At 74.1% G+C, this 57,062-nt stretch carries 47 protein-coding genes (1 of these 47 running past the window's edge); 21 read left to right on the top strand and 26 right to left on the bottom strand.

The features are described from left to right. The 3 genes from ACGFS9_RS28565 to ACGFS9_RS28555 all read right to left on the bottom strand — a co-directional run. On the bottom strand, positions 1-2,845 hold the 5' portion of the coding sequence (locus ACGFS9_RS28565; protein ID WP_393257103.1) for a UvrD-helicase domain-containing protein. The gene continues 767 nt to the left of window position 1, outside the view; 2,845 of the gene's 3,612 nt are visible here — the first part of the coding sequence; its start codon is at positions 2,843-2,845; its stop codon lies off the left edge, out of view. A 156-nt stretch (positions 2,846-3,001) separates the two neighbouring features. Next, the gene (locus tag ACGFS9_RS28560) at positions 3,002-6,556 is read right to left on the bottom strand and encodes a UvrD-helicase domain-containing protein (protein WP_393257102.1); all 3,555 of its coding nucleotides are present in this window, start codon (positions 6,554-6,556) and stop codon (positions 3,002-3,004) included. A 239-nt stretch (positions 6,557-6,795) separates the two neighbouring features. Beyond that, complete coding sequence (locus tag ACGFS9_RS28555; protein ID WP_393257101.1) at positions 6,796-7,164, bottom strand: MGMT family protein; 369 nt, start codon at positions 7,162-7,164, stop codon at positions 6,796-6,798. A gap of 183 nt (positions 7,165-7,347) precedes the next feature. On the opposite strand from ACGFS9_RS28555, the gene ACGFS9_RS28550 reads away from it, so the two are divergent. The 3 genes from ACGFS9_RS28550 (at position 7,348) to ACGFS9_RS28540 (ending at position 13,649) form a co-directional block, all read left to right on the top strand. Beyond that, the gene (locus ACGFS9_RS28550) at positions 7,348-10,191 is read left to right on the top strand and encodes a lysylphosphatidylglycerol synthase domain-containing protein (protein WP_393257100.1); all 2,844 of its coding nucleotides are present in this window, start codon (positions 7,348-7,350) and stop codon (positions 10,189-10,191) included. A gap of 245 nt (positions 10,192-10,436) precedes the next feature. Continuing rightward, the gene (locus ACGFS9_RS28545) at positions 10,437-11,981 is read left to right on the top strand and encodes an alpha/beta hydrolase (protein ID WP_393257099.1); all 1,545 of its coding nucleotides are present in this window, start codon (positions 10,437-10,439) and stop codon (positions 11,979-11,981) included. A gap of 114 nt (positions 11,982-12,095) precedes the next feature. After that, positions 12,096-13,649, top strand: coding sequence for an alpha/beta hydrolase (locus ACGFS9_RS28540; RefSeq protein WP_393257098.1), 1,554 nt, complete (start codon positions 12,096-12,098; stop codon positions 13,647-13,649). Between the two features lie 71 nt (positions 13,650-13,720). Here the strand turns inward: ACGFS9_RS28540 and moeZ are convergent, their stop codons facing one another. From moeZ to ACGFS9_RS28505, 7 genes are all read right to left on the bottom strand, one after another. Next, positions 13,721-14,899 carry an adenylyltransferase/sulfurtransferase MoeZ gene (gene moeZ / locus ACGFS9_RS28535; protein WP_393257097.1) on the bottom strand — a complete coding sequence of 393 codons (1,179 nt, stop codon included), beginning with the start codon at positions 14,897-14,899 and terminating at the stop codon, positions 13,721-13,723. 63 nt (positions 14,900-14,962) lie between these two features. Beyond that, positions 14,963-15,715 (bottom strand): spherulation-specific family 4 protein, encoded by a 753-nt coding sequence (locus tag ACGFS9_RS28530; RefSeq protein ID WP_393257096.1) that lies wholly within the window; start codon positions 15,713-15,715, stop codon positions 14,963-14,965. Continuing rightward, complete coding sequence (locus ACGFS9_RS28525; RefSeq protein WP_393257095.1) at positions 15,703-16,674, bottom strand: NAD-dependent epimerase/dehydratase family protein; 972 nt, start codon at positions 16,672-16,674, stop codon at positions 15,703-15,705. Before ACGFS9_RS28525 ends, ACGFS9_RS28530 begins: the two co-directional genes overlap by 13 nt. 246 nt (positions 16,675-16,920) lie before the next feature. Beyond that, a complete protein-coding gene (locus ACGFS9_RS28520) occupies positions 16,921-18,513 on the bottom strand; it encodes a hypothetical protein (protein ID WP_393257094.1) in 1,593 nt (530 codons plus the stop codon). Beyond that, complete coding sequence (locus ACGFS9_RS28515) at positions 18,510-20,243, bottom strand: DUF3492 domain-containing protein (protein WP_393257093.1); 1,734 nt, start codon at positions 20,241-20,243, stop codon at positions 18,510-18,512. Before ACGFS9_RS28515 ends, ACGFS9_RS28520 begins: the two co-directional genes overlap by 4 nt. A gap of 435 nt (positions 20,244-20,678) precedes the next feature. Next, positions 20,679-22,154, bottom strand: a complete 1,476-nt coding sequence (locus ACGFS9_RS28510) for a DUF3152 domain-containing protein (protein WP_393257092.1) — start codon at positions 22,152-22,154, stop codon at positions 20,679-20,681. Positions 22,155-22,162: 8 nt separating this feature from the next. Further along, positions 22,163-23,152, bottom strand: a complete 990-nt coding sequence (locus tag ACGFS9_RS28505; RefSeq protein WP_393257091.1) for an alpha/beta fold hydrolase — start codon at positions 23,150-23,152, stop codon at positions 22,163-22,165. Between the two features lie 159 nt (positions 23,153-23,311). On the opposite strand from ACGFS9_RS28505, the gene ACGFS9_RS28500 reads away from it, so the two are divergent. From ACGFS9_RS28500 to ACGFS9_RS28485, 4 genes are all read left to right on the top strand, one after another. Continuing rightward, the gene (locus tag ACGFS9_RS28500) at positions 23,312-23,530 is read left to right on the top strand and encodes a hypothetical protein (protein WP_393257090.1); all 219 of its coding nucleotides are present in this window, start codon (positions 23,312-23,314) and stop codon (positions 23,528-23,530) included. Positions 23,531-23,717: 187 nt separating this feature from the next. Continuing rightward, complete coding sequence (locus ACGFS9_RS28495) at positions 23,718-24,359, top strand: TetR/AcrR family transcriptional regulator (RefSeq protein ID WP_366696622.1); 642 nt, start codon at positions 23,718-23,720, stop codon at positions 24,357-24,359. 274 nt (positions 24,360-24,633) lie between these two features. Further along, positions 24,634-24,861 (top strand): DUF3107 domain-containing protein, encoded by a 228-nt coding sequence (locus ACGFS9_RS28490; RefSeq protein WP_028801993.1) that lies wholly within the window; start codon positions 24,634-24,636, stop codon positions 24,859-24,861. Between the two features lie 199 nt (positions 24,862-25,060). Next, positions 25,061-25,333, top strand: a complete 273-nt coding sequence (locus tag ACGFS9_RS28485) for a hypothetical protein (RefSeq protein WP_393257089.1) — start codon at positions 25,061-25,063, stop codon at positions 25,331-25,333. Between the two features lie 198 nt (positions 25,334-25,531). On the opposite strand, the gene ACGFS9_RS28480 is transcribed toward ACGFS9_RS28485, so the two are convergent. Continuing rightward, a complete protein-coding gene (locus ACGFS9_RS28480) occupies positions 25,532-26,293 on the bottom strand; it encodes a ferritin-like fold-containing protein (protein ID WP_393257088.1) in 762 nt (253 codons plus the stop codon). 267 nt (positions 26,294-26,560) lie between these two features. Here ACGFS9_RS28480 and ACGFS9_RS28475 point away from each other — a divergent pair, with 267 nt between their 5' ends. The 3 genes from ACGFS9_RS28475 to ACGFS9_RS28465 all read left to right on the top strand — a co-directional run bounded on the left by ACGFS9_RS28475 (position 26,561) and on the right by ACGFS9_RS28465 (position 30,797). Beyond that, positions 26,561-29,044, top strand: coding sequence for a DEAD/DEAH box helicase (locus ACGFS9_RS28475; protein WP_393257087.1), 2,484 nt, complete (start codon positions 26,561-26,563; stop codon positions 29,042-29,044). Positions 29,045-29,260: 216 nt separating this feature from the next. Further along, positions 29,261-30,130: an alpha/beta fold hydrolase gene (locus tag ACGFS9_RS28470; protein WP_393257086.1), complete on the top strand. Its 870-nt coding sequence runs from the start codon at positions 29,261-29,263 to the stop codon at positions 30,128-30,130. Between the two features lie 514 nt (positions 30,131-30,644). Then, on the top strand, positions 30,645-30,797 hold the full coding sequence (locus ACGFS9_RS28465; RefSeq protein ID WP_393257085.1) for a hypothetical protein: 153 nt from the start codon (positions 30,645-30,647) through the stop codon (positions 30,795-30,797). Positions 30,798-30,974: 177 nt separating this feature from the next. Here the strand turns inward: ACGFS9_RS28465 and ACGFS9_RS28460 are convergent, their stop codons facing one another. The 3 genes from ACGFS9_RS28460 to ACGFS9_RS28450 form a co-directional block, all read right to left on the bottom strand. Further along, positions 30,975-31,580: a MarC family protein gene (locus ACGFS9_RS28460; RefSeq protein WP_393257084.1), complete on the bottom strand. Its 606-nt coding sequence runs from the start codon at positions 31,578-31,580 to the stop codon at positions 30,975-30,977. Positions 31,581-31,909: 329 nt separating this feature from the next. After that, a complete protein-coding gene (locus ACGFS9_RS28455; RefSeq protein ID WP_393257127.1) occupies positions 31,910-32,767 on the bottom strand; it encodes a PHP domain-containing protein in 858 nt (285 codons plus the stop codon). Positions 32,768-33,071: 304 nt separating this feature from the next. Further along, positions 33,072-33,713, bottom strand: coding sequence for a DUF6758 family protein (locus ACGFS9_RS28450; protein ID WP_393257083.1), 642 nt, complete (start codon positions 33,711-33,713; stop codon positions 33,072-33,074). Between the two features lie 163 nt (positions 33,714-33,876). Here ACGFS9_RS28450 and ACGFS9_RS28445 point away from each other — a divergent pair, with 163 nt between their 5' ends. Then, positions 33,877-35,130: an MFS transporter gene (locus ACGFS9_RS28445; protein ID WP_393257082.1), complete on the top strand. Its 1,254-nt coding sequence runs from the start codon at positions 33,877-33,879 to the stop codon at positions 35,128-35,130. A gap of 147 nt (positions 35,131-35,277) precedes the next feature. On the opposite strand, the gene ACGFS9_RS28440 is transcribed toward ACGFS9_RS28445, so the two are convergent. Then, complete coding sequence (locus ACGFS9_RS28440) at positions 35,278-35,862, bottom strand: suppressor of fused domain protein (protein ID WP_393257081.1); 585 nt, start codon at positions 35,860-35,862, stop codon at positions 35,278-35,280. Between the two features lie 622 nt (positions 35,863-36,484). On the opposite strand from ACGFS9_RS28440, the gene ACGFS9_RS28435 reads away from it, so the two are divergent. Next, positions 36,485-37,597 (top strand): magnesium and cobalt transport protein CorA, encoded by a 1,113-nt coding sequence (locus ACGFS9_RS28435; RefSeq protein ID WP_393257080.1) that lies wholly within the window; start codon positions 36,485-36,487, stop codon positions 37,595-37,597. A 44-nt stretch (positions 37,598-37,641) separates the two neighbouring features. Then, a complete protein-coding gene (locus tag ACGFS9_RS28430) occupies positions 37,642-38,184 on the top strand; it encodes a hypothetical protein (protein WP_393257079.1) in 543 nt (180 codons plus the stop codon). Positions 38,185-38,295: 111 nt separating this feature from the next. Here the strand turns inward: ACGFS9_RS28430 and ACGFS9_RS28425 are convergent, their stop codons facing one another. Beyond that, complete coding sequence (locus tag ACGFS9_RS28425; RefSeq protein ID WP_393257078.1) at positions 38,296-39,054, bottom strand: hypothetical protein; 759 nt, start codon at positions 39,052-39,054, stop codon at positions 38,296-38,298. Between the two features lie 186 nt (positions 39,055-39,240). On the opposite strand from ACGFS9_RS28425, the gene ACGFS9_RS28420 reads away from it, so the two are divergent. Genes ACGFS9_RS28420 through ACGFS9_RS28410 form a run of 3 tightly spaced genes read left to right on the top strand, consistent with a single transcriptional unit; the run spans position 39,241 to position 42,393 of the window. Next, positions 39,241-40,629: a magnesium transporter MgtE N-terminal domain-containing protein gene (locus ACGFS9_RS28420; RefSeq protein ID WP_393257077.1), complete on the top strand. Its 1,389-nt coding sequence runs from the start codon at positions 39,241-39,243 to the stop codon at positions 40,627-40,629. After that, positions 40,619-41,215 carry a DUF1003 domain-containing protein gene (locus ACGFS9_RS28415; RefSeq protein WP_393257076.1) on the top strand — a complete coding sequence of 199 codons (597 nt, stop codon included), beginning with the start codon at positions 40,619-40,621 and terminating at the stop codon, positions 41,213-41,215. The genes ACGFS9_RS28420 and ACGFS9_RS28415 overlap by 11 nt, the downstream gene beginning before the upstream one ends. A 44-nt stretch (positions 41,216-41,259) precedes the next feature. Then, entirely contained in the window at positions 41,260-42,393 is a 1,134-nt protein-coding gene (locus ACGFS9_RS28410; RefSeq protein ID WP_393257075.1) for an Mrp/NBP35 family ATP-binding protein, read from the top strand. A gap of 132 nt (positions 42,394-42,525) precedes the next feature. On the opposite strand, the gene ACGFS9_RS28405 is transcribed toward ACGFS9_RS28410, so the two are convergent. The 5 genes from ACGFS9_RS28405 to sigE all read right to left on the bottom strand — a co-directional run bounded on the left by ACGFS9_RS28405 (position 42,526) and on the right by sigE (position 48,042). Then, a complete protein-coding gene (locus ACGFS9_RS28405; RefSeq protein WP_393257074.1) occupies positions 42,526-43,182 on the bottom strand; it encodes a hypothetical protein in 657 nt (218 codons plus the stop codon). Positions 43,183-43,461: 279 nt separating this feature from the next. Continuing rightward, positions 43,462-43,899 carry a sec-independent translocase gene (locus tag ACGFS9_RS28400; protein ID WP_393257073.1) on the bottom strand — a complete coding sequence of 146 codons (438 nt, stop codon included), beginning with the start codon at positions 43,897-43,899 and terminating at the stop codon, positions 43,462-43,464. A gap of 219 nt (positions 43,900-44,118) precedes the next feature. Beyond that, positions 44,119-46,206 carry a trypsin-like peptidase domain-containing protein gene (locus ACGFS9_RS28395; RefSeq protein WP_393257072.1) on the bottom strand — a complete coding sequence of 696 codons (2,088 nt, stop codon included), beginning with the start codon at positions 46,204-46,206 and terminating at the stop codon, positions 44,119-44,121. A 139-nt stretch (positions 46,207-46,345) separates the two neighbouring features. Further along, positions 46,346-47,347: a zf-HC2 domain-containing protein gene (locus ACGFS9_RS28390; protein ID WP_393257071.1), complete on the bottom strand. Its 1,002-nt coding sequence runs from the start codon at positions 47,345-47,347 to the stop codon at positions 46,346-46,348. Continuing rightward, complete coding sequence (gene sigE, locus ACGFS9_RS28385) at positions 47,344-48,042, bottom strand: RNA polymerase sigma factor SigE (RefSeq protein ID WP_393257126.1); 699 nt, start codon at positions 48,040-48,042, stop codon at positions 47,344-47,346. The genes ACGFS9_RS28390 and sigE overlap by 4 nt, the downstream gene beginning before the upstream one ends. A 227-nt stretch (positions 48,043-48,269) precedes the next feature. Between sigE and ACGFS9_RS28380 the strand changes: the two genes are divergently transcribed. Beyond that, positions 48,270-48,968 (top strand): O-methyltransferase, encoded by a 699-nt coding sequence (locus ACGFS9_RS28380; RefSeq protein WP_393257125.1) that lies wholly within the window; start codon positions 48,270-48,272, stop codon positions 48,966-48,968. Positions 48,969-49,145: 177 nt separating this feature from the next. Here the strand turns inward: ACGFS9_RS28380 and ACGFS9_RS28375 are convergent, their stop codons facing one another. Next, entirely contained in the window at positions 49,146-49,313 is a 168-nt protein-coding gene (locus ACGFS9_RS28375; protein ID WP_003966491.1) for a DUF3117 domain-containing protein, read from the bottom strand. 362 nt (positions 49,314-49,675) lie between these two features. Here ACGFS9_RS28375 and ACGFS9_RS28370 point away from each other — a divergent pair, with 362 nt between their 5' ends. Beyond that, the gene (locus ACGFS9_RS28370) at positions 49,676-50,479 is read left to right on the top strand and encodes an enoyl-CoA hydratase/isomerase family protein (RefSeq protein ID WP_393257070.1); all 804 of its coding nucleotides are present in this window, start codon (positions 49,676-49,678) and stop codon (positions 50,477-50,479) included. Positions 50,480-50,662: 183 nt separating this feature from the next. Here ACGFS9_RS28370 and ACGFS9_RS28365 read toward each other — a convergent pair whose 3' ends face one another. Continuing rightward, positions 50,663-51,244 (bottom strand): DNA-3-methyladenine glycosylase I, encoded by a 582-nt coding sequence (locus tag ACGFS9_RS28365; RefSeq protein ID WP_393257069.1) that lies wholly within the window; start codon positions 51,242-51,244, stop codon positions 50,663-50,665. Beyond that, a complete protein-coding gene (locus tag ACGFS9_RS28360) occupies positions 51,241-51,591 on the bottom strand; it encodes a DivIVA domain-containing protein (RefSeq protein ID WP_393257068.1) in 351 nt (116 codons plus the stop codon). The genes ACGFS9_RS28365 and ACGFS9_RS28360 overlap by 4 nt, the downstream gene beginning before the upstream one ends. 206 nt (positions 51,592-51,797) lie before the next feature. Here ACGFS9_RS28360 and folP point away from each other — a divergent pair, with 206 nt between their 5' ends. After that, on the top strand, positions 51,798-52,658 hold the full coding sequence (gene folP, locus ACGFS9_RS28355; protein ID WP_393257067.1) for a dihydropteroate synthase: 861 nt from the start codon (positions 51,798-51,800) through the stop codon (positions 52,656-52,658). A 99-nt stretch (positions 52,659-52,757) separates the two neighbouring features. Here folP and ACGFS9_RS28350 read toward each other — a convergent pair whose 3' ends face one another. Together ACGFS9_RS28350 and dapE are read right to left on the bottom strand one after the other, a co-directional pair. Next, positions 52,758-53,516: a TIGR00730 family Rossman fold protein gene (locus tag ACGFS9_RS28350; protein WP_393257066.1), complete on the bottom strand. Its 759-nt coding sequence runs from the start codon at positions 53,514-53,516 to the stop codon at positions 52,758-52,760. Between the two features lie 139 nt (positions 53,517-53,655). Continuing rightward, entirely contained in the window at positions 53,656-54,735 is a 1,080-nt protein-coding gene (gene dapE / locus ACGFS9_RS28345) for a succinyl-diaminopimelate desuccinylase (RefSeq protein ID WP_393257065.1), read from the bottom strand. A gap of 322 nt (positions 54,736-55,057) precedes the next feature. Here dapE and ACGFS9_RS28340 point away from each other — a divergent pair, with 322 nt between their 5' ends. Beyond that, entirely contained in the window at positions 55,058-56,140 is a 1,083-nt protein-coding gene (locus ACGFS9_RS28340) for a heavy metal transporter (RefSeq protein ID WP_393257064.1), read from the top strand. A 331-nt stretch (positions 56,141-56,471) separates the two neighbouring features. Continuing rightward, the gene (locus ACGFS9_RS28335; RefSeq protein WP_393257063.1) at positions 56,472-56,921 is read left to right on the top strand and encodes an ATP-binding protein; all 450 of its coding nucleotides are present in this window, start codon (positions 56,472-56,474) and stop codon (positions 56,919-56,921) included. The last annotated feature ends 141 nt before the right edge of the window (positions 56,922-57,062 follow it).

Below are 57,062 nucleotides of genomic sequence, written 5' to 3'. Positions count from 1 at the left end.
CCCCGGGGTGCGGGCGGGCGTCGGCGGACGGCGCGTGGGCCTGGTGCGGGACGGTCGGGCGGTCGGCGGGGCGCTCGGTGGTCCAGGAGTCCCACTCCGGGTCGTCGCTCTCGTGGCGGGGCTGCTCCGGGAGGCGGTCCTCGGCGGAGTCCGCCCGGGTGGAGCCGGGGTCCGTATACGGGTCTGCCGGCACGCCCTCCTCGGGCCCGAACGGATCGGGCTCCTCCTCGTCCTCGGGCGGGGGCGGCCACTCGGGGTCGTCGTAGGCGGCGGGGCTGTCGGCGGCAGGCCGGGGGCGGGCCGCGGTCGCGGGGTGCGCCTCGTCGTGCGCGGCGGCCCGCTCCAGGTGGGCGAGCACGGTCCGCGCCGCCGCACGCCGCCTGCGCAGGGCCGCCTCGTCCAGCGGCAGCGGCCAGGCGTGGTCGGCGGACGTCTCGCCGAGGGCCGGGTTCTCCTCGCCGTCGGCGGGCTCGTCGGCCCATGCCTCGATCTCGCCGTGTCCGGCCGCGCAGTGCCCGTACAGGGCGTGCAGGAAGTCGGACGGGCCGCGGGGACGCTTCTGGGAGGGGCCCCACCAGTGGCCGGAGCCGAGCAGAAGCGAACGGGGGCGGGTGAACGTGACGTAGCCGAGGCGGAGTTCCTCGGTGCGCTGGTGGTCCTTCATGGCGTCGTGGAAGCCCTTGAGGCCGCGGGCGTCCCACGCCTCGACGTCGGGCAGGGTGTCGGCGTCGCCGCGCAGGGTGTGCGGCAGGACCTTGCCCTGGGCGGTCCACTTCTCGCGGCCCTGTCCGCTGGGGAAGGTTCCCTCGACGAGGCCGGGGACGGCGACCACGTCCCATTCCAGGCCCTTGGACTTGTGCGCGGTGAGCACCTTGACGGTGTTCTCGCCGCCGGGCAGCGCGTTGTCCAGGCCCTTCTCGTACCGGGCGGCGGTGCGCAGGAAGCCGAGGAAGGCGAGCAGGTTCGCCTCGCCGTCCCCGGCGGCGAAGGAGGCGGCGACGTCGAGGAAGTTCGACAGGGTCTCGCGGCGCCGGGCGGCCAGGGCGTGCGGCGACGCGGAGAGTTCGACCTCGAGGCCGGTGACGGCGAGGACCCGGTGCAGGACGTCCATCAGGGGGTCGGCCAGCGACCGGCGCAGTTCGCGCAGCTCGGCGGCGAGCCGCGCGAACCGCACGCGCGCCTCCGGGGAGAAGGGCAGCCCCGTCGGGGCCCCGTCGTCCCCCGGGGGCTCGGCGCCGTTGTCCAGGAAGGTGTCCAGGGCGTCCGCGAGCGAGACGACCTCGGCCGGGTCGACGCCCTCGACGGCGGCCGCGAGCCGGCGGTCCGGGTCGTCGTCGGCTCCCCCGCGCGCGTGGGACACGAGCTGCCGTGCGCGGCGGCCGAGGAGTGCGAGGTCGCGCGGTCCGATGCGCCAGCGGGGGCCGGTGAGCAGCCGGACGAGGGAGGCGTTGGCGCCGGGGTCCTGGAGGACCTCGCAGACGGCGACGAGGTCGGCCACCTCGGGCAGGTGCAGCAGCCCGGAGAGGCCCACCACCTCGACGGGGACGTCGCGGGCGACGAGGGCGCCCTGGATCTCCGCGAAGTCGGTGGCGGTCCGGCACAGGACGGCGATCTCGCCGGGGGCCGTCCCGGCGCGCACGAGATGGGCGATGGACTCGGCCAGCCACGCGATCTCCTCGGCGTGGGTGCGCAGGAGCGCGCAGCGCACGAGGCCGTCGCGTTCGGCGCCGGGGGCGGGCCGCAGTGCCTCCACGCCCGCGTGCCGGGCGCGCAGCGGCTCGGCGAGGCCGTTGGCGAGGTCGAGGAGGCGGCCTCCGCTGCGGCGGTTCTCGCTGAGCGACTGCCGGGTGGCGGGCCCGCCGTCGGCGCGTGCGAAGTGCTCGGGGAAGTCGTCGAGGTTGGCCACGGAGGCGCCGCGCCAGCCGTAGATGGCCTGGCAGGGGTCGCCGACCGCCGTCACGGGGTGCCCGGTGCCCGCGCCGAAGAGTCCGGCGAGCAGGACGCGTTGGGCGACCGAGGTGTCCTGGTACTCGTCCAGCAGGACCACCCGGAACTCGTCGCGCAGGATCTCCCCGACCTCGGGCCGGGTGCGCGCGAGCGTCGCGGAGAGGGCGATCTGGTCGCCGAAGTCGAGGAGGTCACGTTCGCGTTTGGCGGCGCGGTAGCGGCCGACGAGGTCGGCGAGTTCGCGGCGGGCGGCGGCGGCCTCGGGGACCTTGCGCAGGTCGGCGTTGCCGAGCCGGGCACCGTCCAGGTGGCGCAGGAGTTCCGCGTCGTGGGCCAGCAGGTCCGCGGGGCGCACGAGGTGTTCGGACAGCTCCGCGTCGAGGGCGAGGAGATCGCCGACCAGGTCGGGGAAGGAGCGGGTCAGCGCCGGGTAGGGGCCCGGTGCCTCGCGCAGCACGCGCGCGGCCAGTTGGTAGCGGGTGGCGTCGGCGAGCAGCCGGGAGGTCGGTTCCAGGCCGAGGCGCAGGCCGTGGTCGGTGAGCAGCCGGCCCGCGAACGCGTGGTAGGTGGAGATGACCGGCTCGCCGGGCGGCTGGTCGGGGTCGATGACGTCGGGGTCCGTGACGCCCGCCTTGACCAGCGCCGCGCGGACCCGCTCCGCGAGTTCGCCCGCCGCCTTGTTGGTGAACGTCAGGCCGAGGACCTGCTCGGGGGCGACCTGCCCGGTGCCGACCAGCCACACCACGCGTGCCGCCATCACCGTCGTCTTGCCGGACCCCGCTCCGGCCACGATCACCTGCGGGGCGGGCGGCGCGGTGATGCACTCCGTCTGCTCCGGGGTGAACGGAATCCCGAGCAGCTCGTTGAGCTGCTCGGGGCGGGTGATACGGGCGGGCATGTCCGAGAGGCTAGCGGCGCCCGCCGACAGCGGGGGCCACATCGGCTCCCGGTCCGGAAGAAGCGCTGGTCAGCCCGTGTGGTGCCGTACGTCACTCCGGGGACGCCCGGCCGCCGGCCGTGCGGTGCGCGGACGCGGTGTCCGCGGTGCGGCGGCTCATTCGACGATCTGGCGGCCCTCGGGGCGGGCGCTGCACGAGGCCCGGAACGCGCAGTGGGTGCACTGCTGGCCGGTCGTCGGGGAGAACCGCTCGTCGAGCACCTTGCCGGCGGCGTTGGCCAGCAGGTCGCCGACCCATTCGCCCTCCAGCGGCTCCTGTGCCTGGACCTTGGGCAGGGTCTCGCCGCCGTTCTTCCGGGCGGCGCCCTGCCGGAGCTGGACCAGTTCGGCGCCGCCCGGCGCGGGGCGTTCGCCGTCGAAGGCGTCGTCGACGGCGCCCTCGCGGACGGCGAGCTGGTAGACGGCCAGCTGGGGGTGGTGGGCCACCTCGGCGGCGCTGGGCGCCTGCTTGCCGGTCTTGAAGTCGACGACGTAGGCGCGGCCCTCGGTGTCCGCCTCGACCCGGTCCATGGAGCCGCGGATGCGCACTTCGTAGGAACCCGCTTCGAGGGTCACGTCGAAGTCGTGCTCGCTGGCCACCGGGGTGCGCCCGGTGCGGTCCGTGACATGCCACTTCAGGAAGCGTTCGAGCGCCACGCGGGCGTGCTCCTTCTCCTGCGCCGACTTCCACGGCGCGTCGAAGGCGAGGGCGTTCCACACGGAGTCGAGGCGCTCCATGAGGACGTCGAGATCGGCGGGGGTGCGTCCGGAGGCGACCTCGTCGGCCAGGACGTGCACCACGTTGCCGAATCCCTGGGCCGCGGTGGCGGGGGCGTCGGCCTTCACCTCGCGCCCGAGGAACCACTGCAGGGCGCAGGTGTTGGCGAGTTGGTCGAGGGCGCTGCCGGACAGCACGACGGGCCGGTCGCGGTCGCGCAGCGGGACCTTGTTCTCGGTCGGCTCGTCCACGCCCCACCAGCGGTACGGGTGCGCGGAGGGGACCAGCGGGCGGCCGTCCTCGTCGGCGAGGGCGGCGAGCCGGGCGAGGCGCCGGGCCGCGGCCTGCCGGAGGTGTTCCGAGACGTGCGGGTCGACGGTGGTGGCGCGCAGTTCGGCGACGAGCGCGGCCACGGACAGCGGGCGGCGCGGGCGGCCGGCGACGTCCTCGGGCTCGACCCCGAGTTCGGCCAGGAAGCGCGAGGGCTGGTCGCCGTCGTCGGCGGGTGCCTTCACCGCGGTGACGACGAGGCGTTCACGCGCGCGGGTGGCGGCCACGTAGAACAGCCGGCGCTCCTCGGCGAGGAGCGCCCCGGGGGTGAGGGGTTCGGCAAGGCCGTCCCGCCCGATGCGGTCGGCCTCCAGCAGGGAGCCCCGGCGCCGCAGATCGGGCCAGAGCCCCTCCTGGACGCCCGCCACGACGACGAGCCGCCACTCCAGCCCCTTGGAGCGGTGCGCCGTCATGAGGCGTACCGCGTCCGGCCGGACGGCGCGCCGGGTGAGGGTGTCGGCCGCGATGTCCTCGGCGTCGATCTGCTCCAGGAAGTTCAGGGCGCCGCGCCCCCCGGTGCGTTCCTCGGCGCGCGCGGCGGTCGCGAAGAGCGCGCACACGGCGTCGAGGTCCCGGTCGGCGTTGCGGCCGGCCGCGCCGCCGCGGCGGGCGGCCCGCTCCAGGCGCTGGGGCCAGGGCGTGCCCTGCCAGAGGTCCCAGAGCGCCTCCTCGGCGCTTCCGCCGCCGGCGAGCCGCTCGCGCGCCTTGCGCAGCAGTGCCCCGAGGCGCTGGGCCCCGCGGGCGTACGCCGGATCGTGCGCGACGAGCCGCTCGGGCTCGGCCAGCGCGCGGGCCAGCAGCACGTCGGAGGGCGGGGGCAGCAGGTTGCCGCCGGCCCGCTCCTCCTCGCGCAGCGCCCGGCCCAGGCGCCGCAGGTCCGCCGCGTCCATGCTGGCGAGCGGCGAGGCGAGCAGGGTGAGCGCGGTCTCGGTGTCCAGCCAGGCGGCGGAAGGAGCGGTGCCGGGGTCCGGCGCCTCGGCCGGATCGTCCTGCACACCGGGCTCGGGCGGCGCACCTTCCGCCTCTCCGCCCGCGCCCGGAGCGTCGACGGGGCGCACGGCCTCGTCCTCGCCGTCCCTTGCGTCCCGGTCGTCCGCGACTCCCGCGTTCTCCTCGGTGCGCCGCGCGGGCGGGGGCCCGTCCGCGGCCTCGGGCGGGCGGGCGTCCGCGCGGGGGGCGGCGTCCTCGGACACGCCGAGCGTGCCCGCACCTCGGCCCGGGTCCGCGTCCGACGCCGCCCGCGCCACGGCGCGCAGCGCGGTCAGCAGCGGGGCGACCGCCGGTTCGTGGCGCAGCGGCAGGTCGTCCCCGTCGATGTCGAGGGGAACGCCGGCGGCGGTGAGCGCCCGCCGGACCGTGGGGATCGTCCGGGAGCCCGCGCGGACGAGGACGGCCATCTCCCCCCAGGCGACCCCGTCCTCCAGATGGGCGCGGCGCAGGATGTCCGCGATGTTGTCGAGTTCCGCACCGGCCGTCGGGTACGTGTAGACCTCGGTGCGTCCCCCGCCGCGCACCGGGGACAGTTCGCGGTGGGCGCGGACCTTCTCGGACGGCAGGCGGGTCAGCGGCATGCGCTGGGTGAGCAGACGGGTCGCGCCGAGCAGGCGGGCGCCGGAGCGGCGGGAGGTCCCCAGGACCGCGACCGGGGCGGGCCGGCCGTCCGCGCGCGGGAAGGCGTCGGGGAAGTCCAGGATGCCGTTCACGTCCGCCCCGCGGAACGCGTAGATCGACTGGTCCGGGTCGCCGAACGCGACGAGCGTGCGGCCACCGCCCGCGAGGGCGTGCAGCAGCCGCACCTGCGCGGGGTCGGTGTCCTGGAATTCGTCCACGTAGACGGCGTCGTACTGGGCGGCGAGCCGCGAGGCGACCTCGGGGCGGCCGGCCAGGAGCACCGCGCGGTGGACCAGTTCCGCGTAGTCGAGCACGCCCTGGAGGTCGAGCACGTCGAGGTACTCGGCGAGGAAGGTGGCGGCGGCACTCCAGTCCGGACGGCCGATGCGCCGGGCGAAGGCCTGGAGCGCGTCGGGGCCGAGACCCAGTTCCCGGCTGCGGGCGAGGACCGCGCGGACCTCGTCGGCGAAGCCGCGGGTGGTCAGGCAGGCGCGCAGGTCGTCGGGCCAGCGCACGGAGGCGAGACCGAGCCGCTCCAGGTCGGGCTGGCCGGCGAGGAGTCCGCGCACCGCCACGTCCTGTTCGGGACCGGACAGCAGCCGCAGCGGTTCCGCGAAGAGGTCGGCGTCCTGGTGGGCGCGGACCAGGGCGTAGCAGAAGGAGTGGAAGGTGGTGGCCTGGGGAGCGCGGGCGGCTCCGATGCGCAGCGCCATGCGGTCGCGCAGCTCGACGGCGGCCTTCCGGCTGAACGTGAGCACCAGGAGGCGTGCGGGATCGGCGCCCCGCGCGATCCGCGCGGCGACGGACTCGACGAGTGTGGTCGTCTTGCCCGTTCCGGGGCCCGCGAGAACGAGGAGCGGCCCGCCCGCGTGCTCAACCACCGTGCGCTGCCCTGCGTCAAGACGAGGGGGATCCACCCGGGCCGGCGCGGTGCGCACCAGCCGGTACGCACCGCGGGTCCCCGGGCGCACCCGGGGGTGCGCCGGGTGCCTGGTGGAGGAAGTGGAGCTCACGTGGTTCGCCGGTCCTGGTGGTCGTACTGGTTGGCGGGCCGTCGCGTGTCGGAGGCGGTGGCCGCGGGATGAGAGGGAAGCGCGCCGACGACGGTACGCCGGTGGGGCTCACGGAAGCAGGGCCTCCGCCTCTTCCCTCACGCCCCGCGCGTCCCTCGCCTCACGAACGTACGGCATGCCGCGCGGGTGCCGCGGTTCCCCCGTACGGGTGTGCGGTGTCCCGTGCGTACCGGACGCCGTCAGCTGTGGCCGCCTTGCGCACGATCGCCGCCGTCCCAGCGCGCCCGTCTCATGTCGACGCGCGGCACATGGCCGTCGGCGGACCGGTCGGCCTCCTTCAGGGGCGTTCCCTCGGACCGGTAGTGGCCCAGCGCGTCCAGCTCGTGTCCCGGCAGCAGCTTCCCGTCGGAGCGGGTGACCCGCCACCAGGGGACCGCGCCGCCGTAGAGGGCCATCACACGCCCCACCTGGCGCGGGCCGCCCTCGTCGAGCCACTCGGCGATGTCGCCGTAGGTCATGACGCGCCCGGGCGGGATCAGCTCGGCGACTTCGAGGACCCGCTCCGCGTACTCCGGCAGGGCGTCCGCCGGAAGGCTCTGCTCGCTCATCCGGCCCATCCTGCCCCACTCCACCGACAATGTGAGGTGGCGGCGGTGCGCATCCATCACTCCGGGGTGCCGCCTGAGGCAGACTGTGCGATCCCGCATGTGCACCCTGATGCCCGCGTGTGTCAGTCGGGCATGCCACCATCGTGCGGGCGGTGACTGGTGATACGAGACCAAGAAGAGACGATGAGGCAGCAGGGCGTGCACCCCGAAGACGCGGAGGGCACCTCCGAGGCCTCGTCGCGCCCGGACACCGGCGGCGGGAAGGACGAGACGGTCGCGGACGGCGCGGCGGGGAGGCCCGGGGAGGCGCCCGGCCCGGAAGCCTCCGGGGCCGGGCCGGCCCCGGAGGAGGCCGAGGACACCGTCGTGCGCGCCCATGAGCCGCGGGCGCGCACGGCCGGCGGGGACGGCGCGGCCGTGGACGACGAGCCCGTCGGCGAGGTCGAGGGGGACGAACCCCTCCTCCCCGCGCGCGTGCACCGCCCCTCGGATTTGATGCGGCTCCTCGTCGGCGTGCTCGCCATCGTCGTGCTGCTCGCCGTCGCCGCGTTCGCGCACGGCACCACCTCGGGGCTCGAACAGGACATCAACAAGGGCACCGGGCAGGCACCCGATCTGCTGATCAAGATCGCCGGACTCGCGTCCAGCATCGCGATCCTGCTGGTCCCCGTGGCGTTCGCGATCGAACGCCTGATCAAGCGGGACGGACTGCGCATCGCCGACGGCGTGCTGGCGGCCGTCCTCGCCCACGGCGTGACGCTCGCCACGGACCTCTGGGTGGCGAAGGGTTCTCCCGGCTCCATCCAGGAGGCGCTCACCCAGCCCTCCCCCGGTGACGTCCACGCCCTCACCGACCCGGTGCACGGCTATCTGGCACCGGTGATCGCCTACATGACGGCGGTCGGCATGTCCCGCAGACCGCGCTGGCGCGCGGTGCTCTGGGTGGTGCTCCTGCTCGACGCGTTCTCCATGCTGGTCACCGGCTACACGACACCGTTCTCGATCATCCTGACGGTGCTCATCGGCTGGACCGTCGCGTACGGAACGCTGTACGCGGTCGGCTCGCCGAACGTCCGGCCCACCGGCCGGACCCTCATGGCGGGCCTTCGGCACGTGGGCTTCCACCCGGTCAGCGCGGCCCGCGAGGAGGCACCGGAGACCACGGAGAACGGCGACCGCGGCCGGCGCTACTTCGTCACCCTGGAGGACGGGCGGCCGCTGGACGTCACGGTCGTGGACCGGGAGCAGCAGGCCCAGGGGTTCTTCTACCGCGCCTGGCGCCGGCTGACGCTGCGCGGCATCACCACGCGCCGCAGCCTGCAGTCGCTGCGCCAGGCCCTGGAGCAGGAAGCGCTCCTCGCATACGCGGCCATCGCCGCCGGCGCCAACGCGCCCAAGCTGATCGCCACCTCGGAGCTGGGTCCGGACGCCGTGATGCTCGTCTACGAGCACACGGGGGGCCGGACGCTCGACTCCCTGCCCGACGAACAGGTCACCGACGACCTGCTGCGCGACATGTGGCACCAGGTGCAGGCGTTGCAGTCACGGCGCATCGCCCACCGCAGGCTGGCCGGTGACGCGATTCTGGTGGATCGTTCCGGCAAGGTGATCCTCACGGATCTGCGGGGCGGCGAGATCGCGGCCGGTGAGCTGCTGCTGCGGATGGACATCGCCCAGCTGGTGACGACGGTCGGTCTGCGGGTGGGGGCCGAGCGCGCGGTGGCGTCGGCGGTCGGCGTCCTCGGCCCCGACGCGGTCGCGGACTGCCTGCCCATGCTCCAGCCCATCGCCCTGACCCGCAGCACGCGCGCGACCCTGCGGAAGCTGGCCCGGGAACGCGCGCAGCGGGAACGGGACGCCGTGCTCGAAGCGTCCCGGCAGGCCAAGCTCGACCGTGCGGAGGCGGCCGAACCGGACTCCGCGCCCGTCTCCGAGAAGAGCGCGAAGAAGGCCGTCCGCGCCGAACAGCGCGCCGAGAAGCGGGCCATCGACGAAGCGATCGACGAGGCGCGCGAGGAGGACCTGCTCACCCAGATCCGTCACGAGGTCCTGCTGATCAGGCCGCAGGCGCCGGTGGAGCCGGCCCGTCTGGAGCGCGTCCGGCCGCGCACCCTCATCAGCTTCATCGCCGGGGCCATCGGCGCGTACTTCCTGCTCACGCAGCTCACCCACATCGAGTTCGGCACCCTCTTCGACAACGCCGAGTGGGGCTGGGTGGCGGCGGCCGTCCTGTTCTCCGCACTGAGCTACTTCGCGGCGGCGATGAGCCTGCTCGGTTTCGTGCCCGAGCGGGTGCCGTTCCTGCGGACCGTGGCGGCTCAGGTCGCCGGGTCGTTCGTGAAGATCGTCGCCCCCGCGGCGGTCGGCGGAGTCGCCCTCAACACGCGCTTCCTGCAACGCGCCGGCGTGCGCCCCGGGCTGGCCGTGGCGAGCGTCGGCGCCTCCCAGTTGTTCGGACTGGGCTGCCACATCCTGATGCTGCTGTCCTTCGGCTACCTGACCGGCACGGAGAAGACACCGTCGCTGTCGCCGTCCCGGACGGTCATCGCCGGGCTGCTGACGGTCGCCGTGCTGGTCCTGGTGGTGACGTCGGTGCCGTTCCTGCGCAAGTTCGTGGCCACGCGTGTGCGGTCGCTGTTCGCCGGGGTCGTCCCGCGCATGCTCGACGTGCTCCAGCGCCCGCAGAAGCTCGTCACCGGTATCGGCGGCATGCTGCTGCTCACGGCCTGCTTCGTGATGTGCCTGGACGCCTCGATCCGCGCGTTCGGTCACGAGGAGCCCACCACGCTGAGCCTGGCCAGCGTGGCGGTCGTGTTCCTCGCCGGCAACGCGCTGGGCTCGGCCGCTCCGACCCCGGGCGGCGTCGGGGCGGTCGAGGCGACGCTGACCGTCGGACTGATCGCGGTCGGCCTGCCCAAGGAGGTCGCGGCCCCCGCGGTGCTGCTGTACCGGCTGCTCACCCTGTGGATTCCGGTGCTGCCCGGCTGGCTGTTCTTCAACCACCTGACCCGCAAGGGCGCGCTCTAGTGCCCTGACCGGACGGGTTCGTCGGCTCGCGACGCCCGGCACGCCACGTCGCCGCGTCCACGCGCTGCACCGCACCGGACGCCGCGAGCCGTCGGCGAACCCTTCCGGTCACGGCACCAGCCGCACCGCACCCCGATGCCCCCGGTGCGCCCGCCGGGACCGCGGCACCGGACCGTCGCCGCGCCGCCTCACCCACACGGCGCGTGCCCCGAGCGCGCCGCCGCGCGGGCCCGCAGGATGGGAGCATGCCGAACCCGTCCCCGCTGCGCGCCGCTGCCCTGACCCTGTCCGCCGTCCTGCTGGCCGCCTGCGCGACCGGGTGCGGAGGCGACGGCAGCGACGGGGACCTGACGGCGCAGAAGCTCGCCTGGAAGGAGTGCCCGGCCCCCTCCGAGTCCGAAGGCGGGGGCAGCGCCCCCTCTCCCCTGCCGGGCGGGACGCCCTGGCAGTGCGCCACCCTCAAGGCCCCGCTCGACTGGGCGGACCCCGAGGGGGACACCATCGGGCTCGCGCTGATCAGGGCGAAGTCCAGCGGTGACGCGGGCCGGCGCATCGGCTCGCTCATCTTCAACTTCGGCGGTCCCGGCGGCTCGGGCGTCACCACCCTGCCCGCCTTCGGCAAGGACTACGCCGCCCTGCGCACCCGCTACGACCTGGTCAGTTTCGACCCGCGCGGCGTCGGCCGCAGCGCCGGGGTGGAGTGCGAGGACGACCAGCAGCTGGACGCGTACTTCCAGCAGGACGCGACTCCGGACGACGCGGCGGAGACCCGCGAGCTGCTGCGCAACACCACGGCCTTCAACGCCGCGTGCGAGAAGAACTCCGGACGGGTCCTCCCCCATGTGCGCACCACCGACGCGGCGCGCGACATGGACCTGATGCGCCAGGTGCTCGGCGACGACAAGCTGCACTACTTCGGCATCTCCTACGGCACCGAGCTGGGCGGCGTGTACGCCCACCTGTTCCCCCAGCACGTGGGACGCGCCGTGTTCGACGGCGTCGTCGACCCGACGCAGACCCCGGAGCAGAGTTCCCTCGGCCAGGCCAAGGGCTTCCAGCTCGCGCTGGACAACTTCGCCGCGGACTGCACGTCGAAGGTGGAGGACTGCCCGATCGGCGACACGGCGCAGGACGTCAAGGACCGGATCGCCCGGCTGCTGAAGGATCTGGAGGCCAAGCCGATCCCCGGTGTCTTCCCGCGGGAGCTGACGCAGACCGCGGCGACGAACGGCATCGCGCAGTCCCTGTACTCGAAGGACTTCTGGGAGTACCTGACCGAGGGTCTCCAGCAGGCGTACCAGGGCGACGGCAGGGTGCTGATGCTGCTGTCCGACTCGATGAACGGGCGGAACGAGAACGGCACGTACAGCAACATCACGGCGGCGAACATCTCGATCAACTGCGCCGACGAGAAACCGCGGTACAACGCGGACTTCGTGCGGTCGAGGCTCCCGGAGTTCCGGGCCGCCTCCCCGCTGTTCGGCGACTACCTGGCCTGGGGCATGGTCAGCTGCACCGACTGGGCGGTGCCGGGCGCCGCGGACCACCCGGACGTCAGCGCCCCCGGCGCGGCGCCGATCCTCGTGGTGGGCAACACCGGGGACCCGGCCACGCCGTACGAGGGTGCGCGGAAGATGGTGGACGCCCTCGGCGGGGACGTGGGGGTCGAGCTGACCTACAAGGGGCAGGGGCACGGGGCCTACGACAGCAGGAACCGGTGTGTGCAAGGTGCGGTGAACGGCTATCTGCTGGAGGGCACCGTGCCGCGGTCCGGAACCGTCTGCTCCTAGATACTCGCAGCTCAGAGCGTTATCCACAGGCTTCGACGGGGTCGGGGGCGGGCGCCTAGTATGGCGTGCAGGTGATCCGCGACCGGGGCGGAGCACGGGCAAGGGGGGACTCTCATGACACGTTTCGCACGGTGGACGGCGGTCGCCGCCGCCGCGTTGCTGGTGACCGGCTGTGGCGGGGGCCCGTCGGACGGCGGCCCGGACGAGGGGCGGAACGGCGACGGGCCGTCCGCCGCCGCGCCGTCCTCGGCCGGCACGCCCGGTCTGCCCGCCTCCCTGACCGCGCAGAAGCCGGACTGGGGCCGCTGCAAGGCCACACCGGAGGCGCCGGCGCCCGGGAACGGTTGGCAGTGCGCGACGCTCAAGGTCCCGCTGGACTACGCGAAACCGGCCGGCCCGACGATCGGCCTCGCGCTGATCCGCTCGAAGTCGACCGGCGGGCAGGGCAAGCGCATCGGCTCGCTGCTGTTCAACTTCGGTGGCCCGGGCGGCTCGGGAGTCTCCGCGATGCCGTCGTACGCGAGCCTCGTCGGGCGGCTCCACGAGCGGTACGACCTGGTGAGCTGGGACCCGCGCGGAGTCGCCGCGAGCGAGGGGGTGCGGTGCCGCTCGGACCAGGCCATCGAAGCCTCCGAGTCGGTGGACGCCACTCCGGACGACGCGGCGGAGGAAGCGGCGTACTTCAAGGACGCCGCGGACTTCGGCAAGGGCTGCGCCAAGGCCGCCGGAAAGCTGCTCGCGCACGTGTCGACGACCGACACGGCCAAGGACATGGACCTGATGCGCCAGGTCCTCGGCGACCGCAGCATGCACTACTTCGGCATCTCCTACGGGACGGAACTGGGCGGTGTGTACGCCCACCTGTTCCCGAGGAACGTGGGGCGCCTGGTGCTGGACGCCGTCGTCGACCCGAGCGCCGACACCGTGGGCCACGCCAAGAACCAGACGCTGGGCTTCCAGCGCGCCCTCGACGACTACCTCACGTCGACCGGCCGGGATCCGCGGGAGGGCTCACGCGAGATCGCCGACCTGCTGGAGCGGATCGACGCCGAGCCGCTGCCCACCTCGGGGTCCCGCAAGCTGACCCAGACGCTGGCTCTCACCGGCATCGTCCTGCCGCTGTACAGCGAACAGGGCTGGCCGCGGCTCACGGCCGCCCTCAAGGACGCAGAGAAGGGGGACGGTTCGGCCCTGCTGGACCTCGCCGACAGCTACAACGAACGGGACGCCTCCGGCCACTACGGCACGACGACGCATGCGCAACGGGTCATATCGTGCCTGGACGACAAGCAGCGCCCGACGCCGGAGGAGACGAGGAAGAGGCTGGCGGAGTTCGAGCGGATCTCCCCCGTGTTCGGGGACTTCATGGGCTGGGACACGGCGGGCTGGTGCCACGACTGGCCGGTGGCCGGGCAGCACGACACCCCCGAGGTGAGTGCCCCGGGCGCCGATCCGGTGCTCGTCGTCGGCAACACCGGGGACCCGGCCACTCCGTACGAGGGCGCCCGCAGGATGGCGGACGAACTCGGCAGGGGGGTCGGTGTGGAGCTGACCTGGAAGGGCGAGGGCCACGGCGCGTACGGCAGTGGGAGCGACTGCGTGGACTCGACCGTGAACGGCTACCTGCTGGACGGGGCGGTGCCCAAGGACGGCAAGGTCTGCTCATGACGGCGGCGGGGGATGCGCGGACACCCGGTCCGTGCACCCCCCGCCGGCGAAAGAGCGGCGCGAGCCCGCGGTCAGTACACCGGCTTGTCGGGCTCGATCTGGTTGACCCAGCCGATCACACCGCCGCCGACGTGCACGGCGTCCGAGAAGCCCGCGGACTTCAGGACGGCGAGGACCTCCGCACTGCGGACACCCGTCTTGCAGTGCAGGACGATTTTCTTGTCCTGCGGCAGGCTCTCCAGGGCGGTGCCCATGAGGAACTCGTTCTTCGGGATCAGCTTGGCCCCGGGGATCGAGACGATCTCGTACTCGTTGACCTCGCGGACGTCGATGATCTCGATGTTGTCGCCCTCGTCGATCCACTCCTTGAGCTGCTTGGGAGTGATCGTGGAGCCGGCCGCCGCCTCCTGGGCCTCCTCGGACACGACGCCACAGAACGCCTCGTAGTCGATGAGTTCCGTGACGGTCGGGTTCTCGCCGCAGACCGCGCAGTTCGGGTCCTTGCGGACCTTGACCTGGCGGTACTGCATCTCCAGGGCGTCGTAGATCATCAGGCGGCCGACGAGCGGGTCGCCGATGCCGGTCAGGACCTTGATCGCCTCGGTGACCTGGATGGAGCCGATGGACGCGCACAGCACGCCCAGGACGCCGCCCTCGGCGCAGGAGGGGACCATGCCCGGCGGCGGGGGCTCCGGGTAGAGGCAGCGGTAGCAGGGACCGTGCTCGGACCAGAAGACCGAGGCCTGGCCGTCGAAGCGGTAGATCGAACCCCACACGTACGGCTTGCCGAGCAGCACGCACGCGTCGTTGACCAGGTAGCGGGTGGCGAAGTTGTCCGTGCCGTCGACGATCAGGTCGTACTGGCTGAAGATGTCCATCACGTTGTCGGCCTCGAGCCGCTCTTCGTGGAGGATCACGTTCACGTACGGGTTGATGCCGAGGACGGAGTCGCGGGCCGACTCGGCCTTGGACCGGCCGATGTCGGCCTGGCTGTGGATGATCTGGCGCTGCAGGTTCGACTCGTCGACCTCGTCGAACTCCACGATGCCGAGGGTGCCGACGCCCGCCGCGGCCAGGTACATCAGGGCGGGCGATCCGAGGCCGCCGGCGCCCACACAGAGCACCTTGGCGTTCTTCAGCCGCTTCTGCCCGTCCATGCCCACGTCGGGGATGATCAGGTGGCGGGAGTACCTGCGGACCTCGTCTACGGTGAGCTCAGCAGCCGGCTCGACCAGGGGTGGCAGCGACACGGGGACTCCGTTGATCGGTCAATCACTACGGTTGTTCTTCCCGTAACACTGCCACGCCCTTCTTCATTCCGAGACACCCGTTCCGATCCGCGAGACGATTTCGTCCCAGTAGCCGGGCACCGTCTCCCAGGGGTCGTCCCTGCCCCCGCGGTCCGAGCGATCGGTGAAGTAGATCGTGGCCGCGCCCTGCCAGCGTGCGACGCGCAGCGCCTCCTCCAGGTGACGGCGGGGCACCCCGTGCACGAGGTGGCAGAAGCGCTCGGGGGGATGGTCCGCGGTCCACTCGGCCACCTGCGACCAGCGGTAGTCGCTCCAGGGCCCGCTGAAGGTGACGAGCTGGTCGGCGCTCTCCGCGTAGCCGGGATGCGGGTGGGTACCGTGGCCCAGCACGATGTGCGCGCCCGGGCGCAGTGCCCGGAGCGCACCGACGGACCGGCGCACTCCGGAGAGCGAGGAGCGATCGGAGGGGCAGCGGCCGAGCAGGAAACCGTCGGCCTGGTACCAGTCGAGATAGCGGCGGGCGTCGGAGACGGTCTCGGCGAACGGCCGGGTCCCGTGGGCCGTGTCGAGGTGGCCGAGCACCCGGACGCCCCCGTTGCGCAGCCGTCCGGAGGCTTCAAGGCAGCGCGGGTCGGGGCGGGCGCCGGGACCGTTGTCGACGTTCAGGACGACCCAGTGCAGCGGGGTGCCCGGTCTGGTCAGCCCGTCCCATTCCAGGGGGGCGACGAGGGGGTGCGCGTAGCCGGGGACGCCGACACCGACGCCCGACCGGTCGGTTCCCGCCGTTCCCTTCGCGGTCCTGGTCAGATGCGGCACGCCGCCTCCATCCAGATGTCGGCGAGGGATTCCTCGAGGTTGATCCGGGGACGCCAGCCGAGCCGGTCGCGGGCGGTGCGCACGTCAGCCTGCTGCCAGCCGCCGCAGCCGTCCGGGTACGGGTACGCGACCGGGGCCGCGTGGTCGCCCTCGGAGCGGGGGTGCCCGATGGTGGCCCGCAGTGCGGGCCCCCCGGGGCCGGGCGGACCGTCGAGTTCGTGCAGTGCCCCGCCGTACCCGGCGACGCGGGCCAGGACGGAGGCGGCGTCGCGGAGCCGGACGGCGCGGCCCGACCCGATGTTGATGACGCCCTGCGCGGCGGAGAGGGACGCGGCGTGGACGGCGCGCGCGACGTCGCGGACGTCGATGAAGTCGCGTTGCACGCCGAGACCGCCGAGCTTCAGTTCGCCGTCGCCGGACTGCATGGCGCGGCGGAGGGCCTCGGCGAGCCGGCCGAGCGGGGATCCGGCGGGCGTTCCCGGGCCGGCGGGCGAGAAGACGCGGAGCACGACGGCGTCCAGACCGGAGCCGAGGACGAGTTCGGTGGCCGCGAGCTTGCTCACCCCGTACGGGCCGCCGGGTCGCGGTACGGCGTCCTCCGCGGTGGAGGAGCCGGGCTGGCTCGGCCCGTACTCGGCGCCGCAGCCGATCTGCACGAGCCGGGCACCGCAGCCGCTGCGCCGCAGGGCTTCGCAGACGGTGGCGACGGCGACGGTGTTGTGCCGGGTGAGGTCGCGCGCGCCGCCACGCGTGGTGCCCGCGCAGTTGACGACGACTCCGGGGTGCACGGCGTCGAGGAAGCGGGTGAGTGCGCCGGGGCTGCCCGAGGCGAGGTCGAACCGTACGTCGGCGTCGTCGCCCCGGCCGAGCGCGGTGAGCTGCACGGCCGGGTCGGCGAGCAGTCTGTCGGCGACGAAACGGCCGAGGTAGCCGTTGGCTCCGATCAGCAGGACCCTCATCGGGCGGCTCCCGGGGCGGACTCTCCGGTTCGGGAGGTGATCATCTGGCTGTCTCCTTCGAGGTGGTGCCGTGGGTGAGGGCCCGCGGTGTCGGCCCCGCGGGAGAACGTGGTCCGGCTGTCCCGGGGAGGGCCCCCGGGGTCCGGAGAGGGGAGGGTGCCGGGGTGCGCGGTCGGGGACCGGACGGGCCGCACGGGACGGCGGGGGTCCGGGCGCCCGGTGCGTCGGCACGGCGGCGGCGTCGCTTCACGGCGCCTCGCCGGTCGGGGCGTGGGCGGAGGCCCGGGTCAGGGCGCGGGTGGCGTGGAGGAGCAGGACGGCGGCGCCCGCACCGCACGCGAGGGCGGGTACGGCTCCCGCACCCCAGGCGCCGACGAGGGAGTCGACCGGGGTGGCCAGGAACGCGCAGCCGGGCAGCCGGGCGGCGATCGCCGTCGTCAGCGCCGCCGCCTCGGCCGTGCCCGCACCGGCCAGCACCAGCGCCGCGACGTGCCCGGATCCGCGCGCCGTCAGCAGCCGGGCGAGCAGGAGCAGGACGCCGAGGGCGCAGGCACCGGCGTAGCCGGGAGGTTCGCCGAGGATCGCACCGCACAGGGCGAGCAGCCCGAGCAGGGCGCAGCCGAACAGGCCGACGGCCCCGAGGAGGAGCGGACGCACGGAGGCGGCGAACTCCTCCAGCCCACGGCTCGTGGCCAGCCGCCGGCGGGCCCGGCCGACGAACAGGTGGGCGCACCACGCCGCGGGGGCGCAGGACAGCGTGAGGGCGAGGAAGGGTGCGGTGGCCAGGGGCCGGTTCCCGTCCGGGCCGTCGCCGAGGGCGGCCCGCAGCAGACCGTCGCCGAGCAGGGTGTAGGCGACGAGCCAGCCCGTCCATGCGAGGGCGCCGCCCGTCGTGCCGTGGCCGCTGCTCAGCGGACCGCGGCGGAGGGCCGGCCGAAGCCCGAGGGCGAGGGCGAGGGCACCGGTCGCGGCGACGGCGAGACGCGGCTGCCCCTCGGTGAGCCGCAGCCCGGTGACGACGGCGGCGCCGAGCGCACCCGGCACCAGCGCGAGGACCGCCCACGAGCCGAGGGCGCCGACGGTCGCCGACGGCCGCGCGTCCGGGGTCGCGGCCTCCGCGTCCCGCGGCACGCGCGCGTACATCTCCTCGGCGAGCGAGAACACGTCTCGGTGCCGGAAACGGGCGGCGGTGCGGTCGGTGACGCCGTGGGCCTCCAGGCCGGCGGCGATCTCCAGCGGGTCGACGGCCCGTTCGCAGAGGTCGCGATGGCGGTGCATCAAGGTCTTCACCGGGTCCACGGCCCCGCGGCGTCCGACGACCCTGCGGACACCGTCGGCGCTTTCGTTGCCGGTGCCGGTGTGGCTGCCGGTGCCGGCGTGGCTGCCGGTCCCGCCGTCCTGGGTGGAGTGGCCGTCGTGCTCGGCGTCCACGGTGGAGTGGCCGTCATGCTCGGCGTCCGGAGCCTTGGTAAAACTGTTCGCCGGTCCGGTGCCTCCGGCCGGGGACCTGTTCCCGGGAGACCGGCTCGCGTCCGGCCGGCCCCCACCCGGCCGACCGTCACCAGGTCTGCTGTCGTCCGGTCCTGCCCCGTCCGGCCGGTCACCGCCCGGTCGGTCGCCGTCCGGCAGGCTCCTGTCCGCGGTCATCCCGGCGGCCGTCGCGGGACGTTCGGCGGCGCCGCCGCGCGGGGTGGCCCCGTCGGCCTCCGCGGTCCGCCGCGCGGCGGGCCGCTCGTCCCGTGCGCCGGGCCGCGCCGGCGCGGGGATCGGTTCGGTCGGGGCCGCGCCGGCGGCGGCCTCGTCGGCGCGGACGTGCGTGACGCCGTGCTCGCCGCTCATGCGCCCTCCCCCGCGGTCGCGGACGCCGTGGCGCGCACCGGTGCCTCCTCTGCCCGGCGGGGCCGGTGCGCGGCCGCCGGGCGGGACTCGGTCCAGCGCCCCGCCAGACGGGCCTCGGCGGGCATGCCGAACGGCAGCGGCCCTCCCGTCCGGTCCACGACCGCGCGGCGGACCGGGGAGTGCGAGACGATCTCCAGGTAAATGCCGTGAAATGCCGTGATGTTCTGCTCGACGGTGAAGAGTTCGAGGGCGCGGGCCCGGGCGGCCGCGCCGAGGCGGGCACGGCGCTCGCCGTCGCGCAGCAGCGCCACGCAGGCCTCGGCGAGCGCCCGCGGGTTGCGCGGCGGGACCACCAATCCCGTACCGCCGATGACCTCGACGACCGCCCCGACGTCGGTCGAGACCGTCGCCCGGCCGCAGAACATCGCCTCGACGAGGCTGATCGGGAAGCCCTCGACGACGCTGGAGAGCACCACCAGGGCTCCGGAGGCGTAGGCCTCGGCGAGGCTCGGTACCTCCGGTGCGCCGATCTCCTCGAAGGAGACCGGGTTGTCGCCGACCGCGTGCACGCCCTCGGCCTCGTCGGGGAAGAGCTGCGCCGCGAGCGCCTTGCAGTGCGCGAGGTAGGTCGCACCGTCGGGGCCGTCGGCGGGGGCGCCGACGATCCGCAGCCGGGTCTTCGGCTCCTCCTTGCGGATCTCCGCGAAGGAGTGCAGCAGCGAGACGAGGTCCTTGGCGGGCTCGATGCGGCCGACCCACACCAGGGTGTCCGGGTCGGCGCGGAGGCTGCCCTCGGCTCCCTCTCCGACCTCGGCGAAGCGCTCGGACTCCATGCCCGGGTAGACGGTGCGCACCTTCGCGCGGTCGGCGCCGCAGCGCTCCTGCCAGCGGCGGGCATGGGCGTTGCCGGGCGTGATGACCGTGGCCGCGCCGTACACCTCGGCGGCGAGCGCGCCGTGGAAGGCGGCGAGCAGGGCGCGTACGGCGGGGGCCTCGCCGGCGGTCGCCGGCGCGAGGTAGTGCGCCCGCAGCGGCACGCCGTACTCGGTGACGAGCAGCGGCACCCCGACGAAGTGCCGGGCGAGGAGGCCGGGCAGGGCGGCGGCCCCGCCGGCGGCGGCGTGGCACAGGTCCACCGCGCCGAGCCCGTCCTCCTCGTACCAGTCCAGCGAGAGGGGGCGCAGGGCGCGTTCGATGTGGCCGGCGACGGCGAGCAGATCGGGCACGCGGGCCGCGCGGGCCGTGCGCAGGGCTCCGGGCGCGCGACAGGCGCGCTCCAGGGCACGGACCGCGCCCTCCGAGCGCAGGGCGCCGACCAGACCGCCCTCGTCGCGGGCGAGGTCGGCCAGGCCGTACAGCGCGCTGGCGAAACGGTCCGCCTGAAGGGCGGGAAGATCCGCCGCACCGCCGGAGGACTCCACGGCACCCGGCGTCTCCGGTCCGGCGCAGACGGCCGCGGCGAGTTCTCCGTACGCCTCGGCGAAGCGGCGCCTGGCCCGGCGGCCGTGCACCACGCCGTCGTCCTGCGCCGTCCACAGCGGCGCGGTGCGGACCCGGCTGACCTGGGAGGGCAGTTGGATCCAGCCCTCGTCCTCCTGGCGTTCGGTGCGGCTGAGCGCGTAGATGTCGAACTCGTGCTGCCCGAGCCCGCGTACGAGCCGGTCGCACCAGAGTCTGGCGTCACCGCTCACATACGGATAGCCACCCTCCGTCAGCAGTCCGATGCGCACCAGCCCACCCCCGATCTCCCGTATGGGGAGCCGCCGTTGACTCGGCGGCTCGCAGCGGGACGAACGTATGCGGACAAGGCGGTGGCGCGACGGACGGTTGTCCGTCGCACCACCAAAAGGGGTGAACGGTCGTAACTTTCCCGCGCGGGACGCGTTTCGTCGCGCTAGGGGATCAATCCGTCACGATCCGCTGAACGGGAGGCCGGAGCGGACGCCGCCCCGGGCCCGGAGGTTGGCGTCACGCGGGACGCGACCCACACCCCGGACCGGCCGCGGGGCACGGGGCCGCCGACTCCCCGCGCGTCGCCCCGGCCGTGGCGCGGTGCGCGGAGGACGCACTCGCGGACCGTGAGCGGCCGTGCGCCGCACGCCGTTCACCCGCGGCCCGCCCGGGACCGACCGGGCCCCGCGCCCTGGCGATGCGGTGACGCGTCGTCAACTCTTCGGGTAGACCCAGGGGTTGGCCAGGCAGTGGATGCCGTCGTGGTCGAGGAACTTGGTCTGCTGCTGCATGACGGGAGCGAGTTCGCCGTCCTTGTCGCAGTTGACGTGGCCGTATCCGAGCCGGTGCCCGACCTCGTGGTTGATCAGCATCTGCCGGTAGGCGTAGATCTTGTCGCCGTACGTCTTCGCCCCCTGGGCCCAGCGGTAGGCGTTGATCATGATGCGCTCGGTGGCGGCCGAGTCGCAGGAGACGTTGTCCTCCGTGGTGTCGAGGCCCGACTTGGCGCACCACTGCGCCGTCGTTCCGGGGCTCGCCAGCGTGATGACGAAGTCAGGTTTGCCCGAGCTGATCCGTTCGAAGGCGCGGGCTCCGTCGTGGGCCCAGCTCCGCGGGTCGTTGAGCGTCTTGTGGACCGCTTCGGCGAAGAGCGCGCTGTCGAGGCCGAGCCCCTGCTCCACGTCGACACGGTAGGTGTACGTGCGCCCCTTGCCGGGCGCCTTGGCGGAACCGGGCACGGCGTCGAACTTCCCCGGCCCCTTGAGCTTCGGGCCGAGCGCGTACGTCTTGGCCATCTTCTCGTCGTAGGTCAGCGCCACCTCGGCCGTGCCCGGGCGTCCCGCCTGGGTGGGTCTGCCGTCGCCGCGCGAGGCGGGGTCCTCGGCCACCCGGCCGCCGCCCGCGGCGGACTGGGCCCGGGCGCCGTCGCCGTGCTCTCCGGTGGCGACCTGTCCGGCGACCACGACGGCCAGCACGGTGGTGACCGCCGCCGCCGCGATCCCGGTGAACGCCCGCCCCTTGCCGCCCTGCCCCTGGGCCTTCTCCTGGTCCGCGGTCCGCGGCGGCTCGCCGGAGCCGCGGGTGCGGTCGTCCTCGGCGTCCCACGCCGTGCCGGCAGCGCGGGGGCCGTCGGACAGGTCGTTCCGGGCGCGCCCGGGAACCCCCGTACGAGGGGTGAAGAGGTCGCCGTCCTCGTCCCCGCCGGCGTCGAACGCGTCGACGTACGCCTGGCGCGGGGTGGCCGACGGCTCGCGACGCTGGCGCGGGAGCAGCGGACCGGAGAGCGCCTCGTGCCGGGCCGGGCCGTCGCCGGACTCCCCCCAGCCGCCCCCCGGTTCACGCTGCTCGGGGTGCCCGCCGCGTACGCGGGGCGTGCCGTGGGCGGGGGTGCCGTCGAAGGGGCTCGGGAAGCCGTGCGCCGGCGTGCCGTCGTCGAAGCGCGGCGTCCCCCGGGCGGGGGTGCCGTCCGCGAGCCGCGGGAAGCCGTGGGAGGGAGTCGCGTCGGCGCGCGGGGCCGTGCCGCGCGGGAGGCGGTCGCCGGGCGGGCGGGGGCCGAGAGCGCCGCGCGGCGCCGGGGCGCGGCGGGCGGGCTCCGGGTCCCGCCCCGGCGACCGCTCCTCGTCGGGAACCGCCCGCGTCTGCGGGGTCTCCGTCTTGTCGGCCCGCCCCCGACGACTGTGTCGTCCCACTTCCCGCCTCAGCTCTCCGCGCCGGTTGCCGCCTCGGAGGTCGACTTGCCCTGGTCCGCGAGGAGTTCGCGGAACGCCGTGGCCACTGCCTGTGGATACTCCATCATGGCGACGTGCCCCGCGTCCGGCAGGGTGAGCAGCCGGGAGTCACGGAAGGCACGGGCCGCGCGCTGCGCCATACGGTAGCCCACGAGTTGGTCGCGTCCGCCGTACACCAGCAGCGTCGGCGCGAGCACGCGCTCGGCCTGCCGCCACAGCCCGTGCTGGCCGCCCAGCGTGTAGGCGTTGACGATCCCGCGCGACGAACGCGCCATGGCGTCCCAGAAATAGGGGAGGGCGAGCCGGCGCTCCATCTCCTCCACCGCGTGGCGGAAGCCCTCGGGCGTGACGATGCCCGGGTCGCCGTAGCACAGGGCCGTCACCCCGCGCACGCGCCTCTCCGCACTCCAGTCCCTGGTCAGCCGGGTGAACAGGCCGGCCACACCGGGCAGGGCGAGCAGCGCGGTGGGCCACGCGCTGCGCTGGGCGCGGATCTCGGGCAGGGCGGGCGAGACGAGGGTCAGCGTGCGGACGAGATCGGGCCGGACGGCGGCCACCCGGGTCGAGACGGCGCCGCCGAGCGAGTTGCCGAAGAGGTGGACGGGGCCGCGTCCGGACGCGTCGAGGTAGCGGATGACCGCGCGGGCGTGTCCGGTGACCGAGTAGTCGCCGTCGTCCGGCGGCGGCGAGTCGCCGAAGCCCGGAAGGTCCAGGGCCTCGCTGTCCACGAGCCCGTCGAACAGCGGCATGAGCGCCGACCAGTTCTGCGAGGAACCGCCCAGGCCGTGCACGTACAGCGCGGGCGGCAGGCCCTCGCGCGCCGGCGGTCTCGACCGGATCGTCAGCGAGATCCCGGGAAGCCCGACCGACCGCAGCCGCTCGCCCTCCGCGACTCTGACGGCACCGACTCTGGGCGTGACGGTGGTGGCCAACGCGGACGGGAGTTCGGTCGAAGACATGCCGCAATGTTACGAGACGATCACGTCCGGGCCTCTGTGTTCGCCGTCACAGACGGCGGGCGGATCGCATAGCGCCCCGATCCTGTGTCTCCTAGGCTTCCATCGAGGGCACTCGTCCGTTCGTCAGGAGCGCACTCGTACCGTTCGGGAAGAGGAACCATGACAGTCGACCCGACAGACCCCGGAACGTTCGACGACCAGTTCCGGAACGTCCTCGGCGCGGAGGCCCCGGAGGCGGACGCCGCCGAGCAGGCCAGCGAGCTGGATCCCCCGGCCGAGGACGACCCGGAGCCCCCGGGCGACCCCCTGAACGCCGACGAGGGGGATCGCGCGGAGCAGGCCAGGGCCGTCCGGGGCAACGACGACGACTACCGCTGACGCGACACCGTCCGGCCCGGCGGAAGGGGGCGGGCGGGCGTCCGGCTCGTCCCGTTCGACCCCGTGTGCGCCGTCGCCGTCGGCGTCCGGTCCGTGAAATTCTGCGCTCGCACCGCACACAGCACGGTTACCGAAAAGTACGATGGCGGCGCGGCGCACACCGCAGTGGACGATTTTGGGAGGCGGCGTGACAGCCATCGAGCAGACAGAGGCGGCACGCCCGCGGGGCACTCGCCTGCCGCGCCGTGCACGACGCAACCAGCTCCTCGGCGCCGCCCAGGAAGTGTTCGTCGCCCAGGGTTACCACTCGGCCGCCATGGACGACATCGCCGAGCGCGCGGGCGTCAGCAAGCCGGTCCTCTACCAGCACTTCCCGGGCAAGCTCGATCTGTACCTCGCGCTGCTCGACCAGCACTGCGAGTCGCTGCTCCAGGCGGTGCGGGCGGCACTGGCGTCGACCTCCGACAACAAGCTGCGCGTGCGCGCCACGATGGACGCCTACTTCGCGTACGTCGAGGACGACGGCGGCGCCTTCCGGCTGGTCTTCGAGTCGGACCTGACCAACGAGCCGGCGGTCCGCGAGCGCGTCGACAAGGTGACGCACGAGTGCGCCGAGGCGATCTGCGACGTCATCGCGGAGGACACCGGCCTGTCCCGGGCGGAGTCGATGCTCCTCGCCTCGGGGCTCGGCGGCCTCGCGCAGGTCGTGGCCCGTTCGTGGCTGCACAGCGACCGCAGCGTCCCCCGCGACCAGGCGGTGCAGCTGCTGACCTCGCTCGCCTGGCGCGGCATCGCCGGCTTCCCGCTGCACGGCACCGACCACCACTGACACCTCCCGGGGCGGTGTCCCGGACCGGACCGCACGGGTCCGGCGCCCCGGGCCGCCCGCCGGTGCCCCGAGGCGCCGCGTGCGGCAGGGCACCCGCGGCCGCGCCGGGGACGGCGGCGGCCGGGGGCACTCCCCCCGGCCGCTTCTTTGTTCCCGTCCTCTGTTCGCTCCTGGCGTTCCCGGGCGGCGGTCGCCACTCCCCTCACCGGGCTAATGTGTGCTGCGTACGGCGCGTACGGACGCGCACATGACTGACCGTCGGAGGGACAAAGCCGTGGAGGTCAAGATCGGCGTGCAGCACGCGCCCCGCGAGATCGTTCTGGAGAGCGGTCAGACCCCGGAAGAGGTCGAGCGCGCGGTGTCGGAGGCGCTGGCCGGCAAGTCGCAGCTGCTCAGCCTCGTGGACGACCACGGCCGCAAGGTCCTGGTTCCGGCCGACCGCCTGGCCTACGTGGAGCTCGGTGAGCCCACGCAGCGCAAGGTCGGATTCAGCGCTCTGTAGAGGCCCGCAGAGCGGCACGGAGTGAGCGGAGGGGTCCGGCGGCATTCGTCCGCCGGGCCCCTCGCGTGCGTCCCGCCCGGCGCGGGCCGCGCCTCAAACGGCGCACGGTCCGGGCCGGGGGGAGGGTTGCGTTCCGCACGCCGGGGGTAGGACCGGCTACGACCGATTTGCACCGGCCGTGAGGGAGGGACACCCCATCATGTTCTTGGAAGCGCTCGGCTCCGCGCTGCTGGGTCTGGCCTTGGCGTGGGCGGCCGCGTACCGCCTGCCCCACCGTCTGCCGACGCGCAGCCTCGTCCTGTCGACGGGGGTCGCGGGCGGTCTGTTCGGCGCGTTCCTGGCCCACACGGCGCTCGGCTCGGGCCACTTCCTGGCCATCATGGTCGGAGCGGTCGCGGTCTCCGCGGCGCTGCTGTCGCTGCTGCTCCGGCCGGAGGAGCGTTTTCGCCGCCGCCGCTCGGCGACGGCGTAGCCCGCCGAGCCGGATCGGCGGGTTCCTCCCGCGCCGCCGGGCCGGCCGTGCGCCGGATCGCCGGCCGCCCGGTCCCGGCGACCGCTGAGCGGCGGCGGGCAGGCGGCCGGGCACCGCACCTCGACATCACGGCACCGCCCGGCGCCTCCCCGGGGCCCCCGGGGCCGGGCCGGGACCGGTCCGGCCCGCCGGGATCGCTCAGGCGGCCAGCCCCAGCGCCGCCATCCGCTTGGTGTGCGCCTCGGTGATCCGGGAGAACATCCGGCCGACCTCCGCCAGGTCGAACCCGTCCGCGACCCCGCCGACCAGCATCGTCGACAGGGCGTCGCGGTCGGCGACCACCCGCTGCGACTGGGACAGGGCCTCGCCCATGAGGCGCCGCGCCCACAGCGCGAGCCGGCCCCCCACCCGGGGGTCCGCGTCGATCGCGGCCCGCACCTTCTCGACGGCGAAGCTCGCGTGGCCGGTGTCGTCGAGCACGCCGAGGACCAGTCCGCGGGTGTCGGAGTCGAGGCGGGCGGCGACCTCGCGGTAGAAGTCGCTGGCGATCGAGTCGCCGACGTACGCCTTGACGAGGCCCTCCAGCCAGTCCGACGGCGCCGTCTGCCGGTGGAAGCCGTCCAGGGCGGCGACGAAGGGGTCCATGGCCTGCCCCGGGTCCGCGCCGATGGCGGAGAGCCGGTTGCTCAGCTGCTCGAAGTGGTGGAACTCGGCGGACGCCATCTTCGCCAGCTCGGCCTTGTCGCTGAGCGTGGGCGCCAGTTTGGCGTCCTCGGCGAGCCGCTCGAACGCCGCCAGCTCGCCGTACGCCAGCGCTCCGAGCAGGTCCACGACCGCGGCACGGTACTGCGGGTCGGCGGAGGCCGTGTCCCAGTTCTGCGCGGCGACCCCGGTGGCCTGGGGAGCGGTGTCGGCGGGGGCCTCGGCGGGCTTCTCAGCGGCGTTGTCAGGCGTCGTCATGAAGCGCACAATAGCCCTCTCGCCGCACGGGGGAAGTCCCTGGTCAACCAGTGTGACGACGACGACGTGACCGAACCGGCCATCGCATGTGCGCGATTCCGGGGTATGGTGGTAATGCGCCCGGCGAGTACGTGTCGGGCCGCACGAATGAGGATGCCCGGTCGGTGGCCCGATCGGCTCCGACCCGACAGCCCTCCTCGTCGGTACGGCACAGTGCGTACGACATCCGGAGGGGCCCTCAGCGGCACGAGAGCTCGAGCGTCGGCAGTGGTCCCATGCCACTCGGCCCGCCCATCACGGAGCGGCCGACGTCCCCGGCACGGTCCCGACACGACCCCCGCGCTCGCCTCGCACCGCGTACACAGAAGAGGCAGCACCCTGACTACGACGTTCCGAGAGCTCGGAATCCTTCCCGAGACGGCCGAGGCCCTGGAGGCCGTCGGCATCATCAACCCCTTCCCCATCCAGGAGCTGACGCTCCCCGTCGCCCTGACGGGCACCGACGTCATCGGCCAGGCCAAGACCGGCACCGGCAAGACGCTCGGCTTCGGCCTCCCCCTGCTGGAGCGCGTCACCGTCCCCGCGGACGTCGAGGCGGGCCGGGCCACGCCCGACAAGCTCACCGACGCCCCGCAGGCCCTCGTCGTCGTGCCGACGCGCGAGCTGTGCACCCAGGTGACGAACGACCTGCTGACCGCCGGCAAGGTCCGCAACGTGCGGGTCCTGGCGATCTACGGCGGCCGTGCCTACGAGCCCCAGGTGGAGGCCCTGAAGAAGGGCGTCGACGTCATCGTCGGCACCCCGGGCCGTCTGCTGGACCTCGCCGGCCAGCGCAAGCTCGACCTCGGCCACATCAGGGCCCTGGTCCTGGACGAGGCCGACGAGATGCTCGACCTGGGCTTCCTGCCCGACGTCGAGAAGATCATGAACATGCTGCCGGCCCGCCGTCAGACGATGCTGTTCTCGGCGACCATGCCGGGCGCGGTCATCGGCCTGGCGCGCCGCTACATGTCGCAGCCCACGCACATCCGCGCCGCCGCGCCGGACGACTCGGGCGCGACGGTCGCGAACACCCAGCAGTTCGTCTACCGCGCCCACAACATGGACAAGCCGGAGATGGTCGCGCGCATCCTGCAGGCCGAAGGCCGCGGACTCGCGATGGTCTTCTGCCGGACCAAGCGCACGGCGGCCGACCTCGCCGACCAGCTCCAGCAGCGCGGTTTCGCGTCCGGCGCGGTCCACGGCGACCTCGGCCAGGGCGCCCGCGAGCAGGCGCTGCGCGCCTTCCGCAACGGCAAGGTCGACGTGCTGGTCTGCACCGACGTCGCCGCCCGCGGCATCGACGTCGAGGGCGTGACCCACGTCGTCAACTACCAGTCCCCCGAGGACGAGAAGACGTACCTGCACCGCATCGGCCGCACCGGCCGGGCGGGCGCCAAGGGCATCGCGATCACCCTCGTCGACTGGGACGACATCCCGCGCTGGCAGCTCATCAACAAGGCTCTGGACCTCGGTTTCCCGGACCCGCCGGAGACCTACTCCACCTCGCCGCACTTCTTCGAGGAACTGAACATCCCGGCCGGCACCAAGGGTGTCCTGCCGCGTTCCGCGCGCACCCGCGCCGGGCTCGCGGCCGAAGAGGTCGAGGACCTGGGCGAGACCGGCGGCCGGGGCGGTCCGCGGGGCCGCGGCGGCCGCTCGGCCGGGCCGGCGGTCGCCGAGCGCGAGCGGGACCGTTCGGAGCGCACCCCGCGCCGGCGTCGTCGCACCCGCGGCGGGGAGCCGGCCGGGACGCCGTCCGCGGCCCCCGAGGGCACCGCCCCGGCACCCGCGGCGGAAGGGGCCACCGAGCCTCGCACGCCGCGCCGCCGCCGGCGTACGCGCGGTGCGGCGGGCTCCGAGCCCGTGGCCGCCGTCCAGACCGCCGAGGTCACCGAGACGGCGGTGGCCGCCCCCGCCGCGGCCGAGGCCGTCGCCGAGGAGCCGCTCCGCACGCGCCGGCGTCGGACCCGCAGGACCGCCGAGAGCATCGAGGCGATCGAGAACGCCGAGGCGGCGGTGACCGCGGCCGAGGCCGTGGTCGAGACGGTGGCCGCCGAGGCCGTCGCCGAAGCGCCCGCCAAGCCGGCCCGCCGCCGCACCCGCAAGACCGCGGAGACGGCGCCGGCCGCCGAGACGGCCCCCGAGGCCGCCGAGGAGGCGCCGGCCAAGCCCGCGCGGCGCCGGACCCGCAAGGCCGCGGAGGCCGCGGTCGACACCGTCGAGGCCGCCGCGACCGAGGTCGCCGAGGCCGTCGCCGAGACCAAGCCGCGGCGCACCCGCGCCAAGGCCGCGAGCACCGGCACGGACACCGCCGAGACCGCCGACGCGGCCGAGGCCAAGCCCGTCCGACGCCGCACCCGCAAGGCCGTCGCCGAAGCCGACATCCCGGCCCAGACCGCGGACGACGCCGAAGCGAAGCCGGCCACCCGCCGCCGCACCCGCAAGACCGCGGAGGCCGTCGTGGACTCGGCGGAGGGTGACGCGCAGGCGCCGGCCAAGCCGCGGCGCACCCGCGCCAAGGCCGCGAGCACCGGCGCGGACACCGCCGAGTCCGCCGACGCGGCCGAGGCCAAGCCCGTCCGACGCCGCACCCGCAAGGCCGTCGCCGAAGCCGACATCCCGGCCCAGACCGCGGACGACGCCGAGGCCAGGCCGGCCACCCGCCGCCGCACCCGCAAGGCGGTCGCCACGGAGCCCGCGGAGAGCTGATCCCGCACCGACGGCCCGGTCCCCCTTCCCGGTGGGACCGGGCCGTCGGCGTGTCCGGCCGCGGACGCCGCGTCCGTGCCCCCGGAGGGGCGGGTACTCGGCGCGGGCCGCGAACGCCACGTCCGGGCCCGCGGGGCGGGCGCCCGGTGCGGGGCGGCCGGCGGCGCCCGCACCTCACCCGAGCGGCCCGCGGCGGGGCCCGATAGCCTCCTGTGCATGAGCAGGCCCCCCACGTTCGTCCCGCCGGCAGGTGTCCGCGCGTACCGGTTGCCGACCGCGCGCGGCGAGTTCGCCGTCCTCGACGCGGTGCCGGACGGGCCGCCCAAGGGGACCGCCCTGCTGCTGCCCGGATTCACCGGCAGCAAGGAGGACTTCATCGCGCTGCACGCGCCGCTGGCCGCGGCCGGCTACCGGACGGTGGCCGTGGACGGGCGCGGCCAGTACGAGACGGACGGCCCCCCGGACGACGAAACACCCTACGCACAGGGCGAGTTGGCACTCGACGTGCTCGCTCAGGCCGCCGCGCTCGCGGGTCCGGTCCATCTGCTCGGCCACTCGCTCGGCGGCCACATCGCCCGCGCCGCGGTCCTGCTCGACGCAACGCCGTTCGTGTCGCTGACCCTCATGGCGTCCGGTCCGGCGCAGATCTCCCCGCAGCAGCAGGAGCGGGTGAAGCTGCTGCGCGACGCGCTGGCGGTGCTCGGCATGGACGAGGTGTGGGAGGCCATCCGGACGATGGAGGCTCCCGAGGAGACCGACACCGGCGGCCTCGACGCGGGTCTCGACGACGTGGCGGACCTGCGCCGCCGCTGGCTCGCCAACAGCCCGGCGCAGCTCGTCGCGACGGGGCGCCAGCTCTGCACCGAGCCCGACCGGGTCGCCGAGCTGGCCGCGCTGCCGCTGCCCAAGCACGTCGTCTCCGGTGAGCGGGACGACACCTGGCCGGTGCCGCTGCTGGACGAGATGGCCGTGCGGCTGGACGCCCGGCGCACGGTCGTCGACGGCGCCGAGCACTCCCCCAACACGGATCGGCCCCGGGAGACGGCACGGGCCCTGGCCGCCTTCTGGGACGCGGCCACCGGCTGACCGAGGAGCGCGAGCGGCGGACCGGGCGCGCGGGGCGCGGAGGGCCCGTTCGCGGTGTCCTGGCCCGGGTGCGGCGCGAGTGCCCGGACGCCGGGCGTCCCGCCCGCGCAGGGGGCTCGGGGTCGGAGCGGCCGAGCGCGCCGGCCACCGCCCTCTCCCGCCGGTTACGGCGTTCAGGTCGTCCCACCGCACCCCGGCGTCGGACGGTTCGGCGAGCGCCTGCGCTCCGCCGGGGGATACGGCGCGGGACACCGTCGTATCCGCACAGCCCGGAGCCGTCGGCCGTGCCATGCCCCCCCCAGGCGGTCACGTTGTGCGCACAACCGATCCCGCTCGGTCCTCGAACGACTCCGCTTACCGGTCAGTATTTAGGTTCTCGAAAATTTTCCTTAGCGTAGGGAATGTTTGTAACAAGCATCCCGTTGGATACATACGGAAGCCGGGACACGGAAGCCCCGGCTTCCGCCGACAAGTAGTTCTCCTCAGGAGGATGACCAGACGAAGGGAGAAGCCCTTGCGCTTCGAAATCATGCGACTCGACGATGTCGACGGCACCACCGTGGACAGCACCGTCGTGGACGCCGCCTCCGTCAACAGGATCGTTCAGCAGGCCGCCGCCATCGGACAGCGCCTGTGGATCCGCCCCGCCGATTCGACCGCTTCGTAATACGCCCGCAGTACGCACGAGGACGCGCTCCGCACCCCGCCGACACGCGGCATCGCGGACCGCTGATGTTCACGGACGCAGAGAGCTCCGGATACTTCGGAACCCCGCACGGCACCGACGCCGTGCGGGGTTCCGCGTTTGCGGCGGCACCGGCGGGCCGTCCGCGCACGGGGGCGCTCAGCTCCCCTGGATCACCTGGGTGACGCCGTTGATGATCTGCTGCACGGCGATCGCGGAGAGCATCATGCCCGCGAGCCGGGTCACGAGCACCACGCCGCCGTCCTTGATCACACGGATGATCAGCAGCGAGTAGCGCATGACGATCCACAGCACGACGTGGATGGCGAGGATCGCACTCCACACCGACACCTGGGTGGCGACGCTGTCGGCCTTCTGGACCGCGAGGATCACCGACACGATCGCTCCGGGGCCGGCGAGCAGGGGCATGCCGAGGGGGACGAGCGCGACGTTGACGTCCTTGGTCTGCTGGGGCTCGTCGGTCTTGCCGGTCAGCAGGTCCAGCGCGATGAGCAGGAGCAGCAGCCCGCCGGCGATCATCAGGGCGGGCACGGAGACGTGCAGGTAGTCCAGGATCTGGTGGCCGAGGAGCCCGAACACCGTGATGACGCCGCCGGCGACGCAGACGGCCTGGAGGGCCATCCGCCGCTGCACCTTGGCGGGGCGTCCCGCGGTGAGGGCGAGGAAGATCGGGGTGATCCCGGGGGGATCCATGATCACGAAGAGGGTGAGGAAGAGGGAACCGAAGACGGCGACGTCGAACATGGTGAGGATGAGCCTTGCGCGTGGTGAGCGGGGCGGACGGGGGTTCCGTCCGGCGGATGGGCGCGAGCGGGGGCTCGCGGGCGGAGGGTGCCGGCACGGACGGAGTCCCTGCCGGGCGGTGAGCGCGCCGGCGCGGAACCCGTCCCGGCGCGGAGTCCTGCCGGTACGGCGCGGACCCGTACCCCGGGCGGATCCGTGCGGCCCGGATTCCCGGCCGACGGCCGCCGTGCGCGGAGCACGGGGTGCGTCGGCCCCGGAGCGGGCCACCGGATCCCGCGGCCGGTGCGGGCCGGGGCGGCGCGCGGCGTCCGAGGGGCAGGGGCGAGAGGTCAGGATCCGCCGGCGCCCGGTACCGGGAACGCCCCGGTGGACCGGCGGGTGATCTCTCCGTAGACCTCGGGGTCGGTGGTGAACTCGCCGAGCACGCAGGTCTTCCTGCTGCCGTGGTAGTCGGACGAGCCCGTGGCGAGCAGCCCGAGTTCGGCCGCCAGGCCCCGCAGCCGGGCCCGCGTGGCGGGCTCGTGGTCCATGTGGTCGACCTCGATGCCGTCGAGGCCCGCCGCGGCGAGGTCGGCGATCACCGACTCGGGCACCGTGCGGCCCCGCTTGGCGGCGGCGGGATGGGCGAAGACGGTGACGCCGCCGGCCCCCTTGACCAGCCGGATCGCCTCGAAGGGGTCGGTCTCGTGCTTGGGGACGTAGGCGCGCCCGCCGTCGGCGAGCCACTCCTCGGTGAAGGCGTCGGAGACCGTGCCGACGACGCCCAGCTCGACGAGCGCCGAGGCGATGTGCGGGCGGCCGACGGAGCCGTCGCCGGCGATGCGGGCCACCTGCTCCCAGCTGATCGGCACCCCGATCTCCCGGAGCCTGGCGATCATCGCCTGGGCGCGCGGCACCCGGTCGTCCCGGACCAGTTCGCGCTCGGCGAGCAGCGCGGGCTCCTCGGGATCGAAGAGGTAGGCCAGCAGGTGCATGCCGACGCCGCCGACTCGGCAGGAGAGTTCGGCTCCGGTGACCAGGGTGAGGCCCTCGGGCAGCGCGGAGAGGGCTTCGGCGTGCCCGCGGGTGGTGTCGTGGTCGGTCAGCGCGACGACGTCGAGCCCGGCCGCGGCGGCGTTGCGCACCAGCTCGGCGGGGGTGTCCGTGCCGTCGGACGCGGTGGAGTGGGTGTGCAGGTCGATACGCACCACGCGGGCTCCAGACGGTGACGGACGGACGGGGACGCTCCAGGATAACGGGAATCCGGAGCGCTCCCGTCACACCCGAACCGGCCGAGTGCCCCCTACCGCTCCGGCCCGGCGGCCCGCCGCCGAGCCGGTACGCAACGCCGCCGGCACGACGGCACGACGGCACCCCGAACGCACACCGCCGCCCCGGAGGACCGGCCGGACCCGCCGCGACCGCCGGGGCCGGGGCATGTCCGGCGATTCCCGCCGACCTCGCACCGCCGTCCCGCCCTCCGGGCGACGACGGGGAAGGGCCGGACAGGCCTCAGGGCTCCAGGATGCGCGGGGACAGCGCCCCGCACGGCAGCAGGTCGACCTCGGCGCCCGCGTCCCGGAGGTCGGTCAGCACCAGCTCGTCGTACATCAGCAGTCCGGTCTGCTCGGGCCAGACGACCGCCCAGAGCCACAGCCCGAGCGCCTCGCCGGCGAACACGGCGCGGTCGTCGGGCGCGGTCGTCACATGCCAGAGCGGGGTGGGCCGGCCGGCCGCGAGGACCTTCGCCTGAGGAGGTTTCTCGACGCTCATGTAGGGGCCGGGGTCCGGGCCGTCGACGCCGGCGTACCGGGCGCCGAGACCCACGCCGAGTTCCTCGGCCACGAGGATCAGCTCCCCCGCGCCGCCGAGCGGGCCGGGCCCCGAGCACGCGACGGCGGTGGCCCGGCCGCCGCTCCGGTCGTCCCCGGCGAAGGAGACGCCGGTGAACAGCCAGCCGACGGGCAGCGGCCAGGGCATCCACACCGGCACCCGGGCGCGGTGCACGACCACACCGAGGGCCTCGACGCTGGGCGGGATCACGGGCTGCAGCGGATGCACCGTGCCGTGCAGATCGCACTGCCAGGAGTCGGCAAAGAGGCCGGGAGCCCTGACCCGGCCACCACACTTCGGGCAACTGGGTTCGCCCCTCATAGGGCCCAACGGTCCTCCCCGTCCCCCGTCGCGTCAAGGACGATCACCCGACCCGCCGTGCGCCGGACGCACAAAAACTGCGTGCATGTTGCATTAATTAGCCGATCTAACTTATTGTGTGCATAGCGCAACGATCTGACCGACACACAGCTAAGGAGCGGGCATGGCCGGCACCACCCAGGCCCCTGCCGCAGGGGACACGTTCGACGCGGGCGCGGGCGGGCTCCTGCGGCAGCCCAAGGCCGTCTGGGCGACGGCGGGCGCGTCCGTCGTCGCCTTCATGGGCATCGGCCTGGTCGATCCGATCCTGCCGTCCATCGCCCAGGGCCTCGACGCCACACCCAGCCAGGTCTCCCTGCTGTTCACCTCGTACTTCCTCATCACCGCCGTCGCGATGCTGGTGACCGGTTTCGTCTCCAGCCGGATCGGCGGCCGGAAGACCCTGCTGCTCGGCCTCGCCCTCGTGGTGGTCTTCGCCGGACTGGCGGGCACCTCGGGCTCGGTGGGCGAACTCGTCGGCTTCCGGGCCGGCTGGGGCCTCGGCAACGCGCTGTTCGTCTCCACGGCCCTCGCCGTGATCGTCGGAGCCGCGGCCGGCGGCAGCGCGGCGGCGATCCTGCTCTACGAGTCCGCCCTCGGACTCGGCATGGCCTGCGGCCCGCTGCTGGGAGCGCTGCTGGGCGACGCCAGCTGGCGCTACCCGTTCTTCGGCACCGCGTTCCTGATGGCGATCGGCTTCCTGTGCATCACGGCCTTCCTCAGGGAACAGCCGAGGCCCGCGCGCAGGACGTCGCTGCTCGACCCGCTGCGCGCCCTGGGCCACGGCGGCCTCGCGTCCGCGGCGGCCTCCGCGTTCTTCTACAACTACACGTTCTTCACCGTGCTGGCCTTCACCCCCTTCGTGCTGGACATGACGCCGTACAAGTCGGGGGCGGTGTTCTTCTGCTGGGGCGTGCTGCTGGCCGTCTTCTCGGTGATCGTGGCGCCGCGCATGCAGGCGCGGTTCGGCTCGCTCACGGTGCTCGGCGGCTCGCTGGTGCTGCTGGCGGCCGACGTCCTCGTCCTCGGGTACGGCGACCACGCCACCGCGATCGCCTGCACGGTCCTGTCCGGCGCCTTCATCGGCGTGAACAACACCGTCTACACCGAACTGGCCCTCGGGGTCTCCGACGCGCCGCGCCCGGTGGCCAGCGCGGGGTACAACTTCGTGCGCTGGTTCGCGGCGGCCGCGGCGCCGTACTTCGCGCCGAAGATCGAGGAGTGGACGAACCCCCGCGTCCCGTTCGCCGTGGCCGCGGTCACCGCGCTGCTCGGCGCCGCGGTGGTGGTCGTCCGCCGGCGTGCGCTCACCCACGAGGCGGAGGAGCTGGAGCCGGTGCACGCGGCCGAGGACGGCGTCACGGTGTTCGCGGACTGAGCCGGCCGGACCGACGGCCGGCCGTCCTCACGGCGGCCGGACCGCCCCGGGGCCGCCGCCGCACCCCGCGGCACGGAGGGGCGCCGCGCACGGGGCCGCCGAGTCGGGCGCGCGGCACGGCGCCTGACGCGCCGTCACCGGCCGGGGTCAGTCGAGGGGTACGGACCTGCGCTGCGGATCGCGCAGGTCCGTACCGCCGTTCAGCCAGCGCTCCTGGAGCGCGGCGGCGCCGTGCACGCGCTTCCAGGCGGCCTCGTTGGGCGTCATCGGGAGCAGCGGCAGGAACCGGACCGGGTCGGCGGGCTCGTCGAGTTCCAGGTCCTCCACCAGCCCCCCGGGCTCGGCGACCAGTACCGAGGTGAAGGGCGCGCCGGGCCACAGCGGCTCCCCCACGTCAAGCGAGGCGCCGGGAGCCACGATCAGCCCCTCGACCTGCGGCGAGGCGGCGAGGACGGCCAGCGGGCGGAGCACCTTGTCGGTGTCGGCGCCGGCCGGGCGGACGGACAGCAGCAGCTCGGCGCGCGGGCCCCTGACCGGGTCGGCGAGCGCCGCGGTGGGGTCGGCCATCGGCTGGGCCGACATGCCGAGGGTGGCGTAGCGGACGATGTCGCCCTCTGTGAAGCGCACCACCTCGATGCGGTCGGTGCCGAGGAAGGTGACCGCGGCCCGTGCGTCCGGTTCGCCCAGCGCGGAGCGCAAACGGGCCTCGACCAGGGGAAGAACATCTGCCATGCGCCGAGCATAGGCGGGGCCCCTCACCGGGGCGGGCACCGCACCCCGTGGTCAACAACGCGCAAAGCGGCGTCTTGACACATCGGTGCGCTGATAGTCTTGGCCGCTGGTCGGAGCAGCTGGCACGGACGTACTCCGCACGCCCTCGCGGCGGTGCGGGAGTTGGCGCCGTGGGCTCCGACGCGCTGAGACTGATCTGACTCCCCTTCGGAGGGAGACAGACTCCCCCTCGGGGGAAGGCTCGTCCCTCACGGGGGACCGACCGGAGGAGGTGGGGCTGCAATGGATCGAAGTCGATCGTGCAGTACCACCCGCTCTTCCGGTCGCTGAGTCCGTAGCCGGTCCCGCAGGTTTTCCTCCAGCCCTGCCGGCTGCCACCTCCCGCAAGCGTGCGCACACCTGTCGACGTCGCCCGGTGCACCACGGAAGAGCGCTTCGTTTCCGCCTGATCCGTCCGATCTGACCCCCTGATCTGTCTGATCTGAATCAGTAGCGAAGCCGCCACCGCGACGGTGCGGTGCTCCCCGCTTTGTGGACGTGCCAAACATCCGCAGTCAGGACGTCCCCATTCCGGGTGGTTCCACCCGTCGCCGGCCGCCTCCGTTGCGAGAAGGAGCCTGCCATGTCGATGATCCGTGACCTGCGTGCCGCGGTCCGCCCCCGCCCCTCGCTGCGCAAGGACAGCGGTACGTACGACACCACCCGCGACCCCGGCACCCCGTCGGCCGTGGTCGACTGCGCCGTCTACCGGGACGGCGCCCGCGTGGAGACGCCCACCGCGCTCACCCCGCACGAGGCGATGCGCCTGGTGCGGCGCGACGGCGGGTTCGTCTGGATCGGCCTGCACGAGCCGACCGAGGACGAGTTCGCCGGTATCGCCCGGGAGTTCGGGCTGCACCCGCTGGCCGTGGAGGACGCCGTCCAGGCCCACCAGCGCCCCAAGCTGGAGCGCTACGACGACTCGCTGTTCACCGTGTTCAAGACCATCCACTACGTCGAGCACGACCGGCTCACCGCGACCAGCGAGATCGTGGAGACCGGCGAGGTCATGTGCTTCACCGGGCGGGACTTCTTCATCACCGTGCGGCACGGCGGCCAGGGTTCGCTGCGCGCCCTGCGGCACCGGCTCCAGGACGACACCGAACTGCTGTCCAAGGGCCCCTCGGCCGTGCTGCACGCGATCGCCGACCATGTCGTCGACGGGTACATCGCGGTCGCCGACGCGGTGCAGGACGACATCGAGGAGGTCGAGACGGAGGTGTTCTCGCCGGGCCGCAAGGGCACCCCGCGGGGCACCGACGCCGGGCAGATCTACCAGCTCAAGCGCGAGGTGCTGGAGTTCAAGCGGGCGGTGTCGCCGCTGCTGCGGCCCATGCAGCTGCTGAGCGAGCGGCCGATGCGGCTGATCGACCCCGACATCCAGAAGTACTTCCGTGACGTCGCCGACCACCTCGCCCGCGTCCAGGAGCAGGTCCTCGGCTTCGACGAACTGCTCAACTCGATCCTCCAGGCCAACCTCGCGCAGGCCTCCGTCGCGCAGAACGAGGACATGCGCAAGATCACGTCCTGGGCCGCGATCATCGCCGTGCCGACGATGGTCTGCGGCGTGTACGGGATGAACTTCCAGCACATGCCCGAGCTGCACTGGCGCTACGGCTATCCGGTCGTCATGGGGGTCACGGTCGGGCTGTGCCTGTCCATCCACCGCATCCTCAAGCGCAACGGCTGGCTGTAGGGCGTCCCGGACGGGCCCCGGCGGGTGCTGGATAGGCTGGGTCCATGACGCACGAGCTGCTCGACCGGGCCCTCATCGAGGAGGCCACCAAGAAGTCCGGGCTGATCTGGGTGCGCGGCGGCGGGCTCACCTCGGGGCCCGACGCGGGCCGCGCAGCGCCCGACCGCCCGCTGTGGCACGTGTGGCACGACGGGGCCGCCCTCCTGATCGGCGACGGGCCGGGCGAGCAGCCGCTGCCGGGCCTGACGGCCGGGGACGAGGCCGTGGTCACCGTGCGCAGCAAGGACAAGGGCGGCCGGCTCGTGTCCTGGTCGGCGCGGGTGACCGAGTTGGCCGCGGGCACCCCGGAATGGGAGGCGGCGGTCGGCGAGCTGAAGGGCAAGCGGCTGAACGCGCCGGACGGCGAGGCCGTTTTGGAGCGCTGGGCCCGCGAGTGCCGGCTGGTCCGGCTGGAGCCGACGGGCGCCACCGCGGCCCCGCCGGACGGCTCCCTCGTCCGGCGGCCGGTGCCGACCGCGGCGACCACCCGCCGGGACGCCCCCGCGGCGCTCCCCCGGCTCCTCCTCAAGCGCCGCAAGCGCCGCTGAGGTCCCGGGGCGGCCGGGACGGGGCTCCGGGGCGGCTGCCGGGCCGTGAGCGGCTCACGGGAGCGCCCTGGGGACGAGACGAGGCGCCCGGCGGCGCGGCCCGAGGCCGGGTCACGAGGCGGGCAGCTGCTGCCCGTAGTCGACCGTCTCCTTGCGGGAGGGCTCCTCCAGCGGGAAGTCCTTGCCCCAGTCGGTCAGCCGGAGCGTTCCGGCGTTGCCCGCGCGCACCAGCAGCAGCGGGTACGGCGTGCCCTTCAGCGAGACGTCCAGGGTGCCGCCCGATCCCTTGTCGCCGGTGATGCGGATGGTGCGGACGCCGGACTGCTCGTGGTGGCCGTCCGTGGCGAGGGAGCCGTGCAGGCTGAGCAGACCGTCGAGCAGCACGTCCTTGTCGGTGAAGCCGCTGAACCGCTGGTACGCGGGATCGCCGGTCGGCACCTTCACGTACATGCCCTCCAGCTTGTCGGCCGCCGCCGTGTCCCCCTTGCCGCCGTCCTTGTCGTCCTGGTGGGCCCAGAACTTCGCGTCGGCCTTCAGGAACAGGTGCTTGCCGACCCGCAGCAGCCGGAAGCCGACGCCCTTGGACGTCACCGAGCCGGTGCCGCCGTCGGACTTCAGGCGCATGTCGAGGGCGTACGTGGTGCCGTTCGACACGACGGTCCCGGACAGCCGTACGGCCTTCGCCTGCTCGGCGGCCTTCTTCGTCTTCGCCTGGATGGTGGCGGCGGGCAGCTTGCCGACGCCGTTCGTGCCCGCGTCCGGGTCCTCGCCGCCGCAGCCCGTGAGACCCGCCAGCCCGGCCACGACCAGGGCGCACACCCCGCCCGCCCTCACGACGCTGCGAATACGGCCCGGGGGGAATGCGGTCACGGGTGGGGCTGCCTTTCGTGCGCGGTGCTGGGCGGCACACGGCAGCGTACCGGTGCCGCGGCCCCCCGGCGGAGGCAGTCCGTCCGGACCGGCCACCAGGGCGTATCCGACCGGGACGGGCTAGCCTGAAGCCCACCCGAGCGGACAGACCGGCACAGAACGCTCCGAAGCGAAGGAGGCGCGGGCATGGCCGCAGGTGCCCCCCGGATCTTCGTCTCGCACCTGGCCGGTGTCGCCGTCTTCGACCCCAACGGCGACCAGGTGGGCCGGGTGCGGGACCTCGTCGCCATGCTGCGCGTGGGCCGCCGCCCGCCGCGGCTGCTCGGCCTCGTCGTCGAACTGTCCACCCGCCGCCGGATCTTCCTGCCGATGACCCGGGTCACCGGCATCGCGTCCGGGCAGGTCATCTCGACCGGCGTGCTGAACGTCCGCCGTTTCGAGCAGCGCCCCACCGAACGGCTCATCTTCGGCGAACTCCTCGACCGGCTGGTGACGCTCGTCGAGACGGGCGAGGAGGTCACCGTCCTCGACGTGTCGATCCAGCAGCTCCCGGCCCGCCGGGAATGGGAGATCGACCGGGTCTTCGTGCGCAAGGGGCGCAGCAGCGCGTTCCGGCGCAGCAGGGGCGAGACGCTGACCGTCGACTGGTCCGCCGTCAGCGGCGTCGCGCTGGAGGAGGACGGGCAGGGCGCGGAGAGCCTGCTCGCCACGTTCGAGCAGCTGCGCCCGGCCGACCTGGCGAACGTGCTGCACCACCTGTCGCCGAAGCGCCGCGGCGAGGTGGCCGCCGCGCTGGACGACGACCGGCTCGCGGACGTCCTGGAGGAGCTGCCGGAGGACGACCAGATCGAGATCCTCGGCAAGCTCAAGGAGGAGCGCGCGGCGGACGTGCTGGAGGCCATGGACCCGGACGACGCGGCCGACCTGCTGGCCGAGCTGCCCGACGAGGACGTGGAGCGGCTGCTGACGCTGATGCGGCCCGGGGACGCGGCGGACGTGCGCCGGCTGATGGCGTACGAGGAGCGGACGGCGGGCGGCCTGATGACCACCGAGCCGATCGTGCTGCGGCCCGACGCGACCGTGGCGGACGCCCTCGCCCGGATCCGCAACCCCGACCTCTCCCCCGCGCTCGCCGCCCAGGTGTACGTGTGCCGCCCGCCGGACGAGACGCCGACGGGCAAGTACCTGGGGGCGGTGCACTTCCAGCGGCTGCTGCGCGACCCGCCGTTCACGCTGGTCGGCGCCCTCGTCGACGACGACCTCCAGCCGCTCGCGCCGGAGGACGAACTGCCGGTGGTCGCCGGGTTCTTCGCGACCTACGACATGGTGGCCGCCCCCGTCGTCGACGACAGCGGATCGCTGCTCGGCGCGGTGACCGTGGACGACGTGCTCGACCACATGCTGCCCGACGACTGGCGGGAGACGGAGTTCCACCTGGACGAGAGCGTTCCCGCGGACGTGCAGGACGCCGTCCGCGGCGAGGCGCCCGCGACCGGCGGCACGGGGGCCGGCCGGCCGGGGCGTGCCGCGGGTGCGCGTGAGGGGTCCGCGGAAGGGGGAGGCCATGGCCGCTGAGCGCGAGAACCGCGAGCGCGCCGCCACCGGGGCCACCGCCGCCCCCCGGCCGCGCGGCCGGCTCGACCAGCCGATGCAGCCGAGGCGGCGGTTCCTGCCCGAATGGGACCCGGAGGCCTTCGGCCGGCTCTCCGAGCGCATCGCCCGCTTCCTGGGCACCGGGCGGTTCATCGTCTGGATGACGATCGTCATCATCCTGTGGGTGGTGTGGAACGTCTCGGTCCCCGGCGCCCTGCGCTTCGACACCTACCCGTTCATCTTCCTGACGCTGATGCTGTCGCTCCAGGCGTCCTACGCCGCCCCGCTGATCCTGCTCGCGCAGAACCGGCAGGACGACCGCGACCGGGTCAACCTCGAACAGGACCGCAAGCAGAACGAGCGGTCCATCGCGGACACCGAGTACCTCACCCGCGAGATCGCCGCGCTGCGGATGGGCCTCGGGGAGGTGGCCACCCGGGACTGGATCCGCTCCGAGCTGCAAGACCTGGTCAAGGAGCTGGAGGAACGGTACGCCGAGGGGTCGGGGGACGGCCGGGCCGTATTCCCGGCGGAACGGTCGCGGGCACGTGACGTAGACGACCGGTGACGGGGCTTTCCGCAGCCCCTGGGGGGCGCCGTACCATCGTCCCTATGGCTACGGAAGACGCGGTGCGCGCAGCACTGGCGACGGTGAACGACCCCGAGATCAACCGACCCATCACCGAACTCGGGATGGTCAAATCGGTGGAGATCGGCGCGGATGGAACGGTCGCGGTCGCCGTGTACCTCACCGTCTCCGGCTGCCCGATGCGGGACACGATCACCCAGCGCGTGACGGAGGCGGTCGCGGCGGTCGAGGGCGTCACCGCCGTCGACGTCGAGCTCGACGTGATGAGCGACGAGCAGCGCCGCGAACTGGCGGCCGCGCTGAAGGGCGGCACCGCCGAGCGCGAGGTGCCGTTCGCCAAGCCCGGTTCGCTGACCCGCGTCTACGCGGTCGCCTCCGGCAAGGGCGGCGTCGGCAAGTCCTCGGTCACCGTGAACCTGGCGGCGGCGATGGCCGCCGACGGCCTCAAGGTCGGGGTCGTGGACGCCGACATCTACGGCCACTCGGTGCCGCGCATGCTCGGCGCGGACGGTCGTCCCACCCAGGTCGAGGACATGATCATGCCGCCGTCCTCGCACGGCGTGAAGGTCATCTCCATCGGCATGTTCACCCCGGGCAACGCTCCGGTGGTGTGGCGCGGGCCGATGCTGCACCGCGCCCTCCAGCAGTTCCTCGCGGACGTGTACTGGGGCGACCTCGACGTGCTGCTCCTCGACCTCCCGCCGGGCACGGGCGACATCGCGATCTCCGTGGCGCAGCTCGTCCCGAACGCCGAGATCCTCGTCGTGACCACCCCGCAGCAGGCGGCGGCCGAGGTCGCCGAGCGCGCCGGTTCCATCGCCGTGCAGACCCACCAGAAGATCGTCGGCGTGGTCGAGAACATGTCGGGGCTGCCCTGCCCGCACTGCGGCGAGATGGTCGACGTGTTCGGCACCGGCGGCGGCCAGACGGTCGCCGACGGTCTCACCCGGACCACCGGTGCGACGGTCCCGGTCCTCGGCTCCATCCCGATCGACGTCCGGCTGCGCGAGGGCGGCGACGAGGGCAAGCCCGTGGTGCTCTCCGACCCCGACTCCCCGGCCGGCTCGGCCCTGCGCGCCATCGCGGGCAAGCTGGGCGGCCGTCAGCGTGGCCTGTCCGGCATGTCGCTGGGCATCACCCCGCGCAACAAGTTCTAGGGCGCCCGAGGGGCACCACGCCGAAGGGGCGCCGTCCACACGGCGCCCCTTCGGCGTGCGGGCGTCCGGCACGGGCCCGTCCGCAGGCGTCCCCGTGGCGGACGCCTGCGGACGAGGGCCGGTGCGTCCGCGCTAGGCGTACGCCCCGATGTCCTTGATCATCGCGAAGCCCAGGCCGTACGCGCTCATCCCGCGCCCGTAGGCGCCCACGTGGACGCCCTGCGGGGTGGTGCCGGCGAGCACCCAGCCGAACTCGGACTCGCGGTAGTGGAAGGTCGTGGGCACCCCGTCCACCGGGAGGGACAGCGTGGACCAGTCCGCACCCTCCAGGTCGTCGGCCAGCACCCACGCGGTCTCCGTCTGCTGGTCCAGCCAGTCGTCGCGCAGCGTGTGGTCCATCTGGCCGGGCCAGGTGAAGGACAGCAGCCCGACACCGGCGAGCCAGGCCGCCGAGGAGACCGACGTGGCCTCCAGCAGTCCGGTGCCGTCGGCGCTGCGCCGGTCGGGGCTGGCCGCGACGGTCACCACCACGGCGAACCGCTCCTTGTCCTCGGCCGGCTCGGGGCGCACCACCGGCTCGTCGCCGTGGCCGATCGAACCGTGCTCGACAACGCCCTCCGCGGACGTGCCCACCTGCATCAGCCAGCGCGGTCCCGTGAAGGCCTCGTCGAGGCCGTACCAGGGGAAGGGCGCCAGCAGGTAGCCGTCGACCGTACGCCGGGCGGTGGGGACCTGCTGTCCGCCGTCCGCGGCCGGCGCCTGCGCGCCTACCCGACTTGTCGTCTCCATCTGCCGGACGCCTCCTCGCTCTCGTCGGACCGGTTGGCCCGCCCCCCTCGGGCGTCCTTCGGTCCGCACAACAACTGGGCAGCATAGCCACCCTGCCCGAAGGGACGGTGAAAGCGCCCGGTGCGTGAGGCGTCCGGGGGAGGCGAATCGGGCCGCCCGGGGCATGTTTCCGCTCCGGCGGCGGCCCGGCGTCCGCGCCGCGCGACCGCGTTCGGCGCCCCGGGCCGGGGCCCGCGCACCCGGGCGGGCGCCCGGCGCGGCGCGGGACCGGGGGGTCGATCAGGTGGCGTCGGCGTCGTACGGCGGGCGCTCGTCCGCGGCGGCCTTCTCGGGCTTCTTCGTCATGTCGACGCTGCCGCCGGCGGACCCGCCCGAGGCGGCGCCGGACTCGACCTCGCGGCCGTGCACGGCGTCCGTCATCTCGGCCATCTCCTTCTTCAGGTCGAAGCCGTTGCGGATCTCCTTGAGCCCCAGTTCGTCGTTGTCCAGCTGCTTGCGGATGAACGTCTTGGGGTTCAGGTCGTCGAAGTCGAAGTCCTTGAAGTCGGGGCCGAGCTCCTCGCGGATGTCCGCCTTGGCGCTCTCCGAGAACGCGCGGATCTTGCGGATGGTGCGCGTGACGTCCTGGATCATCTTGGGGAGCTTGTCCGGCCCGAACACGAGCACGGCGAGGATGACGAGCGTCACCAGCTCGAGTGAGCCTATGTCATTGAACACCTGGTAGCTCCTTGCGATGCCCTCGGTCCACGGCCCCCGGGAGTCCTCCGCGGTCCGGGCCGTGCCCAACGGTACCCGGCCATCCCGTCCGTCCGGAACTGTCCAGGGACTTCCGAGGTGCGCCGCGCCGGTTGTTTTCCGTGTTGTTTGCCGTCCGGAGCTGCGCCGTCGCCCGGGCTGTGACGTTCGTGTCACTCGGGCGACGGGCGCGGGCGCCGCTCAGTCCCCGCCGGAGGAGCCGAGCACGAGGGTGACCGTGCGCTCGGCTCCGCCCCGTCGCAGGGTGAGCCGGAGACGGTCTCCCGGCCGGTGGGCGCGTGTCCTCACGATGAGTTCCTCGCCGGAGTGCACGCGCGTGCCGTCGACCTCGGTGATGACGTCGCCCGCCGCGATGCCCGCCCGGGCCCCGGGGCCGCCCGGAGTGACGGCCAGCCCCCCTCCGGCGCTCTTGAGGCCGACCCGCGCGCCGTCACCCGCGTAGTTCATGTCGAGCGTGACACCGATCACGGGGTGCGTGGCCCGGCCGGTGTTGATGAGTTCCTCGGCGACCCGCTTGGCCTGGTTCACGGGAATGGCGAAGCCCAGCCCGATGGAGCCGGCCCGGCCGCTCTCCAGGTCGGTCTCGCTGTCGGCGGAGCGGATGGCGCTGTTGATGCCGATGACCCGGGCCCGCGCGTCCAGGAGCGGGCCGCCCGAGTTCCCGGGGTTGATCGGGGCGTCGGTCTGGAGGGCGTCCACGTACGAGACGTCGGTGCCGTCGCCCTGGTCGCCGCCCGCCGTGATGGGCCGCTCCTTGGCGCTGATGATGCCCGAGGTGACCGTGTTGGCCAGGTCGAAGGGGGCTCCGATGGCGACGACCGGGTCGCCGACCTGGACGCTGTCGGAGTTGCCGAGCGGCATGGGGGCGAGCCCGGACACACCGGACACCCGGACGACGGCCAGGTCGTAACCGCTGTCGTGGCCGACGACCTCGGCCCGCGCGGTCTCGCCGCCGCTGAAGGTCACCGATATCTCACCGCCGTCTCCGGCCGGGTCGATCACGTGGTCGTTGGTGAGGATGTGCCCCCGCGTGTCGAGGACGAAGCCGGTGCCGGTGCCCTCCTCCTCGCTGCCCCGCACGTGCAGGGTGACGACGCTGGGCAGCGCGTGCGCCGCGATGCCGGCCACGCTGTCCGCGGCCCGGCCGGGAGGCTCCTCGGCGGCCTGCGGCAGCACGATCTTCGGCGCGCCGGCGTCGCGCTGGAGATAGGCGCCCACGACACCGCCGACGCCGCCGGAGACCAGCGCGAGCGCGACCGCGGCGAGCAGGAGGGCCCTGCGTGTCCGGCTGCGGCGCCGGGCCGCCGTGGGGACGGCGGCACCGTTCTGCTGGAGCGGCGCGGGGGCCGCCCAGGGGTCGTAGTTCCGCCAGGGGTCGGGGGCTGTCGCCTCCGGACCGCCCTCGCCCGCGGGGTGCGGGGGCCGGGGGTCCTCGGGCTCCGGGTCCCCGGTCGGCGCCGGTGCCTGCGCCGGGATCGCCGCCGCAGGGGAGGCGTCGTGCGCGGTGTCCGGCCGGCCGGAGGGCGCGCCCGGCGCGGCGGGGTGCGGGGCGCCCGGGTGGGCGGCGGAAGCGTCGGTGCGGGGTACCGGCTCGTGGCGGGGCTCCCGACGCGGCACCGCGGCGGGCGCGGGCTCGTGGCCGCACTCCCCGGCGGGCCGGTCCACGGCGTCCGCCCCGGGGGGCGACGGCACGGGCGGCCGGGGCCCGGGCAGTCCGGGCAGCTCCTGCCGTGCGGCGCCGGAGGCGGCTTCGTCGGGCGCGGAGGCGCCCGGGTCGCCGTCCTCCGCCCTTCCGACGGCGCCGTCCTCGACATCCGGGGCGCCCGGCTGCGAGGGCAGAGACGCGGAAGCATCCGGCTGCGGAGCAAGAGACGCGGAAGCGTCCGGCTGTGGCGGGCGGGGCGCGGAGGCGCCCGGCTGCGGCGGGCGAGGCGCGGTGAAGGCCGGGTCGCCGTCCTCCACCCTCCCGACGACAGGGACATCGACGCCCAGAGCGCCCGACTGCGAGGGCAGAGACGCGGAGGCATCCGGCTGCGGAGCAAGGGACGCGGAGGCGCCCGGTTGTGGCGGGCGAGGCGCGGAAGAGGCCGGGTCGCCGTCCTCCACCCTCCCGACGACAGGGACATCGACGCCCGGAGCGCCCGGCTGCGAGGGCAGAGGCGCGGAGGCATCCGGCTGCGGCGGGCGGGGCGCCGGGGTGTCCGGGGACGGGCCGTGCGGCCGGCGCCGGCTCCACCACGGCGCCTTCGTGGGCTTGCCCTCGTTCATGCTCTCCCCACACCCGGCCCGCGGTTCGACTCGCCGGCGGCCACCACGGACCGCCCGACGCCCCGCCCGGCATGCCTCGTCCGGGCGTGGCCCACCCCGGATTCAACCAGGTTCACGGGCCGCCGCGCAGAGGGCGTCGTCAGCGAAGGGTACGAGCGGAGGGTGCGGTGGGAGCGGGGGAGACGGACGGCGTGGGGGACGCCGGGGAGGACGGGGACGGTGAGGCGGCGGGGGCGGCCAGCAGGCCGGGGGTGCCGGGCCGCGCGGGGGGCCAGGTGTTCAGCGCGACCGGCCGGGCACTGGTGAGCGGACGTATGAGCGGCGACATCGCGGCGGCGCCGGCCACCACCGGGACGGTCGGCGTGTACACGGCGTCGGGTCCGCGCACCGCCGGAGCGGGAATCCCGGGCAGCAGCGGGGCGGACACCTCGGTCGAGGCGACCGGAGTGCTGCCCGGCGAGGTCTCGCCCTGGGCGAGCGGCGGCCCGGCCGACCGGCGGCGCTGGACCTCGGGGGCCGAGGTGGTGCCGCCGCCCTGGGTCCGTGCGGGCGTCACGTTGCTGCCGGCGCCGGCCCCGGAGCGCGCGTCGACGGTGCTGCCGGGCATGCCGGTCGTCACCCCGCCGAGCGCCACGGCGGCCAGTGACACGGCACCGGCCGCGACGAAGGCGAACCGCAGCCCGCGCGAGGACGACCGCTCGGCCTCGTGGCGGCTGACGTCGTGGATGCGGAAGCCGCGCTCGGACGAGGGGCGCAGCACATCGGCGTGCGGCCCGGCGGGCACGTAGCCGAAGGGCTCGCCGCGCACCCCGAAGACTCCGGGCAGGTCGGGGCCCGGGGAGCCGCCGGGGAGTCCTGCTCCGAAGGGGCTCCCGCCGAGCGGCGGACCGCCGTTGGCGTCACCTCCTGCGGGCAGCCCCTGGAGCCGTGCCAGGAAGCTCTCCGAGGGCGGTGGCGGGGCCATTTCCGCGAAAACGTTCTTCAGGCGTCGCTGCGCGTCGGCCTCGGCCTTGCACTTCGCGCAGGTCGCGAGGTGGGCGAGGACGCGGTCGCGCGACTCGTGGCCGAGCTCTCCGTCGACCAGGGCGGAGAGTCGGTCTCCCAGGTGCTGCTCGGCAGGTGTGGGACGGGTGCCACTCACGCGGTCGCGCCTCCTCCCCCCAGCACGGGCACGCGGGCCGCGAACGAGCGTCGCTCGGCGCGGGCCTCGGGAGACCGGTGAGCCAGGGCCTTGCGCAGCTGGGAGCGGCCGCGGTGGATCCGGGAGCGGACCGTGCCGAGCTTCACGCCCAGGGTGGCGGCGATCTCCTCGTACGACAGTCCTTCGATGTCGCAGAGGACGACGGCGGCGCGGAACTCGGGCGCGAGGGTGTCCAGCGCCTGCTGGACGTCCGCGTCGAAGTGCGCGTCGTTGAAGACCTGCTGCGGGGAGGGCTCTTTGCTCGGCAGGCGCTCGGCCGCGTCGTCGCCGAGGGCGTCGAAGCGGATGCGCTGCTTGCGCCGCACCATGTCGAGGAAGAGGTTCGTGGTGATGCGGTGCAGCCAGCCCTCGAAGGTGCCGGGCGTGTAGGTGGACAACGAGCGGAAGACGCGGACGAAGACCTCCTGGGTGAGGTCCTCGGCGTCGTGCTGGTTGCCGGTGAGGCGGTAGGCGAGTCGGTAGACGCGGCCGCTGTGGGTGCTGACGATCTCCTCCCACGTGGGCGGAGTCCACGGCTGCGACTCCGCGTCGGTGGTGAACGTCGCGGTCTGCGCTGGGGCAGCAGCGTGGGACTTGTCAGCGGTGTCGGTCACGGATTTCGGCTCACCCGCCGATCTGAGCAGGCGCCGGAGCACCCCTCCTCGATCCACGGGCTCGGCCGCACCTCCCCTGTCGGCTCTGGTGGTGTCCAGTGGAGCCCCTACCATAGCCACCTCGTCCGTTAGCTCCGGATAAGCGGTTTTACGAGAAATTGATACGGCCTCATAGGGGTGCGTCACCACCTGCCCGCCCTCCCGTTCCCCATGCCGGTCCATCGCCGTTCCCCCGCTCCGTTTCCCCACCCCTCTAAACGCCCGGTCCCATCAGCAGGTTCCCGGCACCAACGGATACAGTCACGCCGAGGCAACCACGGGGACAGGAGAGGGTCATTACCGCCAACCGGCAGACGAGCTGGGCGTTCGCCGACGCCTTTGTCGCCGAGGACGAGGCGCTGCGCTGGGCCCGGGACCGGGCCCGCGAGGCCGGCCTGCGCTCGGTGTCGCCCGGCACGGGTGCCGCGCTGCGGATGCTCGCCGCCACCGTGGACGCCAAGGCGGTCGCGGAGATCGGGACCGGGACCGGCGTCTCCGGCATCCATCTGCTGCACGGCATGCGGCCGGACGGGGTACTGACCACGGTGGACCCGGAGCCGGAGCGCCAGCAGTTCGCCCGCCAGGCCTTCCGCGCCGCCGGTTTCGCCAGCAACCGGGCGCGCTTCATCCCGGGCCGGGCCCTGGAGGTCCTGCCCCGCCTCGCCGACGCCGGGTACGACCTCGTCTTCTGCGACGGCGACCGGCTGGAGTGCCTGGACTACCTCGCTGAATCGTTGCGCCTGTTGCGGGCGGGCGGGCTCGTCGTCTTCGAGGGCGTCTTCGCGGACGGCCGCACGGTGGACTCGGGGCCGCAGCCGGCGGAGGTGGGCCGGCTGCGCGAACTGCTGCGGGCGGTGCGCGAGAGCCAGGAGCTGGTGCCGTCGCTGCTGCCGGTGGGCGACGGCCTGCTGTGCGCGGTCAAACGCTGACCGCGCACGACCGCCCGCGACGCTCCGCCCGCCCCCGGACACCTCTCCCACCAGGCAGGGCACGGCCGGAGGCGGCCTAGCCGGAGTTGTGGGTCGAGTCTTCCGGGCCGGAAAGACGGCTTCCCCGGCACCAGGTGCGGTGCCGGGGAAGCCGAAGAGGTAGGGTCGCGTTCCGCGTCAGCCGACGACCTTCTTGAGGGCGTCGCCGAGCGCGTCGGCCTCGTCAGGGGTCAGCTCGACGACGAGCCGACCGCCGCCTTCGAGCGGAACGCGCATGACGATGCCCCGCCCCTCCTTGGTCACCTCGAGCGGGCCATCGCCCGTCCGCGGCTTCATGGCCGCCATGCTCGTTCCCCTTCCTGAAACCAGCTCATCGTCGCCGACGGCCCCCTCGGAGGGCACGCGGGTCCTCTCATAGGACACACGTCACCGGCATCGAACACATTGCTTCCAGGCCATTATCCCGCATCCCAGGACCCGATGACCAACATCAGTCGGCATCGCTTGCGCAACGCGCTTGAGCAAAACCCCCCAATTCGGCGATGTGACTGCGATACTGCGCCACCGCATGGACTTCCGGAGGCCGGAATTCTTTGACGCAGGTCACATGACCGTCCGGCTCCGCCGCCGGTGATCTCCGCCATGCTGTCATCGGACAGGACGTACCGGCCGGTACGACGGAGCCGCGACACCGGAGGGGACCCACCATGGCCGACACCGTGCTCTACGAGGTGAGCGACGGGCTCGCGACGATCACGCTGAACCGCCCCGAGGCGATGAACGCGATGGACGTCGCGACCAAGGTCGCGCTCCGCGACGCGGCTCGGGAGGCCGCGGACGACGAGGATGTGCGGGCGATCCTGCTGACCGCCGCGGGAGACCGGGCGTTCTGCGTCGGGCAGGACCTCAAGGAGCACATCGGGCTGCTGGCCGAGGACAAGCGGTCCGGGACGGGCCGGACCATGAGCACCGTGCGCGAGCACTACAACCCCATCGTGCGGGCCCTCACCGGTGCCGCGAAGCCCGTGGTCGCCGGGGTGAACGGCGTGGCGGCCGGTGCGGGCCTGGGCTTCGCCCTCGCCGCCGACTACCGCGTGGTCTCCGAGACGGCCGCGTTCAACACCTCCTTCGCCGGGGTCGCGCTGACCGCCGACTCGGGGATCTCCTGGACGCTGCCGCGGGTCGTCGGCCCGAGCCGCGCCGCCGACCTGCTGCTCTTCCCGCGCAGCATCGGCGCGCGGGAGGCGTACGAGCTGGGCATCGCGAACCGGCTGGTCCCCGCCGCGGATCTGCGGGCCGAGTCGGAGAAGGTGGCGCGGGCGCTGGCCGCCGGACCGACGCTGGCGTACGCGGCGCTGAAGGAGTCCCTCGCGTTCGGGCTGACCCACTCCCTCGACGAGACGCTGGAGAAGGAGGACGAACTCCAGGCGCGGGCCGGGGCCTCCGAGGACCACACGATCGCGGTGCAGGCGTTCGTCGACAAGGAGAAGCCCCGGTACCTGGGCCGCTGACCCGCGGCGGGTGCCCCGGTCGGCCGGGGCACCCGGGGGTTCGGCCGGGGCGGGCGGCGCCGGCCGTGACCGGTCCGGGTGCCCCTGGCCGTCGGCACGGCGGGCGGCGCCGGCGGACGGGCCGAGGAATAGCCCGGCCCGGCGCCGCACGCCCGTCACGGCCCGCCCGTCACCCGCCGCCCGTCAGCGCGCCTCGCGCGCCCCGCAGTCCGCCAGGTGGTCGTCGACCAGTCCGCACGCCTGCATCAGGGCGTACGCGGTGGTGGGGCCGACGAACCGGATGCCGCGCTTCTTGAGCGCCTTGGCCAGCGCGGTCGACTCGTCGGTCACCGCGGGGACGTCGGACAGGGCGCGCGGAGCCGGACGGGACGCCGGATCGGGCGCGAAGGACCAGACGAACGCGTCCAGCTCGCCCGGCGCCCAGCCCGCCAGCACGCGCGCGTTGGCGACCGTCGCCTCGATCTTGGCGCGGTTGCGGATGATGCCGGGATCGGCCAGCAGCCGCTCCTTGTCGGCGTCCTCGAAGGCAGCGACCCGGGCGATCGAGAAGTCCGCGAAGGCCGCCCGGAATCCGGGGCGGCGCCGCAGGATGGTGATCCAGGAGAGACCGGACTGGAAGGCCTCCAGGCACAGGCGCTCGTAGAGCGCGTCGTCGCCGTGGACCGGGCGGCCCCACTCCTCGTCGTGGTAGGCCACGTAGTCCGCGGCCGACAGCGCCCAGGGGCAGCGGAGCACCCCGTCCGGCCCGGGCAGCGCGTCGCTCACCGCTCGTCCTCGGGGTGCTTGCGCAGCGAGGTCGGGGCGTTCGCCGCCCGCGCCCCGGCGAGGGCGGCCTCCAGGTCGGCGATCCGCGCGTCCCGCTCGCCGAGTTCGGCGCTCAGCCGGCCCAGGGCGTCGTCCACGTCCGCCATCCGGTAGCCGCGCACGGCGACGGGGAACCGCAGCGCGTCCACGTCGCCTTGGTGCACGGGGCGGTCGTAGGGCAGCGGGTCGTGCAGGCGCTCGGGTTCGGCGTCGGGTAGCGGGGTGCTCTCGCCGCCGCCCACCACGGACACGGTGACCGCGGCGACCACGACGGCGAGCGCGACCACGAGGAACAGGAACATGAACATCGCTGGAGGTCCCCATGCTCGGGTGCCGGCGCGCAGCGCGCCGGCGCGGAACTACGGATACCGGCGGATACCGATGCCGGAGGTGCTGGTACCGGCAGCAGCCGGTCCGACGGCCGATCCGTCGGGCTCCGATCGTGCCATGCGAGTCTGACAGTTAAGGTCGCAGGCGGCTCATCGGCGGTCACCACTGGGAGAGGTCATAGGGGATGCTCAGGCTGGGCAGGCGTGAATTCGACCCGCGGGAGCCGGTGATCATGGCGATCGTGAACCGGACCCCGGACTCGTTCTACGACCAGGGCGCCACCTTCCGCGACGAGCCCGCGCTCGCGCGCGTGGAGCAGGCGGTGTCCGAGGGCGCGGCCATCATCGACATCGGCGGGGTGAAGGCGGGACCGGGCGAGGAGGTCACCGCGCGGGAGGAGGCGCGCCGCACGGTCGGTTTCGTCGCCGCGGTGCGCCGCGCCTTCCCCGACGTCGTGATCAGTGTCGACACCTGGCGGCACGAGGTCGGCGAGGCGGTCTGCGAGGCCGGCGCCGACGTGCTGAACGACGCCTGGGGCGGGGTCGACCCGCGGCTGGCCGAGGTGGCCGCCCGGTACGGTGCGGGACTGGTGTGCACGCACGCCGGGGAGGCGGAGCCGCGGACCCGGCCGCACCGGGTCGCCTACGACGACGTGATGGCCGACATCCTGCGCGTGACGCTCGGCCTGGCGGAGCGCGCGGTGTCCCTCGGGGTCCCGCGCGAGTCGGTCCTCATCGATCCCGGGCACGACTTCGGGAAGAACACCCGGCACAGCCTGGAGGCGACCCGGCGGCTCGGGGAGATGGTGGAGACCGGCTGGCCGGTGCTCGTCTCGCTGTCGAACAAGGACTTCGTGGGCGAGACCCTCGACAAGCCGGTCAAGGAGCGGGTCGTCGGCACCCTCGCCACGACGGCGGTCTCGGCGTGGCTGGGGGCGCAGGTGTACCGGGTCCACGAGGTCGCCGAGACCCGCCAGGTGCTGGACATGGTGGCGTCCATCGCGGGCCACCGGCCGCCCGCGGTGGCGCGGCGCGGGCTGGCGTAGCGCGGCCGGCCGGCCGGCCGCCGGGACGGCGGGGGCGGCGGTGGCGCCACGCCCCCGGGTCCCGGACGGCGGCCGGACGCCCGCCCCGGGCCGGCCTCCTCAGCGGCCGGCCTCCTTCGACACCAGGGCCACCGCCTCGTCCACGTCGTCCGTCAGATGGAACAGGAGCAGGTCCTTCTCGGACGCCTTGCCCTGGGCGATGAGGGTGTTCTTCAGCCAGTCGACGAGCCCGCCCCAGTACTCCGTGCCGAACAGCACGATGGGGAACCGGGTGACCTTCTGGGTCTGGACCAGGGTGAGCGCCTCGAACAGCTCGTCGAGGGTGCCGAGCCCGCCCGGCAGGACCACGAAGCCCTGCGCGTACTTGACGAACATCATCTTCCGGACGAAGAAGTAACGGAAGTTCAGGCCGATGTCGACGTACGGGTTGAGGCCCTGCTCGAAGGGCAGCTCGATGCCGAGGCCGACGGAGATGCCCTTCGCCTCGCAGGCGCCCCGGTTGGCGGCCTCCATGGCACCGGGCCCGCCGCCGGTGATGACGGCGAAGCCCGCCTCGACCAGACCCCGCCCGAGAGCGACGCCCGACTGATACTCGGAGGAGTCGGCCGGCGTGCGGGCGGACCCGAAGACGCTGATCGCGGGGGGCAGTTCGGCGAGCGTGCCGAAGCCCTCGATGAACTCCGACTGGATGCGCAGCACCCGCCATGGGTCGGTGTGCACCCAGTCCGAGGGGCCTCCGGCGTCCAGCAGCCGCTGGTCCGTGGTGCTCGCCTGCACCTGGTCCCGCCTGCGCAGCACCGGGCCCAGCCGCTGCTCCTCCGGTGGCCGCTTCCTGCCCTCCGGGTTGCCAGTAGCCATGTCCACTCCCTCCGCGTACGGGTCTCCCCGGCCCGGCCGGAACCGGGCGAGGGGAGGTCGTTCCGCCCCAGCGTAGATCTCCGCTGGTTACGGCGGGGGGACGTGGGCATGTCCGCCACGAACCGCCGTCGGGTACGTCTCAGGCGGTGAGCCAGGAGCGCAGTCGCTCCTCACCCGCGAGGATCTTGGCCGTCTCCACCCGCTCGTCCCTCTTGTGCGCCAAGTGGGGGTTGCCGGGGCCGTAGTTGACCGCCGGAACGCCGAGCCGGCTGAAGCGGGAGACGTCGGTCCAGCCGTACTTGGGCTGCGGGGTGCCGCCGACGGCCTCGATGAACGCGGCGGCGGCCGGGTGGGAGAGGCCGGGCAGCGCGGCGCCGCTGTGGTCGTCGACGACGAACTCGTCCACGCCGCAGTCGGCGAAGACCGCGCGGACGTGCTCGATCGCCTCCTCCTCGGTGCGGTCGGGCGCGTAGCGGAAGTTGACGGTGACGACGCACTCGTCGGGGATGACGTTGCCGGCGACCCCGCCGGAGATGCCCACCGCGTTCAGGCCCTCGCGGTACTCCAGGCCGTCGATGACCGGGTGGCGGGGCTGGTACGCGGCGAGCGCGGCGAGGATCGGGGAGGCCGCGTGGATCGCGTTCGACCCCATCCAGCCGCGGGCGGAGTGGGCTCGCTCGCCGCGGGTCTTCAGGAGCACCCGCAGCGTGCCCTGGCAGCCGCCCTCGACCTGCCCGTCGGAGGGTTCGAGAAGGACCGCGAAGTCGCCCTCCAGCCAGTCCGGGTGGGCGTCGGCGACGTGCTTCAGGCCGTTCAGGTGGGCCGCCACCTCCTCGTTGTCGTAGAAGACGAAGGTGAGGTCCCGGTTGGGCTCGGGGACGGTGGCCGCGATGCGGAGCTGGACGGCGACGCCCGACTTCATGTCGCAGGTGCCGCATCCCCACAGGACGCCGTCCTCGTCGAGGCGGGAGGGCACGTTGTCCGCGATCGGCACGGTGTCGATGTGGCCGGCCAGGACGACCCGTTCGGCGCGGCCGAGCCGGGTGCGCGCCACGACGTTGTTGCCGTACCGGTCGACCGTCAGGTGCGGCAGGGCGCGCAGGGCGGCCTCGACGGCGTCCGCGAGCGGCTTCTCGTCGCCGCTCTCCGAGGGGAAGTCGACGAGCTGCGCGGTGAGCCCGGCGGCGTCCAGGGTGAGGTCAAGGGAGGTGTCGGCCATGGCGTCGACCCTAGCGCCCCGACCCGGCGGTTTCACCGGCTCGTGACGCCCGGCAGGGCACCTCGCCGCGGCGTCGCGTCCCCCGGGTCCACCGCGGACGCGGGAGGCGCTCCGCCTCGCGCTGCGCCGCGCCGGACGCCGCGAGCCGTCCGGCGAACCCGTCCGGTCACGGCACCGGCGCGCCGGGCGGGCGCCGCGGCGGTCCGCGGGCCGGGGCCGAAAGCGACCGGAACGGGCCGGAAGCGGTCGTTCGTCCCGGGCCTCACCGCCGTTGTCCACAACCTCGGGAGGCATCGACAGGGACCTCCAGTACCTTGTACGCGTGTCAGAGCCGTCCTCCACCCCCGCTCGGCGTCCGCGCCGCCGACTGCTCCGTCTCTCCGGGGCCGTCATGGTCCTGCTCGCGCTCGCGGGCTACCTGTGCGTGCAGTACCTCACGGGCGGCACGGGGGCGCCCCGGTGCAGAGTCGTCTCCGGCAAGGGCGACGGCGCGTCGTACGAGTTCGGGCCCGAACAGGCGGTGAACGCGGCGACGATCTCGGCGGTCGGAACCTCCCGCGGCATGCCCGAGCGAGCGGTGGCGATCGCCCTCGCGACGGCTCTCCAGGAGTCGGGGCTGCGCAACATCCGGCACGGCGACCGCGATTCCCTCGGCCTGTTCCAGCAGCGGCCCTCGCAGGGCTGGGGCACCCCGAGCCAGATCATGGACCCGGCGTACGCGGCGGGCATCTTCTACGAGCACCTGGCGAAGGTCCCCGGCTACTCGCGGCTGCCGCTCACCGTCGCCGCGCAGCGGGTGCAGCGCAGCGGCTTCCCGCAGGCGTACGCCAAGCACGAGCCGGACGCGACGCTGCTCGCCGCCGCCCTCACCGGCCGCGCCCCGGCCACCCTGACCTGCGAGGGGCGTCCGGGTGCGACGACGACCGGCGGTGCGGACGCCGTGCGGGCCGCCCTCGCCCGGGACTTCGGACGGGACGTGCTCCAGGAGGCGGGGGCGACCGTCGGCTCCGGGCAGGACCCGGCGTCGTCCGGACCGGGCACGGGCGCCTCCGCCGACGCCCCCGGCTCCTCGCCGTCGCCCACCGCGCCCTCGCCGTCCACCGTCCCGCCGGCCTCCTCGGCGCCCTCGTCGTCGTCCTCGTCCTCGTCGTCGTCCGGAGGGCGGACCGTGACCGTGCCGGTGCGGGAGGGCGCGACGTCCGGGACCGGGACGCTGCGCCGCGGCTGGGAGTTGGCGCACTGGGCGGTGGCCAACTCCTCGGCGCTGCACATCGAGCACGTGACGTACGCGGGGCGCGAGTGGACCGCCGGGCGCTCCGAGGGTGCGTGGCACACCGCGGACGCGAAGGCGGGCGGGGCCGGCGGGAAGGCCACGTCGGAGGTCCGGATCGTCACCGGGCAGTAGTGCGGGCCCTCACCCGCGCGGAGGACCCCGCTCCGGGCCGGCCGCCGCTCGGGGGCAGGGCCGAGCCGGGTGGCCGTCGTCGCGTCGAATCCCTTGGGAACACAGGGCCGCAAGGGTTCACCGGCCACGCACGGGTGACGCCGTTTGCCCGTTTTTATCCACACCCGATTATGCGACGCATTGCCAACTCTTTACGTCGGGTCACCGCAACCTTCGCGGGCTTCGAGCGGTAGTCACTGCGTCCGAGACGGAACGATCACCGGAGGCTGTCAGCAGCCGGTTTCCCCGGACCGGTCGGACGTTCACCGTTTTCTCCCGTCTAAGGAGCACCATGTCCCTCCCCCTGACCCGCCGGATCGCCCGTGTCGCGCTGCTCGTCGCAGCGGGAGCGGCGCCCGTGGTCGGTGCGGCCGGCTCCGCCAGCGCTGCGGCCGCTCTCCCGGCCACCCCCGACCTCGGCGGGCTGACCGCCCTGGACGGGGCAAGCGTCGGCAACACCCTCGACGGGGCGACGCAGCACGCCACCGGTACGGCCGGCAAGTCCGGTGGCGACACGGTCAAGAAGGCGGTGCCCGCCGCGGGCAGGACCGGCGGCAAGGTCGCCAAGACCGTGACGCCCGCCGCGCGGAAGGCGGCCGGCCAGACGGCCGGACAGGCCGGCGGCCTCCTCGGTGACACCGCGAAGACCGCGACCGGCGGCGGTCTGCCGACCGACGCGGTCACCAAGGGCGGTCTGCCCACCGGGCAGCTCCCGCTGAAGGGCGGCCTGCCCCTCGGCTAGGGCTCTGCCGTACGACGACGGGGGTGGGGGGGGGGGGGGGCGGCGCCGCCCCCCCCCGCCCGGCGGCCCCCCCCCCCCCCCCCCCCCCCCCCCGCCCCGGGGGCGGCCCGGGGGCGGGGCCCCCCCCCGCCCCCCCCCCCC

Source organism: Streptomyces sp. NPDC048566 (assembly GCF_043199735.1).
Lineage (GTDB): Bacteria > Actinomycetota > Actinomycetes > Streptomycetales > Streptomycetaceae > Streptomyces.
Note: the sequence above shows the minus strand (reverse complement) of the source record. Positions and strands in the feature narration are given on the sequence as shown.

Bases quoted from the DNA above. Each gene is read 5' to 3' on its own strand.
- ACGFS9_RS28420 (WP_393257077.1), top strand. From the start codon at position 39,241: ATGGCCGCAGGTGCCCCCCGGATCTTCGTCTCGCACCTGGCCGGTGTC.
- ACGFS9_RS28335 (WP_393257063.1), top strand. From the start codon at position 56,472: ATGTCCCTCCCCCTGACCCGCCGGATCGCCCGTGTCGCGCTGCTCGTC.
- ACGFS9_RS28505 (WP_393257091.1), bottom strand. From the start codon at position 23,152: ATGTCTTCGACCGAACTCCCGTCCGCGTTGGCCACCACCGTCACGCCC.
- ACGFS9_RS28440 (WP_393257081.1), bottom strand. From the start codon at position 35,862: ATGGCAGATGTTCTTCCCCTGGTCGAGGCCCGTTTGCGCTCCGCGCTG.
- ACGFS9_RS28460 (WP_393257084.1), bottom strand. From the start codon at position 31,580: ATGTTCGACGTCGCCGTCTTCGGTTCCCTCTTCCTCACCCTCTTCGTG.
- ACGFS9_RS28360 (WP_393257068.1), bottom strand. From the start codon at position 51,591: ATGTTCATGTTCCTGTTCCTCGTGGTCGCGCTCGCCGTCGTGGTCGCC.
- ACGFS9_RS28370 (WP_393257070.1), top strand. From the start codon at position 49,676: ATGGCCGACACCGTGCTCTACGAGGTGAGCGACGGGCTCGCGACGATC.
- ACGFS9_RS28375 (WP_003966491.1), bottom strand. From the start codon at position 49,313: ATGGCGGCCATGAAGCCGCGGACGGGCGATGGCCCGCTCGAGGTGACC.
- ACGFS9_RS28545 (WP_393257099.1), top strand. From the start codon at position 10,437: ATGCCGAACCCGTCCCCGCTGCGCGCCGCTGCCCTGACCCTGTCCGCC.
- dapE (WP_393257065.1), bottom strand. From the start codon at position 54,735: ATGGCCGACACCTCCCTTGACCTCACCCTGGACGCCGCCGGGCTCACC.
- ACGFS9_RS28520 (WP_393257094.1), bottom strand. From the start codon at position 18,513: ATGAGCGGCGAGCACGGCGTCACGCACGTCCGCGCCGACGAGGCCGCC.
- ACGFS9_RS28445 (WP_393257082.1), top strand. From the start codon at position 33,877: ATGGCCGGCACCACCCAGGCCCCTGCCGCAGGGGACACGTTCGACGCG.
- ACGFS9_RS28555 (WP_393257101.1), bottom strand. From the start codon at position 7,164: ATGAGCGAGCAGAGCCTTCCGGCGGACGCCCTGCCGGAGTACGCGGAG.
- ACGFS9_RS28500 (WP_393257090.1), top strand. From the start codon at position 23,312: ATGACAGTCGACCCGACAGACCCCGGAACGTTCGACGACCAGTTCCGG.
- ACGFS9_RS28450 (WP_393257083.1), bottom strand. From the start codon at position 33,713: ATGAGGGGCGAACCCAGTTGCCCGAAGTGTGGTGGCCGGGTCAGGGCT.
- ACGFS9_RS28405 (WP_393257074.1), bottom strand. From the start codon at position 43,182: ATGGAGACGACAAGTCGGGTAGGCGCGCAGGCGCCGGCCGCGGACGGC.
- ACGFS9_RS28410 (WP_393257075.1), top strand. From the start codon at position 41,260: ATGGCTACGGAAGACGCGGTGCGCGCAGCACTGGCGACGGTGAACGAC.
- ACGFS9_RS28525 (WP_393257095.1), bottom strand. From the start codon at position 16,674: ATGAGGGTCCTGCTGATCGGAGCCAACGGCTACCTCGGCCGTTTCGTC.
- ACGFS9_RS28395 (WP_393257072.1), bottom strand. From the start codon at position 46,206: ATGAACGAGGGCAAGCCCACGAAGGCGCCGTGGTGGAGCCGGCGCCGG.
- ACGFS9_RS28485 (WP_393257089.1), top strand. From the start codon at position 25,061: ATGTTCTTGGAAGCGCTCGGCTCCGCGCTGCTGGGTCTGGCCTTGGCG.
- ACGFS9_RS28470 (WP_393257086.1), top strand. From the start codon at position 29,261: ATGAGCAGGCCCCCCACGTTCGTCCCGCCGGCAGGTGTCCGCGCGTAC.
- ACGFS9_RS28480 (WP_393257088.1), bottom strand. From the start codon at position 26,293: ATGACGACGCCTGACAACGCCGCTGAGAAGCCCGCCGAGGCCCCCGCC.
- ACGFS9_RS28550 (WP_393257100.1), top strand. From the start codon at position 7,348: ATGAGGCAGCAGGGCGTGCACCCCGAAGACGCGGAGGGCACCTCCGAG.
- ACGFS9_RS28430 (WP_393257079.1), top strand. From the start codon at position 37,642: ATGACGCACGAGCTGCTCGACCGGGCCCTCATCGAGGAGGCCACCAAG.
- ACGFS9_RS28350 (WP_393257066.1), bottom strand. From the start codon at position 53,516: ATGGCTACTGGCAACCCGGAGGGCAGGAAGCGGCCACCGGAGGAGCAG.
- ACGFS9_RS28415 (WP_393257076.1), top strand. From the start codon at position 40,619: ATGGCCGCTGAGCGCGAGAACCGCGAGCGCGCCGCCACCGGGGCCACC.
- ACGFS9_RS28435 (WP_393257080.1), top strand. From the start codon at position 36,485: ATGTCGATGATCCGTGACCTGCGTGCCGCGGTCCGCCCCCGCCCCTCG.
- ACGFS9_RS28540 (WP_393257098.1), top strand. From the start codon at position 12,096: ATGACACGTTTCGCACGGTGGACGGCGGTCGCCGCCGCCGCGTTGCTG.
- folP (WP_393257067.1), top strand. From the start codon at position 51,798: ATGCTCAGGCTGGGCAGGCGTGAATTCGACCCGCGGGAGCCGGTGATC.